Raw genomic sequence first — 57671 nt, 5'->3', positions numbered from 1 at the left:
GCGTCCAAGGACGGAATTACTCTGGGCGAGCTGGCACACCAGATGGGAGCCGCCAAGTCATCACTCCACCCACTGCTCAAAGCGCTGGTCTTCCGCGGCTATCTCACATACGACGGGTCGCGCTACCGTACCGGCCCGTCTATCGGCGCCCTCGCCGCTGTCGACAGCCCGTCGATCGTGCCGATCGCGCAGCCCTTCATGGACGACCTTGTGCGGCAGTTCGACGAGACGGTCATGTTGGGTCGCGTGGTCGGTGAGACCCTCATCTATCTGCACAATGTGGAGTCCAATCAAGTTGTGAGGTATTCCCCGCCACGAGTTCGTCCTCCCAGCGACCACCCGTCGTCCATCGAGAAGCTCTACCTCGCCCAGCGTGATGACGAGCAGATCGACCTCTACATCGGCGAGCACATTCACCCGTCGAAGCAAGAGGGCTTGCGCGCCGAAATCATCGAAGCCCGGGCCACCGGCGTTGCCTTCAACCACGGTGACACCTTCCCCGACCTCAGCGCCGTCGCCTCAGGCATTGTTGTTGGTAAGAGTCTCGCGGCATGCCTGGCCATCGGCGGGCCCAGCCGACGCATCGAAAGCCGATTGGACGAGCTGGCGTCCGCCACAACTTACGCCGCCAACAGTATCGCCAAGTTGCTACTCCGGTGAGCCGCGAACTTCCCGAGTACTACAGCACCGCCGCCTGCCTACATCACCCACAGCTGGTGGCGTCGGCACTGGTGGGATCCGGACTGGCGACGATCGGAACCGGTCTCCGTCCAGTCCGGCCGGATGCGGCGCACCAAGCCCGTAGCTTGAACCAATTCGGGCGGTGGCGTCGCGCATTCTCCGCGGCGCCGAGTGGACCTGCACCCATCGCTCTATAGGAGGGATGCCCGTTGAATCCGGCCAGTCCAACCCGCGAGTGATCGAGCGCCGCGACCTTTCCCCAGCCTGCGCTCACACTGCTCCCCGAAACCGCTGATCTCACCATCGCCACCGGTCGGTGAAGGTGCCTATCATCGAAGTCGTCGAGCGTGGAGCATCACATCAAGCGATAGTCGGTCTCTGCACCCTCGCGTGGCAGTAGCCTCTGGCCGGTGAGTGCTTCAACAACACCGGCGATATCAGTGACGGACAGTTGTCGGACCGCGGGAGGCGTCGTGCGCCGATCGAATCGGCGGCTACGGGCTACTTCAGGCGTCATCAGGTTTGCGCCTCTCCGGTCGAGTGGTGATGCGTAAATCCAGAATATGCGACCCACGGCAACCCCTGGGTTACGTCGAAGTGAGGTCCATGTGACCGCTCCGAGCATGGCAACACACCCCGGACAGTCCCAATCCAGCATCGGAGCAGCTTGCGCTTCGGCTACCACGAGAACGTTCGATGTGCATGGCGCCTCAGTTGCATATCTGGCGAGGGGTAGAACGCGATCATCAACGGCGACTTGCCCGGCCAGTTCATATGGAATGCGACGACGTCGTCGCATTCCTTACGGTCCGACTTCAAGCTCGGCGACCGCCAATTGGTCGACGACACATTCGGTAGCGTCCACATGGCCGCACGCCGAGCCCGTGGACCCGCAACTACGGCCCGAGCCAGCAGCAGGACGAGTCCCAGCGCCGGGGGCCGCGTTCTCCGACGAGATCAGTCGTGATCGGGGCGCCGCCCGGAAGAAGATCGAGGTCGACGAGCACTCCCAGTCCGGCACCATCTTGGAGGCCCTAGCGATGCTGCGGCCGGCCTTCGAGGAGAACTTCTTGGTCGATCCCGCTGCAGACGCTGCCCTGGGTCGATGTGGTTCCCCTCCCCAGCCACACTCAGGCGGCCGCGACCGCCTTCGCAACGGGCGCGCCATCCGGCTCGGGCGTAGCAAACGGCCGCGGAAGGAACTTGCTCGCGCCGTTCACCGCCAGAGTGCACAACGTAATGGTGAGTAGGGTTGCTGCCCAGACTATTCCGCTTGAGAACTCGGACTCGCCGAGATGTAGGGCAATGATAATTGGTGCACCGAGGCCGAAGTTCGCACCGAACATTGTGACGGGGAAGACCGCCAAGAGGCCGACGAGGCCCCACGCGGTCGACACCCGCCGCCAGAGCTGCACCGCCAGTACAGTAAACAGCACTACCTGGGTTCCCTCAAGCACGCCGATGACCAACGGATAGTTCCAGATCCGCAACTCGTACGGACCGTAATAGGTATAAACATTTGTGCCGGTACCGATGACCTCGAATACGCACGACGTGATGATCTCGGCACCCCAGATCAGGAACAGATGCTTGCGCCGGAGGCTTCCCTCGTACATGCGACGGCCAGCGTAGAGGCAGGCGCTCGCGTACAGGATGATGTAGCCGCTATGCGACCAGTTCGGCTGAACGACCCCGAATGCAGTGAAGTGGGAGTACATCGCTCCCGGCTCGCCGTTGTGGACATCGTAGAACCAGAGATCGAAAGCGACATCGTAGAGCGGTTCAGCGAAGGCCGCGATACCGGCCGCCAGGCATGCCAGCAGATAGAAGGGAGTCCGCTGCCGGACGCACATTCGGAAGGCAATGGCCAGCATAACGGCAACTATGGCCCAACTCAGCCAGGTGAAAATACTCTGCCACATCATGTCGAGTTCATGCTGCATGACCTCGGATGGCATGCGCCCCATAGCTGCTCCTAGTCCAACATCTTTGTACGAATCGCCACTGCCTGGCCGGTGTAGGCCAATGATCCTTTGAGGCTAGGTCCGCCACCCCATGGCGCGCGTCTCCCCAGGGGGGTACGGGAATCACACTTTGGGGGTAGGCGTCGGGGGAAAGCCACACTGCCGGCCATCTCGACCGGGAGCGAAAAATCGACGAGAAAGGAACGCTTCGCCAGCGAACGGCTTTCGGGCCGGACAGTCCCAGAGTTAGAGTCAGCCCCCATGAGTGATAAACGAATTCGTCTCAGCGTGAGCGACAGCGGTGTAGCGACTGTCACGATGGTCCGTGCCGAGAAGCACAATGCGTTGGACAAGGCTATGTTCGAGGGATTGCTCGAAGCCGCAGGTCACCTCGCTACCGATCGCACAGTGAGAGCGGTTGTTCTTCACGGCGAAGGGCGCAGCTTCTGCTCAGGTTTGGACATTTCAAGTTTCATTGCTGACTCAGCGGGAGGCATCGACGCCCTGTTCGTCCGGGAGCATGGGAGACCTGCCAATTTCGCGCAGCGCGCGGCGCACGACTGGTCGGGAGTTCCGGTGCCGGTGATCGCCGCGATCACCGGAAACTGCTTCGGTGGCGGTATGCAGATCGCGCTCGGCGCCGACATCCGAATCGCTGCGCCCGACGCCCGGTTGTCCCTCATGGAGGTCAAGTGGGGGCTGGTCCCGGACATGGCAATCACTCAGTCCTTACCACGTGTTATGCGCATCGACGTGGCGAAGGAACTCACTTTCACCGGACGAATCGTATCGGGCCTGGAGGCGAGTTCGTTGGGATTGGTTACTCGCACGGCCAAGGACCCGCTCAGTGCAGCACTCGAATTGGCTGATGACATCGCCGAGAAATCGCCAGATGCGATCCGGGCGGCCAAGCGCCTCTACGACGAGGGCTGGAACAACGGCGACACAGCGGAGGCGCTGGCCCTCGAATCCCGGCTTCAATTGGGACTTCTGGGTTCACCAAATCAGGTCGCCGCGGTCGCTGCCGGCGTCTCCGGGCGCGCCCCCTCGTTCATCGACCCGGTATGAATCATGTTCTATTCACGCTTGATCCGCGCTTCGGGCGGTTGTCGGAGCCCCGATCTAGTCCGGTCTGTACCCCACCGCGTTCAATGCAATGGCACCATATCTCTGCGCAACGGCCTGATATTTGGGCGGACACTCGACGTACCAGCGGGGAATGGCATCACACATGTCGAGCAATGCCCTTGTGGTGAGCACGGGATCCGATACGGTGAAAAGGCCCCGGCGGCGCCCCTCTCGTACGATCCCGAGCAGCAGACGTTCGACCCCTGTTCGCACACGCTCAAAGCGGTCGCGATTCGGTGCGCTGAGGAACCGGATATCGGGCTCCAACGCCACCATCCGCGGGCTGATGAGGGTCCGGAGAAGTATCGATTCGACCACATAGGCCAGTCGGACCTCCGGCTTGTCCCCGCCCTCGTCCCGCGCGGCGTACGCGCGCGCGAGGAAATCCTTGGTCGCACTCTCGAGCAGTGCCGTGAAGATGCCTTCCTTGTTCCCGTGATAGTAGTACAGCGTGGGCATCGTCACGCCGGCGCGTTGAGAAATATCTCGCACCGTCGTACCACGAAAACCCTTTTCGTAGAAGGCATCCAGGGCCCCGCGAAGAATCGGTGACAATTCTGGTTGCGCCACATATCGCCAATCCGGTTCGTCGAGTACCGCCGTTGCCTCGTCGAATACTGCTGACGGTACTCGCCGCCGTGAATCCATGGTCCTGCCTGTGTCGCTCGTCCGTCGATCTGGGCTGTCGCAGTTTCCTACAGTGGGGGGAGGTGACCTCTGACGAGCAACCACGCAATCGCGGTCACGAGATTCTGGATCGGGTCTACCAGGTCGATGATCATGTGCTCTCTCTTCTTCGGGGGTTGATCGGATTCGCCGCGCGCTAGTCGACGGCGTACATCTCGTCCGCCATGATGGCCGGAAATTCTTCGGTGAGTGCGGTGGATTCGAAGCTCTCCTGGATCGCGAGCTGGGCACTGTAGGGCAGGGTGTCCATGATCTCGCGCACCCGTTCTTGCCTGCGGGCGACGGCTTGGCGGAATGGCATGCCCGGGGTGGCCTTCATCTGCGGGACGATGCCCTCGACGTCGTCGACGCCACCGGCGTGGTGACCGGCGTCGACCATGGCCTGCTCTGCTGCCATTTGCGCGTCGTCCTTCTCCTCGGACATGCCGATCGGTCCGATCATGGTGCCGTTGAGGAACTGTTTGACCACCGGCTCCTCGCTGGTGAGCAGCACCTCGCGGGGACCGAACATCACCAGTTGGCGGCGGAAGAGCATGCCGATGTTGTCCGGTACGGTGCGCGCGAGGTTGATGTTGTGCGAGACGATCAGGATCGTCGCGTCGATCTCGGCGTTGATGTCGATCAACGTCTGACTGATGTAGGTGGTGCGGACCGGATCCAGACCGGAATCCGGCTCGTCGACGAGGATGATCTGCGGGTCCAGCACCAGCGCTCGGGCCAGGCCGGCGCGCTTGCGCATGCCGCCGGAAATTTCGCCGGGCAGTTTTGTTTCGGCGCCGATCAGACCGGTCAGTTCAAGCTTTTCCATCACGATCGTGCGGATCTCGGATTCGCTCTTCTTGGTGTGCTCGCGCAGCGGGAACGCCACGTTGTCGTAGAGGTTCATCGACCCGAACAGGGCACCGTCCTGGAACAGCACCCCGAACAGCTTGCGGATCTCGTAGAGCTCCTTGGTCGAGCACTCCAGGATGTCGGTGCCGTCGATCACGATCGATCCCTGCTCCGGGCGGAGCAGACCGATCAGCGACTTCAGGAACACCGACTTACCCGTACCCGACGGGCCCAGCAACGCGCTGACCTCACCGGGCGGAAGCGTCAGCGACACGTCCTGCCAGATCTTCTGCGATCCGAAGGACTTCGTCAGATTGGTGACCGCTACCTCGACACCCATTGTTTCCTCACTCTCACGGCCTGGGGATTGGTGTTTGCAGCAGCGGTGGCCACTATCCCGCTGCCCTACTGTCAGAACAACGGTTCGAATTTGCTGATCAGCCAGGTGTCGTCGACGCGGGTGAGGCCGACCCGAATGGCGTTCTGCGACTGCGTAGTTTCGGGGCTGTTTGCCGTCGTCGTGCTCTGGTTGATGTAGACGAGTACTGATGCTTGGTCTGCGGACACCGATTCGACAGCAGAACCTGCCGCGGACGCTTGCATCGTTACCTGCTTGTCTTTTGCCGTCGGCGCGACCACATCTTTCGCGAGCTTTGTGTACGTTTCGAGGAAGTCTCCGGTCAGCACGCCGCGTGCGGCGTCCAGATCCTGATCGACGGTGTCGGGCTTGTACGACAGGAGCGCTACGGCACCGTCGGAGGCAACCTGCGTCACGGATCCGTGCGCTGCCGCGATTTCCTGGTCGGCGGCGCGTTGGCTGAAGAATTGGACCAGGACGAGGAGAAGGACGGCACCGAGTGGGATCACCGCTGCGGCCGTCATGCCGAGTCGGCGCCGACCGTCGGTTGGACCCTCCGTGTCGTACGTTCTGACGACTGATCCGGCGATGTTGTCGGCGAATGTGCGTCGCTGTCCCCGATGGAGGGGCCAGAACCGCCCGATCAGGAACAGGATCCCGTCGGCGGGCAGGCACCCGAGCCGGATGAGTGCACGGAGGACGCCGATCGGAGCTCCCGTGGTGGTGGATACCGTGCGGAGGCCCACGAGGTACTTGCCGGCGGTTCGCCCGGTGCGACCCTGATAGATGATGCTGTTGGCGACGATGACGAGCCCGGACACGGCCACGATGCCCCAACACAGGACGGCCCATACCTGCCCCGCCAGAATGTGGGACAGCATCCCTACGGAAGCCGCCGCGGTGACGGGCGGGCACATGTCGATTGCCAGTGCGCGGGCGCGGCGCACGAGTGATGCGCCCTGCTCCCTTGCGCTGTCGCGGTCGGGCTCTGCGCTCTCTTCTTTCACCTGGGTATCGATGTTCAGTGTCGTCATTGGACGAATCCCACCTTCGACAATTTGAGTTGCCCGTCGACGTCGACGACGTCCACGCGCAGCTGGTACTCCTGTGGCTCGATCGTCGCCGTCATACCGGGATCACCGCCCGGGGGTGGGGCCTGTTCTCCGGCCCCGCCTGTGGCGGGGTCAGCGGCGCCGGGCCCGGCGAGCGGTACATTGCCGTCCGCCGAAACGGCCACCAGAACAGTGGTGCTGCCGTCGTCATTTCGTCGCTCGATGCCGGATTCGACGGCATGGCCTACGGTGACGTTGCCCGCGGCTTTCATGGTGTCGAGAACGGTCTGTTTGCGGGCATCGAAGTCGTCATGCCACTGGCCGGCTGCGTTGTCGAGGATGCGTTGCACGTAGGCGTCGGGGTCTTCTTTGCTCGTCGAGATGAGCTGCACAACAGCGTCTTCGGCATAATGCACCACGGCCTGGTCCGCCGAATCGCGTTGTTCGACCGCACGGTGATCCCACCAGGCCTTGACACCGGCGGCGGAGCCGGCGAGCGAGGTCACGGCGAGGAGCATCACCGCGGCGCGGTACATTGCTGCCTTCCGGCGCCCGCGCAACGCACCACCTCGTCCGGCCGCACGCTGTGGTTGCTCGTCGGCGACCGGTGCGGGGGAATCGTCCGGCGGACGTGGTTCGGCGGCTTTCGCGGCGCGCTCGGCGGCCGCGAGTGCGGCCGCCGCTGCGGCACGGGCTTCGATTGCGTGAGCGCGCAGGGTCGTGGTGTCGACGTCGATCCGCGATCGTGGCGTGTTGGTGGATGTCTTCGTCATCCCAGCCTCCTTGGACGTTTCGAGACGGGGCATTTCACAGGGGCTCGAGTTGGGAAATGAGCCACTGATCGCCGGACGCCTCCATGCGTACTCGTACACTGCTGAAGAGGTATGTCGGATCTGGTTTCGCGGCGCTGGCCGTGGTGCCGCGGAGGAAGACGAGTACCACCGCGGAGTCGGGTTCGGCGGAAATTACCGACGCTCCGCTCGCTTCCCAATGTGTCTCGACCTGTCCTTGCTTCGCCTGCGGGACTATCGTCTCGGCGGTGAGAGTTGAGTACGAGTCCAAGAATTCGCCGGTCAGATGGCTTTTGGCCTGGGCGACGTCGTCCTCGACGGTGGGTGCCTTGTAGGTCAGGACCCCTGCGGTCAGTGCACCGGCCTTCTCCGCGACAGCGGCCCGTGTCTGTTCGGTGCGTTCGCCGGAGACGGTGAGGTGCAGGTGTGCCACGGCGGCGAAGGCCACCGCCGAAGCGGCCAGGAGCGCCACCGCAACCAGTGTGCGCGTGCGCCGCCCTCTGATGGTGGCGGAGCGGGTGAACGCGATTTCACTGCGGTAGGTCAGAGCGCCGATGGCGAGGACACCGATTGCGCCCGAAAGGATGAACCAGAGGGGGAACTCGAGAACTGCCCCGGTGGCCAGGAGGGCACCGAGTGCGACCACGGTGAGTCCGCATCTGAGGAAGACGGCGTGACGGGCGTTGGCTGGGTTCGGTTCGGCCGCTGCGGGCGGTTCCTGTGTTGGTTCCGCTGCGACATTTTTGTTCTCGAGTTCACAGGTCATGGCACGACCTCCACCTTTGACAGTTTGTAGGACCCGTCGACATCGACGATGCCGACTCGTAGACGCCAGGTTCGCGGCTCGTCCTTGGCGCCGGCGGCGTTGGTTACCTTCGACACCGCCGATACCAGGACGGTCGTGCTGCCGTCGTCGTTTCGGTCCTCGATGCCCGCACCGAGAATTTCGCCGCTCGACTCGGTCTTCGATTCCGCGATGGCGGAGACGAACTGATCTTTAGTGCCTTCGAATTCGGTGAGCCACGAGCCGGTCGCGTCGTTGATGATGCGATCCGCGCCGGCCGCGGGATCCTGCGAGCTCGGGGAGATCAGGTTGAGGACTGACTGCCGGGCAGCGCCGAGCATGGCCAGATCTTGGTCGCTGGCGTCCTGGCTGTTGCGGTGCGCGTGTGCGAGGGCGCCCGCGGCCACCACCAGGCCCACCAGGACGACCGCGAACAGCGCCGCGGCGAGGGTGTTCCATCGGCGGGTACCTGGTCTGGGGCGCCGCGGATCGTGGCGGACGGCTGGTATGTCGCCGGTATCGCCTGCTTCCTGTGCGGCGGCCGCGGCTTCTGCTGCCTCGGCCGCCTGGACGGCCGCCTCGGCGGCCTGCCGTGCGTCGAGTGCGGCGCGGACGGCGGCGACATCCGACACGGTCTCGGATTTGCGTCGGAGCATCAGTGGCCTCCTGTCAGAATCGCCTGTACGGGCGATGTTTCACCGTGCGCAGATCCCGTGTGGCTGAGATCTGTTTGCGTGTATGTTCTGCCGTCGCTGCCCTGATACTGGCCGGACCGTGGGTTGTAGCTTGCCGTCCCGATCTGAGGGGCGGGCGTCTCCGGTGTGTGGGACGCGGGGGCGGCGGAGTTGCCGGTGGTCGGTGTCGGGTCCCCCACCCAGGGGTTGGTTCCCGACGGAATGAACGGCTCGTCGCTCTTGCAGATCTCCACGGTGGGGGCGCGTTTGCCGGGTGTGTCCATGCACGGCAGGTTCCGTGCGCCGCGCACGGCAACCGACGAGTCCTGCGGCACCGCGCAGAAGATCGGGTCCGATGTGCGCGTCGGAGCGTCGACGGCCGAGCCATCGCGCCGTTCGGAGGCCGGGAGGAACCCGGTCGTGCAGGGCGGGGGTGCGTTCAGATTCAGGTTGAAGTCGAGGAATGCGCCGTTGGACGTTCCCTGATCGGGGACGTTGATCGTCTTGAGGGCGCTGACGCTGGCGGGCAGCAGTACCAGCAGCTGTTCCAGTGATTGATTGTAGGTGACCGCGACCTGACCGAGACTGGTCAGGTTGGCCGCCAGGAGCGGAGCGGTGGGGTGCAGTTGCTGGAAGAGTGCACTTGCTTCACTGGCCGCTGCGGGGCTGGTTTCCAGGATGTGCCGGACGTGCTGGTCATTCGCTTCGGCCTGTTGGACGGTGCCCGCCAGGTTCGCCACCCACTCGCGGATCGCGGGGCTGCTGACCTTTTGGGAGTCCAGAAATGGTGCCGCGTCGTTGATCAACGTGGTGGTGGCGTCGGCGTCGGTGTAGGCCTGATCCAGGACACGGTCGGACCCGTTGAGGATCCGTTGCAGCGCGGGGCCGGAGCCCTCGAACGCAGTGTGGGTCTCGTCGATCAGTGCGCTCAGCTGTTGCTGCGGGATCGAGGTGAGGCTGGCGTTGAGGGTGTCGATCATCGGTCCGATGTCTTGCGGCACACTCGCTTGGCTCGTCGGAACGACCGCCCCATCCTCGAGGAACGGTCCCTCGAGCGAGCTGGGAACGAAGTCGAGGTACTGTTCGCCGATCGCGGACCTGCTGTGCACCTGGGCCTCGGCTGAGACCGGGATGCTGACCGAACTATCGAGATTCAACGTGGCACGTGCCCCGCCGGCGGTGGGCGTGACGTCGGTGACGGTACCGATGGTCGACCCGCGATAGGTGACGTTCGCGCTGCTGTACAGCCCACCACTCGTCGGAAGTTCGACGGCGACCGAGTAGCGCCCGATGCCTACCAGCGCGGGCAACCGCATGTACACGACACCCATCGTGATCAGGGCGATGACGGTGAGGACGGCGAAGATGATCAGCTGGATCTTGACGAATTTCGACAGAATCATCGGGTACCCCTCATCGCAACGTTGTCGAGTCCCGCCGTCAGCGGGTTCTTCGTCGAGACCGCCGGAATTCGACCCTCCGTACGACCAAGGGCGGTTTCGGCGTTCGTGAGCGACCCCTCGAGGGGTGTGCCCTGCAGCAATCCTCGGTCGAGGCGTCCCATGGTGAGATCGACGGTGGCGGAGAGGTTGCCGGCGTCACCCTTGAAGAACTTCGGAATGTTTTCCAGCGGCCACGGATACGTGGGAAGCAGCCCCAATGCCTGGGTGAGGTCGGAACCGGAGTTGCCGAGTTCGCGCAATACCGGCTCGAGCTCACGGACGTTGGTCTGTACGTCCTGCGAGCTCGCCGTGACCACCCGGTTCGCCGAGTCGGCGAAGTTTCCGACGGAGGTCACCGTGTCGGTGAGCTTCCTCTGCTGTTCGTCGAGGATGGCGAGCGCGGGCGGGATCCGTTCGAGGGCGCCGGCCAGTACGGCGTTCTGCTGGTCGACGGTCGAGGCAAGGCGATCGAGGCCTTCGGCGGCGGTGATGATGTCGTCGCGCTGTTCGTTCAGACTGCCGCTGAACGTGTCCGCTTGATTGAGTAGGTCGCGGACTTCTACCTCGTGCCCGGACAACCCGGCGTTGAGTTCACCACTGATCTCCTGGATCTGTGCGAGGCCTCCGCCGTTGAGCACGGTCGACACCGACGCCAGTGTCTGTTCCGTGGTCGGATACGTGCTGGCGTTGTCGATCGGGATCGTGTCACCGTCGCGGAGTTCGCCCGCGGGCGGTTCCGTCAATGGTGGTGCCAGTTCGATGTGCAGCGAACCGAGCAAACTGGTCTGCCCCACCTTCGCCGTCGCGTTGCCGGGGAGGTGGACGTCGGACTCGAGTGAGACCGTGACGACGGCGTGCCATCCGGCGAGCTGCACATCGTCGACGTTGCCGACCGTGACATCGCCGACGCGTACCCGACTGTTGCGTTGGATCGATGTCACATTCGGCATCTCGATCTTGACGGTGTACGCGCCGTCGTCGGAACCGGCGGTTCCTGGCAGTGGCAGGGAATTGGCGCCTTGCCAATCGCACCCCGACACCGTGAGGGTGAATCCGACGACCAGTGCCACGAGGGCACCCCGGGTGAGTTTGTTGTTGGCCATTATCGCCCACCTCCAGCGGGTGCCGGGATTCCGAGTAGCCCTGCCAGCCCCGCAGGTGCGCCGACGGGCTCGACGGCTGCGGGAGCAGGGACCGTGCCGCGCAGCCACTCTTCGCTGTAGTCGATCTGCTCGGGTCTGACCTGTTTGCCGGCCACCGGGTTGATTCCGACCGGTGGGTAGTTCATCTGCACGAGCTGCAATACCGGTGCCAGCTGTTGGACACATAGTTTCGCCGCCTCGGCGGCACCGAGCTGACTTGCCGCCTGGATTGCACCGCAGATGAACTGCACCGGGTTCTGGAGCTGGGTGACAGCCAGCGCGCCGGTGAAGGACCCGTGCGCGGGTTCATAGATGTTGTAGAAGTTCTGGATCGCCGTCGGACCGACGTGCAAGAGTTGCTCGATGTCGGGCCGTATCTCGTTCAACGACGTTGTCACGGTGGCGAGGTCGCTCACCGATTTGCTGAGCCCGTCGCGGTTGTCTTTGACAAACTGCCCCAGCCGGCTGGTCATCGCATCGATGTTCTGCAATGCGGTCGCCAGTTCTTGATCGGAGTTATCGAGCACCGACGACACCGAGGCGACGTTCTGATTGAGCTCGACGATTTGATCGTCGCTAGCGGCGAGTGCGGTCATGAAGGCCTGCAGGTTGCGCACGGTGGCGAAGAGATCATCGCGGCCGTCCGACATCGTGGACATGGCATCGGAGAGCTTGGTCAATGTCGAGTTGATGTCGTCCCCCTTGCCGGCCAACGACTCGGCTGCGGTGTCGACGAAGTCACCGAGAGAGCCGGCCTTGTTGGCCTCGGTCGGGCCGATCGATTCGGCGAGGTGCTGCAGCTGTTCCCGAAGGTCGTCCCATTCCACTGGCACAGCGGTGCGTTCGATCGGGATCTGTCCGCCGTCACTCAGTTCGGGGCCGCCGGTGTACGCGGGTGTCAGTTGGATCGCACGTGAGGAGATCAGGCTCTGCGAGAGTACCGCCGCCTTGGCCTGCTGAGGGACCTTGTAGTCGGCGTCGTAGTGGAACCCCACCCGCATCCGCTCGCCGTCCGGATCGATGGAATCGATCACCCCGACGTCGACGCCGAGGATCTTGACCTTGTCCCCGACGTACAGACCGTTGGTGTTCTCGAAGTACGCGACCGCGGACCTCGTGGTGACGCGGTCGTACGCACGCCATGCGAGGCCGAGCATTCCGGCCACGAGGAGGACGACGATGGTCAGAATGGTGATTTGCCGTCGGGTCGATCCGCGTGTCATCAAAGACGCGAACATGCTCATCCTCCCAGTCCGGGTAGCGGCGGAAGTCCAGGCAGCTGCGGGAGTGGCGGCAGGCCAGGCAGGCCCGGCAGTGCGGGTGGTCCGGGCTGGGCCGGAGCGGCTGCGGGAGCGGCGGGGTCGCCGGGTTGGACGGGGCAGGTGCTCGGATCGGGTAGCGGGGTGGTGTGGCCGGGCGGGACCAGTCCTGGGGCCGCGTTGTGTCCACATGTCACCGGGAACTGGTTTTGCCCGTTGAGCGTGCCGGGGTTGACGCCTTGCTCCCGGAAGGCGGCGTCGATGAAGGGCTGCAGGAACTGGCCGGGAAGTAGATTCATGATGTAGGCCTTGAAGAACGGGCCGGAGGCCACCGATTCACCGAGCGAGGTGACATATTGGCTTGCCGGCAGGATCGCCTTCTTCACATCGTCCTTACGTTCGTTCAAAAGTGCTGTCACACCGTTGAGTTGATCGAGTACTGGTCGGAGTTGGGCTTCGTTGTCATCGACCAGCGATGCCACCTGCGCGGTGACGGCGGACAGGTTCACCAGGAGCGTGTCGATTGCCTGTCGGCGCTGATCGAGCGCGGTGAAGAGGGTGTTGCTGTCGAGGAGCAGCTTGTTGATCTGCTGGCTGCGTCCGCCGAGGACCTTGGTCAGTGACTCCGCGTTGTGGAACAGATCCTTGACCATCTGGTCACGGGTGCCCACGGTGTCCGAGAGCCGGGAGACCCCGTCGAGCGCGGCACTGAGGTTCGGTGCGGTCTGATCGAGAGTTTGGCTCAGGGTGTCCAGTGCGTTGGTGACCTGGTCGGTGTCCAAGTTGCTCACGGTGGTGGACAGGTCGCCGAGCGCATCGGTCAGGAGATAGGGGGTGGAGGTGTGCTCGAGCGGGATCGGCTGATCGGGTGAGAGCGCCTTGTCGCCCTTCGGCGTCACCTGCAGGAACTTTCGTCCGAGCACGGTCAGTGTCTTGATCGATACCTCGGAGGCCTCGCCCAGACGCGGTCCGTCCACGCTGAATGCGATCCGGACCTTGTCGCCGTCGAGGTCGATGTCTTCGACATCCCCGACGTGGACGCCGGAGAGGAACACCTTGTCGCCGGTCTCGAGCCCGCCTGTGTCACCGACGTATGCGGTGTAGGTCACCGACGAGCTCAGTGTGGAGGCGATGCGGTCGAAGTTGACCGAGATCAGCACCAGGGCCGCGACCACCAGGACGCCGATCAGACCGGTGCGTACGGTGTTGGATTTCTGTGTTCGGCTCACTGTGCTGTACACCTTCCTGCCCGCTGTCCGATGATCGGGATGAGGGCGGGATTGCCGTCAGGGCCATTGACTTTCAATGTGACATCGCAGAGGTAGAACGTGAAGAAGTCGCCGTAGAGTCCGAGTCGGGCGAGGCGGCCATACGCATCGGGGAGTGCGCTGAGCGCCCAGTTGACGTAGTCCTTGTCGGCATTGATGTTGCCGGCGACTCGTCCGATCTCGGTGACGTCGTTCCTGATCGCCGGGCGGGCGTTCACCAGGAGGTCGGCGACGGAGGCGGACGCGTCGTTGACGCGGACCAGGGCATCGCCGATCGGGTCGGACTGCTCGGAGAGTCCACTGATGACTTGCTGCAGTTTGTCGACACCTTCGTCGAACTGCTTGTTGTGTTCGTCGACCGTGCCGAGGACCCGGTTGAGGTTGTCGATCACCGAGCCGATCAGCTGATCCCGGTCGGCCAGTGCGGAGGTCAGTTCGCCGGATTGTTTCAGGAAGTCCGATACCGTTCCGCCCTGTCCTTGCAGGACATGCACAAGTGAGGTGGAGAGCTTGTTGACCTGGTCGGGGTCCAGTGCTTTGAACAGTGGCCGGAAGCCGTTGATCAGGGCGTCGAGATCCAGCGCGGCCATCGTGCGATCTGCCGGGATGGTCGAGTCCTCGGGCTGTGTGGTGTTGGACCCGGGGCTGTCGAGCAGTTCGAGGTAGTGGGCTCCGATGAGGTTCTCGTACCGCACGGCGAGCTTGGTGGATTCGGTGAACGGCACGGCCTTGGTGAGCGAGAACTCGACCAGGGCGGTGGCCTCGTCGACGATCTCGACGGACTTCACCTTCCCGACTTCGACGCCGGCGACCCGCACGAACTCGTCCGACTTCAAACCGGATGCGTCCGCGAAGGCGGCCTTGTAGGTTCGTTCGCTGCCGAATCGCACTTGCGAGAAGACCACGACGACCGCGGCGGTGAAGAGCACCATGATCACCGCGAAGAGGGCCAAACGTGCAATGGTTCCAGTGATTTTCATTAGCGTGCAGGCCCTCCCACGATATTCCCGAACAGATAGTCGACGAAGAACGGGGAACCCAGACGGGGGGTGGTCGAATCGGCGATCGAGGCGCCGGTGTCGGTGACCAGCACGGGCGCCGGGTACATGTCTTTGGTGATCATCGGATAGCACCCCGGCTGCCCGCCCGGACCGCCGGAGGCCTCGACCTTCGGAAGGTTCTCGGGGTAGCGATACGGGTCGTCGCCGGGAAGGAATCCGACATCGAGGTCGGCGGAGTATCCGGTGTTGCCACCGAACGCGTGCATCTGCGCATTGCGCGCGTCGACGGATTGTTGCAGTAGGCAGGTGATCTCGGGGCTGTACTTGGACAGAAGGCCGGTGGTCGGCAGCAGTAGCCGCATGGAATCGACCAGCCCGCGTTCGAGGTCATTGGTCAGCGCCGCGCCGTCGTTGCCGAAGTTCACCGCCGCGGTCAGCGTCGCATCGAGTTGGTCCTCTCTCTCGACGACCGAATCCGACGTCGTGGAGGCGAATTTCAGCAGGTCCATCAGGGTCGGCGCGACATCCGCATAGGTGTTGACGACGGTGGAGGTGTCGCGGAGGTCGCTCTGCAGTTGCGGCAGAGCTGGGTTGAGTCGAACGAGGACGGAATCGGCCTTGACCATGGTGTCGCCGAGCTGCTCCCCGCGGCCGCGCAGACCCTCGGCGACCGCGCCGAGTGCCGAGTTCAGCTTCGCCGGGTCGACGTGGTGCATCACCGACGTCAAGTTCTCGAATACGGTGTTGATCTCGGTCGTGACGTTGCCCGACCGGACTTCACTTCCTGCGGCCAGCGGGCTGCTGTCCTGTCCTGCGCTGGTCAGTGCGACATACTTGGCGCCGAACGCCGTCGTCGCTTTGATCTCGGCGGTGGTGTCGGCCGAGAGCAGGTCGAAGCGTGCCGAATCGATATCGAGGCTCAGTCGCGAGGTGCCGGCCACCTGCTGGACTTCCTTGACCCTGCCGATCTCGACACCATTGAGTTGGACCTTGGCCCCGGGTTCCATCACCAGGCCGGACCTGTCGGCGACGACGGTCAACGGAACGGTTTCCTCGAAGGCCCCGCGGAATGTCTGCATGCACAGCACCAGGGCCGTGATGACGCCGACCAGCATCGCGGCGCCGGCGACCCGCAGCGGTGGCTGTTTGTAGTGTGATTTGTTGCGTGTTCCCATCAGCGCGTCCCCCGTCTAACCGGCCAGGTTGAAATTGCCGGATGTTCCGTAAATGGCAAGTGAGGCAAACAGAACCACCATCACCACCGCGATCAGTGATGTGCGTACGGCCCGTCCGACCGCCTCGCCTACGCCGGCGGGGCCACCGGCGGCGTTGTAGCCGTAGTAGCAGTGGATCAGCATGACCACGGTGGCCATCAGTAAGGCCTCCAGGAAGGACCAGAACAGGTCGCTCGTCCGCAAGAAGGTGAAGAAGTAGTGGTTGTAGACGCCGGCGGACTGGCCGTAGATCCCGGTGGTCGTCACCTGCGCCGCGAGGAACGACATGATGACGGCCATGGAGTACAGCGGGATGATCGCGACGATGCCGGCGATGGCCCTGGTCGACACCAGGTAGGACATCGACCGGATGCCGGTCACTTCGAGTGCGTCGATTTCCTCGCTGATCCGCATCGCCCCCAGCTGGGCGGTGGCGCCCGCACCGATGGTCGCTGCCAGCGCGATACCGGCGACCACGGGTGCCATGATCCGCACGTTGCAGAACGCGGCGAAGAACCCGGTCAGTGCCTCCACGCCGATGTTGCCCAGCGAGTTGAATCCTTGGATAGCGGCGAGGGTTCCGCCGGCGAAGGTCATGAATCCCACGATCGCCACGGTGCCGCCGATCACCGCCAAGGCCCCGGATCCCATGCCGATTTCGGCGATCAGCCGGAGGGTTTCGCGTGAGTATGTCTTCAGGGCGTGCGGAGTGAACCGGATGGTTCGCCAGAAGAAGACTGCCTGTTCACCGAGGGATTCGAGGAACCGCAGCGGCGCCGCCGCGACCTTCGATGCTCGTCGTTTGCCGGTCAGGCTGCCTGTCACGGTCATCGCCCCGTTCCGTATTTCACGCCGATGGCGGTGACAATCACATTGACCGCGAACAAGGCCATGAAGGCGTACACGACCGTCTCGTTGACGGCGTCGCCGACGCTCTTCGGGCCGCCCTTCACCGTGAGCCCACGATGGCACGCCACCAGACCCGCGATGAGCCCGAACAAGCACGCCTTGACCTCGGAGATGATGACCTCCGGCAATCCGGTGACGAAGGTCAGAGACGACACGTATGCGCCCGGGGTGACGTTTTGGAAGACGACGGAGAAGAAGAAGCCTCCGACGATGCCGATCGTGATCACCAGCCCGTTCAGCAGCAGCGCCACCAGGGTGGAGCCGAGCACGCGCGGGACCACCAGACGCTGGATCGGGTCGATGCCCAGGACTTTCATGGCGTCGATCTCCTCGCGGATCGTCCGGGCTCCGAGATCGGCGCAGATCGCGGTGGCTCCGGCGCCGGCCACGACCAGAACGGTGACGAGCGGGCCGATCTGGGTGACCGCGCCGAGTGCCGCACCGGCACCGGACAGGTCGGCAGCACCGAACTCGACCAGGAGGATGTTGAGGGTGAAGACCACCAGAACGGTGAACGGCACCGCGACCAGCAGGGTGGGCAGCAACGCGACACGAACGATGAACCAGGACTGCAGAACGAACTCTCGCCATTGGAACGGGGGCCGGAACAGCGCCCGGAATGTCGCCGCGCACATCTCGAAGAATGCGCCCAGGGGCCGCACTGCCGATTCGGCCCAGATCCGAGCCTTCCCGGGCTTGCGGACAGGCGCGTCGTCGCGGCCCGGTGCACGCGGATCTACAGCGAGCGGTGGGGAACCGGTCACCGGTTTCCTCCTCGTCAAATGGAAAATGAAGTGTGTCGAGCGACTAATCGGGCTACTCGGGCCCATCCACAACCAGATATGTTGTGCGCCGCATCACATTTGAATGGTAGGGCTACGCTCGATCACAACACAAGTAAATTGCGATTCACTTCCTCCGTTTGGGGGAGCAATCTCACCCCGAAGTGGCAGGAAACCGCGTCGGAGTTCCCCCCGAGGGGGGATGAGGGGAGGAGAAAGTGATCCGCAATGTACTTTCGCCCGTGGGACCTCCCGTAGCGGCGTAGGGAACGGCCGACCCGCCCAGCGGCAAGGAGACAACCGCCGGCGACGCGGCTACAGACCCCTGTCGCCCCTGCTGTCGCCGCGCGCGGATGGGGTTCTCGGCGCGTACACGAAAGCCCTCCGGCGTCCTGCTCGGGACAGGAAACCGGAGGGCTTCGTGGCAGCCGATCAGTCGTTGAGCTGCTCGGGCTGCAGAAGATACTCGCCGATGTACGTGCGAGATTGGTCGGAGTTGAGCGGCTGGAACATCGAGGCCGCCGAATCGCGGTACAGACGCTCGAAGATCGCCCCCTTACGGAACGACGACCCACCGGCCATGCTCATGGCGTGCCTGGTCATGTGCATGACGTTTTCGGCGACGAAGGTCTTGGCCAGGCCGATGTACGGGAAGCGGAGCTCCAACGGCCATTCGTCGTCCTTGCCGTCGAGGAGTTCCTGGCAGGTCTGGTAGAGGACCCGGCGCGAGATCTCCACCCGCGAGGCCATGTCGCCGATACCGTCGATGATGTGGCCGACGCCGGAGACCTTGGTGTCTTCTGCGACGATGGCACCGAAGGTGGCGCCGAGGGTCTTCTTCGACAGGGTGGCGCGAGATTCCTCGAGAACGCGGTACTGCATACCCAGGTAGATGCTCGCGAACATCAGTGACGCCCACTCGAGGACGCCGAACGCACCGGAGCGCCACTCACAGATGAACCCGTCTTCCGGAACGTAGTAGCCATCGAAGTGGATGGTCTGCGTACCGGTGGCATGCATACCGAGAGCGTCCCAGGTCTTTTCGATGCGGATGCCGTCTCCCTGGCCGTTCTCGTCGACGTTGAAGTCGCCGATGAAAAAGCTCTCCGCGTTGACGCGGTCCTGGAAGTCCTCCGGGAGATTTCCCTCGGCGTCGGTGATCGTCGCGTTGGTGGTGATGATGTCCGCGGCCTCGCAGAGTGTTCCCCACGTCTTCTTGCCGTAGAGCTTCCATCCGCCGTTGGGCTGGGGAATGGCCTTCATGTCGGCGAGACCGCTGAATCCGGCCCGCTGCTCGGAGAAGGGACCGAACATGATCTCGCCGTCGGCGACGCGCCCGAGCCAGTACTTGTTCTGCTCTTCACTCATCAGGTTGCCGGCGATGCCGACCATGATGTAGTGCATGTTGTAGGCCAACGTGATTGCGGAGTCGCCTTTCGACAACTCACTGATGACCTTCGAGGCCTGCAGCAGGTTGCCGCCGGGCCCGCCGAACGCCTTCGGCACCGGAAGGGTTCCGAGCCCGGATTCCTTGAACGCCTTGATGGACGGGTATGCGAACGTGTTTTCCGCGTCGTACTTGGGGCCGATCTCGCGGAAGAACTTGGACAGCTCTTCCGCCTTTTCGAAGTAGGGCTGAAACTCTTCGTCGGTCATGTCCTGCTCTAGCATGTGCACTCCAATTGCTGTGTCGTTAAATGAGTTGTTCAAGCGTGGTGTCAGTCGATCAAGAGGTCTTCGCGGCCGTTTTCCTTCAGAAGCTGCTTGTAGACGTCGAACAGGCCGCCCGTGAGCGGGAGAAGCTTGAGCGCCACCGAGCGTTTGCCGTCGAGCTTGACCTTCCGCTGTGCCATCGCGAGGGTGAAGTTGAGCTTGCCCTGCCAGAACTTGTTGCTGTTGTCCGACGACATCCGCAACTGCACCGTGGACGCCATTCCCTCGGTCGCATCGCCCGTGGTGACCTTCTGTCCCGGGAAGTCGATGATCATCACCGCGTCCGGATCTGTCTGGATCAGCTTGATCACCAGACCGGTCCCCGCGGTCGCGTCGATGAAGGTCTTTTCCTTCGTGGCTCTGTCGAAAATTCCACCGATATAGGTGTAGACCTCGTCGGCGTTGGCGAATGTACTCATGTCGACCCTTCGGTTCCGGTGCTGGATGAACCAAGTGTGGCAGCGGTCACTCCGTGTCCACACCCCTCTGAAGAGGGATTTCACCCCCACGTTGGGGAGATAAGTCGGCGACGCAGTTCGAGATGCCCGCACGGCCCTGAGGGTGCCTTTGCGCGCCGGCGACGAGCTCGCCGGTTCCCGAGATGGGCTATTTCGCAACAGTTTCAAGCGGAACGACAGGGAGAGTGTCGGCCGTTTGGACTTGGCAGGACCGGATCGAGGTTCGCCGGATCTGGCTCGGGGGTGGCAGACGGCGGAAGTACACGGTTGCCTTGCGCGCCTCATCCGCTTCCGGCGTCCCACAGATCTTCAGGTCGGCGGATGGCAGCGCCCTCCCCCGTCGAAACGCGGAAAGGCCGCGTCGTCTTCGACGCGGCCTTCGTGAGCGAGTTACAGCAACGATCTACCGGAGGGGTGTTCGTGCCAGGGCTGCCCCTCTGGGGGGCGGGTAGACCCCTCGCAGCGTTAACCACGGCAGTGACTCGTTCACAACGTGGTCCAGCACTGCGGGTTCCGACATTGGCAGAAGGGTGACGCCGTCGACGACGCCGACGACGTACAGATCCGCGATCAGGCTGGCGAGTCCGATGGGCGTGCCGATGTATTCCAGGGACTCGCTCGGCCGTGGGCCGGGCAGCGTGCTGTCGAGCGTCATCAGTTCCTTGCGCGCGGTCCGGGCCTCCGGGGCGATGAGCACCGCAATGTCGACGAGCACCGCGATGTCGTCGGGATGGCCTCCCTTGGCCTGGATCTCCGATCGCAGCGTCGCGCGTTCTCGATGAGCTTGGGCCATGTCTGCGGCCTGTATCCGCACGATCGTCGCGTGATCGTGCGGGAGACCGCCGTCGTCGTCGGCTCGGCGCAGGTCAACCCAGCGAGACTCTGGACGTCCGGCCCGGGGGTCGATGCTGAGCGCGGGGTGGTGGCCGTGGCCGTTGAGTTCCGCGGCGATCCTCAGGGCGGGTCGGGACGTTCCGTGCAGGCGTGTCATGGCACATTTTCTCCAGTGGGGGTGCGGGGAGGCAGTGGCCGTGGCGGTCTACGACCCGAACGGTACGGCCCGGTGATAGCGGCCCTCGTGATACAGCAGGGGGGCCGCGTCCGACGTTGCGTCGGGGTCTTCGATGTGGATTTCCTCGACCGCCCCGATGACCAAGGTGTGATCGCCGGCCTCGATCAGCTGATGCACACCGGTCCGCAACCAGCAGTGCGTGCCGCGCAGGAGGGGCTCTCCGGTGGACAATGTCACCCAGGCCGATTCGTCGGCGAATCGCTGATCGGCACTCGCGGAAAAGCGTTGCGCGAGTGGGAGTTGGTGATCTCCGACCAAGTGGACGATCAACGACTGCGCCTGGTGTAGAGCAGCGATGCTCGACGAGGTGTGTGCGATATTGAAGGACACCAGTGGCGGGTTCAGTGACAGGGACGAGAACGAGGTCGCGGTGAACCCGACCGGTCCGTTCGCGGAGTCGAGGGTGATGATCGTGACGCCGGCAGGATGGCGACGAAGTGCCGTCCGGTAGAGATCGGCATCGATGGTGGTGGACGCTCCCGCCCTGTGGGCGGAGTTGTCGAGGGACTGGGACAACGGATTCTCCATTCAAGCGGGAAGGGTTCTCTGCAGCCGACGGCGATCTTCCTCGGCATTTAGTGAAGCCTGATGTACATGATCTGAGATTGCCGCTGCGTTACCACCTACGATAGCGCCGATTCTGGGTGATCTCAAGATGTAAGTGTACGGCGATTCACTTTTGGGTTACTCTGGTCACAGCTTCGATGCTCGCCCTCGTCGGTGAGAGTCCCCAGATCTGACAGAAAGGCGTACGGATGCCCGTACTCGACTCGGTGATCGACACGTCATCGGATACCTATCAGGAGAACCGCCGAGTTCAGCTCGCCGCGGTCGCCGCGCTCAATGAGCAACTCGAACTCGTCATCGCCGGTGGTGGCCAGCGGTACACCCAACGTCACCACGATCGCGGACGCCTGCTCGTCCGCGAACGTATCGAGCTTCTCATCGACCGCGATGCCCCGTTCATGGAGTTGTCACCGTTGGCGGCGTGGGGAACTCAGTTCAACGTCGGGGCGGCCATCGTCACGGGCGTGGGCGTCGTCTCCGGCGTCGAAACCATGATCATCGCCCACGACCCCACGGTGCGGGGCGGCACGATGAATCCCTTCACGTTGAAGAAGAATCTGCGCGCGTTGGAGATCGCTCGCGTGAACCGGCTGCCCGTGGTCTACCTGGTGGAGTCGGGCGGCGCGGACCTGCCGACGCAATCGGAACTCTTCGTGTTCGCCGGCAAGATCTTCCACGACCTGAGCGAGCTGTCGTCGATGGGAATTCCGACCATCGCGCTGGTCTTCGGCAATGCTACCGCCGGCGGCGCGTACGTCCCCGGCATGTGCGACTACGCGGTGTTGGTCGACAAACAGGCCAAGGTGTTCCTCGGTGGTCCCCCGCTGGTGAAGATGGCCACCGGAGAGGACGCCAACGACGAGGACCTCGGGGGCGCCGACATGCACTCGCGCGTGTCCGGTGTGGCCGACCAGTTCGCCGTCGACGAGAACGACTGCATCAGAATCGGCCGCGACATCGTCAGCCACCTCAACTGGCGCAAGTTCGGGCCCGCCCCGTCCGCGACCGCCGACGACCCGCTGTACGACCCCGAGGAACTCCTCGGTATCGCCTCGGGGGACCCGCGGGTCCCGTTCGATCCCCGCGATGTCATCGCCCGGGTCGCCGACGGCTCGAGGTTCTCCGAGTACAAACCACGCTACGGGTCCAGCCTGGTGACCGGGTGGGCGTCGATCCACGGCTTTCCGGTCGGAATCCTCGCCAACCACCGCGGCGTTCTCTTCAGCGAAGAGGCCAAGAAGGCCACCGAATTCATCCTGTTGGCGAACCAGACCGACACCCCGTTGATCTTCCTGCACAACACCACCGGCTACATGGTCGGCACCGAGTACGAGCAGGGCGGCATCATCAAGGACGGTGCCAAGATGATCAATGCGGTCACCAACAGCAAGGTCCCGCACATCACGATCAACGTGGGCGGCTCCTTCGGTGCCGGAAACTACGGAATGTCCGGCCGCGCATACGATCCACGCTTCATGTTCACGTGGGCCAATGCCAAGCTCGCGGTGATGGGCGCCCAGCAACTCGCCGGCGTGATGTCGATTGTCGGCAAGACCGCCGCAGAGTCCGCAGGTCGTGAATTCGACGTGGAGGCCGATGCCGCACGCACCGCCGCGATCGAGCAACAGATCGAAGCCGAATCACATCCCTTCTTCATCTCCGGACGCCTCTACGACGACGGCGTCATCGATCCGCGTGACACCCGTGCGATCCTCGCGATCGCCTTGTCCGCCGCCCATTCCAACCACATTGCCGGCCAGCGTGGCTACGGCGTCTTCAGAATGTGAGTACCGCAGTGTCAACGATCACCAAGCTGCTGATCGCCAACCGAGGCGAAATCGCGTCGCGCATCATCCGGACGGCGCGCGAAATGGACATCTCGACGGTGGCGCTCTATTCCGACGCCGATCGCCACTCGCCGTACGTGCTCGAGGCCGACGAATCCATCCACCTTCCCGGCACCACCCCCACCGACACCTACCTTCAGGTCGATCTGGTTGTCGCGGCCGCACACCGAACCGGCGCGAACGCCATCCACCCCGGCTACGGGTTCCTCTCGGAAAACGAGGACTTCGCACGACGGTGCAAGGACGAGGGCATCATCTTCGTCGGTCCCTCACCCGAAGCGATCGCCGCGATGGGATCGAAGATCGAGGCCAAACGCATCATGGCGGATGCGGGAGTCCCCGTGCTGCCGGGAATGGTGATCGAGAACGAATCCGACGAGGATCCCGAGCGGCTGCGGGCGGCGGCGGACGACATCGGATTGCCGGTCCTGGTCAAGGCCGCGTTCGGCGGCGGCGGCCGCGGGATGCGGATCGTCAACGACCGCGACGAGATCGTCGAAGCGGTCCGCAGCGCCCGCCGCGAGGCACAGTCGGCGTTCGGCAACGGCACCGTCTTCCTGGAGAAGTTCGTCCAGTCGCCGCGGCACATCGAGGTGCAGATCTTCGGTGACAGCTTCGGCAACGTCGTCCATCTGGGCGAACGAGAATGCTCCATCCAGCGTCGCTACCAGAAGATTGTCGAGGAGTCGCCCTCGACGGCGGTCGACCGGGAGTTGCGCGAAGAACTCGGCGCCGCCGCGGTCTCGGCGGGTAAGGCACTCAACTACGAGGGCGCCGGCACCGTCGAATTCGTGATGGCACCCGACGGCGCCTTCTATTTCCTCGAGGTCAACACCCGACTGCAGGTGGAACATCCGGTCACCGAACTCGTCACCGGAACAGACCTGGTGCGCGGCCAGCTCCTCGTCGCCGCCGGCCAGAAGCTGCCCCCCGAGATCGAATCACCGGAGTTCAACGGACATGCGGTCGAGGTTCGGCTCTACGCCGAGGACGTACCGGCCGGATTCGTGCCGGTATCCGGGAAGCTGACCACCTTCGAGATCGCCGACCTCCCCGGCATCCGCGTCGACGCCGGATTCGCCTCGGGGTCCACCGTCAGTACCTTCTACGATCCGATGCTGGCGAAGGTGATCGGATTCGGCCGTACCCGGGAAGAGGCCTGCGACCGGGTGGCCCGGGCCCTGGACGAATCACTCATCCACGGCGTGACCACCAACCGTGACCTGCTGATCGGCATTCTCCGAGAACCCGAGTTCCGCAACGGTCAGACCGACACCGGCTACCTCGACCGGCACTCGGTCGCCGATCTGACCGCCAGTCGTGTGAACGGTGATGCCACTACCGCGACCCACGCGCTCGTCGCCGCACTCGCCGCTCAGACCGAGCGACGAGCGACGGCGCCGACGCTGCCGGGACTGCCCTCCGGCTTCCGCACCGTCCGCAGTGCACCGCAGGCAGTGCTGTTCCGCAACGGTGACAACGAGATCGAGATCGCATACGAGTTTCTCCGCGACCGGCTCAACGCGGCCGCCGACGGACGTGACATCGAAGACATCGAGCTGATCGAGGCCTCCCCCACTCTCGTCGACGCGGTCATCGAGGGTGTGCGCCGCCGCTACTCGATCGTCCGAGACGGTGCCGCGCACTTCGTCAACAGCGCCCTCGGTGCCACCGAACTGCACGAGGTGGAGCGGTTCCCCGACCCGAGCGATGTGCAGGAGTCCGGTTCCCTGCTCGCGCCGATGCCCGGGGCGGTGGTGCGGATCGAGGTATCCGAGGGAGACGAAATCACGGCCGGGGCCGCCGTCGTCGTGCTCGAGGCCATGAAGATGGAGCACACGGTCAAGGCCCCCATTGACGGGGTGGTGACAAAGCTTCCCGTCACCGTCGGCCAGCAGGTCGACTCCGGCACCGTGCTCGCCGTGGTGCACGACGGGCAGGAGGACGCATAGATGGCACACGACGCCTCCACCGCGGCAGTCACCTACGAGGTGCGCAATTCCATCGCCTGGCTCACGATCAACCGTCCCGATGCCCGCAACAGTCTCAACCGCGCGGTCCGAGAGGGCCTGTTCGCCGGCGTCCGGCGCTTCAACGACGACGAGTCCGCGAAGGTCCTCGTCCTCACCGGCAGCGGCGACAAGGCGTTTTGCGCCGGCGGGGATCTCAAGGAGATGAGCCAGGAACAACTCACCGTCCCGCCCGTGGACTTCGTTCCCCAGTTCGGGCGGAACATCGAGGTCGACAAGCCGACCATCGCGGCGGTCAATGGCGCCGCCTTCGCCGGCGGCTTCCTCCTAGCACAGACCTGCGACCTCTGCATCGCCTCGAGTACGGCAACCTTCGCCATTTCCGAGGTGAAGATCGGCCGCGGCTCGCCCTGGGCGGCTCCGCTGCCGCTGATGATCCCGCCGCGGATTGCGATGGAAATCGTGCTCACCGGCGCGGCCCTGACTGCCCAGCGCGCCTACGAGATCGGCTTCGTCAACCGCGTCGTCGAGCCCGGCGAATTGGCCGACGCGACACAACGATTCGCCGAGCTGATCGCAGCGAATGCCCCGTTGTCGGTGAGTGCGGGAAAGAAGACGGCCAAGCTGACCGCCGAGCATCCACTGTCCGGCGCGTTCGAGATGGCCGAAAAGATCTGGGAACCGGTGTACCTCAGCGACGACGCGCAAGAGGGAATGCTCGCCTTCAGCGAAAAACGGCGCCCGCACTGGAAGGGGCACTGATGGCACTGGACTATGAGGCACTTCTCGACGACCTCGATGTCGAGACCGTACGGCTGATCCTCGTTCTTCGCGACCTCACACCGGATCAATGGGAGATCGATACCCCAGCCGAGGGCTGGGCCCTGCGCGATCAGGTCTCGCATCTGGCCTTCTTCGACGACGCCGCACGAACCGCGATGGACGATCCCCAGCGGTTCCGCGAAGAATCCGCCGCCCTGATTGCCGGCGGAATGGATTTTCCGGACCGGATTGCTCGTGACCTGCGAACGATGTCCCACCAGGACCTGATCGACTGGTTCGTGCACTCTCGAAGCGAGTTGCTCAAGACGCTGCGACGGACCGAACCGAAGGCACGGATGCCCTGGTACGGACCCGATATGAGTGCCGCCTCTTCGGCAACCGCACGGTTGATGGAGACGTGGGCCCACGGCCGGGATATCTACGATGCCCTCGGCGTACGACATCAGGCCAGTCCGGGTTTGCGCAGCATCGCGCACCTGGGGGTGAGTACCTTCGCCTTCGCCCATCAGCTCAATGGGCTGTCGGTGCCCGAGCAGCCTGTCCGGGTGGTGCTGCAAGCCCCGGACCCCGACGCCGATGCGTGGACGTGGGGGCACGCTGACGCCGAGAACGCCGTCGTGGGTCCGGCCGAGGACTTCGTCCTCGTCGTCACGCAACGACGCAACGTGGCCGACACTCGCCTCGTCGTCACCGGCCCCGTCGCTCACACCTGGATGGGCATCGCCCAAGCCTTCGCCGGGGCCCCCGGCCCCGGCCGACCCAGTCTCGCCGCCCCGTCAACCACTGGAGGAACCCGATGAGAGAGTCTGACGCCCCGCGTCGGCCGATCCGTATCGGCAACGCATCGGGATTCTATGGCGACCGGCTCTCGGCCTTCCGCGACATGGTGGACGGCAGCCCGGTCGATGTGATCACCGGTGACTACCTGGCCGAACTGACCATGCTCATCCTCTGGAAGGCCCGCAAGAAGGACCCCGCCACCGGCTACGCGAAAACGTTCCTCACCCAGGCCCGTCAATCACTCGCCGATTGCGCCGCCAAGGGAATCAAGATCGTCGTGAATGCGGGCGGCCTCAATCCTGCCGGTCTCGCCGACGAGGTCCGCAAGCTCATCGCCGATCAGGGGCTCGATCTGTCCGTCGCGCATCTCGAGGGCGATGACATCCGGCCAAGGCTCGAATCACTCCTGGCCGACGGGCACGAGTTCCGGCACCTCGACAAGGGGCTCACGCTGGCAGAGGCCGGGGTGAGCCCGGTGTCGGCGAACGCGTACCTCGGTGGCTGGGGTATCGCCGCAGCACTGAACAACGGTGCCGACGTGGTGATCTGTCCACGCGTCACCGACGCAGCACTCGTCGTCGGCACCAGCGCGTGGTGGCACGGCTGGGGGCGCACCGACTTCGACGCCCTTGCCGGGGCGGTGGCAGCCGGACACATCATCGAGTGCGGCCCGCAGGCAACGGGGGGCAACTATTCACAAATCCGGGAAGTGCACGATCGTCGGTATCCGGGCTCCCCGATCGCCGAAATTGCGCACGACGGGAGCTTTGTCATCACCAAGGACCCCGGAACCGGGGGCCTGGTGTCCGTGGGAACCGTCACGGCCCAGTTGTTGTATGAGATCGATGGCCCCCTCTACCTGAACCCGGACGTCGCCGCGCACTTCGAGACCATCGAGATCACCCAAGAAGGACCCGACCGGGTCCGGGTGGCCGGAACCACGGGAAGTCCCCCGCCGCCCGACCTGAAGGTGGCAATGAACTACATCGGCGGCTTCCGCAACACGATGACCCTGGTCCTCACCGGACTCGACATCGAAGAAAAGGCCGCCTGGGCGGTCGACGAGCTGTTCGAGATCCTGGGTGGGAAAGAAAAGTTCGACGACGTCGATATCCAACTGCTCCGCTACGACATTCCCGACCCGCCCACCGCCGCTCAATCGACAGCGCACCTGCGGGTAACTGTCAAAGATGCCGATCGCGCCAAGGTCGACCGCGCGTTCTCCAACTCGGTCACCGAGATCGCCGTCGCCGGCTATGCGGGTTTCCACACCACCACCCCGCCGTCGTCGGCATCGGAGTTCGGGGTCTACTGGCCCTCACTCATCCCGGCGAACGAAATCGAGCATGTGGTCCTCCATGCCGACGGAACCAAGGACCTCATCGACCACTGCCCGCGGACCCAGAGACCGGCACTGACGCCGGCACCGTCGACGCCGCACACGGACGTGGCCGACACGGTATCCACCACTCGTCTACCGTTGGGGTCCGTCGTTGCCGCCCGCTCCGGCGACAAGGGTGGCAAGGCGAATGTCGGTGTGTGGACCGACACCCCGGAACGGTGGAACTGGCTGCGCCGTCACCTGACCGTCGAGAAGTTCATCGACCTGGTCCCCGAGGCGGCATCCTTGCCCGTACACCGTTACGAGCTCCCGAACCTTCGGGCACTGAACTTCGTCATCGTCGGATTCCTGGGCGACGGCGTGGCGTCCTCGACCCGCACCGATGCACAGGCCAAGAGTCTCGGTGAGTACCTGCGCGCCCGTCACACCGACATCCCGACGACATTGCTCCCCGAGACCAACTGACGCACCGGCGGCGACCGCCGCCCCACGGAGGAACCACCATGGATTTCATCGAATCCGACGAGCACGTCGCGATCCGCGAGGCGGTCGCCGCCATCACCACCAAGTTCGGTCCCGACTACTACACCCGCCACGCCTTGGCCCACGAACCGACCACGGATCTCTGGAAGGCACTGGGTAACAGCGGTTTCATCGGCATCAACCTCCCGGAAGAGTACGGCGGGGGCGGCGCCGGCATGACGGAGCTGGCGCTGGTGTGCGAGGAGACCGCCGCCCACGGCTGCCCGCTTCTGCTCCTGCTCGTCTCCAGCGCCATCTCCGGTGAATTGATCGCCAAGTACGGCAGCGACGACCAACGGCAGCGATGGCTTCCGGGCATGGCGTCGGGCGAGACCAAGGTGGTCTTCGCGATCACCGAGCCCGACGCAGGGTCGAATACGCACCAACTGTCCACGCACGCCGTTCGCGACGGCGACGACTACGTTCTGAACGGCACGAAGTACTACATTTCGGGTGTCGATGAGGCGGAGGCGCTCGTGGTCGTCGCCCGTACCGGGCACGACGAGGTGACCGGGCGGGCTCAACTGTCGTTGTTCCTGATCCCCACTGATGCCCCGGGGCTGGTCAAAAACGTGCTCCCGGTCGGGGTCGCGCTCCCCGAAAGGCAGTTCACCCTGCACTTCGACGACGTACGCGTTCCGGCCGACAGCCTGCTGGGAGTCGAACACGAGGGCTTTTCCCAGGTCTTCGACGGACTGAACCCCGAGCGGATTACCGGCGCCGCGATCTGTGTCGGAGTCGGCCGGTTCACCCTGGGCCGCGCGGCCGAGTACGCCCGAACACGCACGGTCTGGGGCCAGCCGATCGGGATGCATCAGGGACTGTCTCACCCGCTGGCAAAGGCGCAGATCGAGGTGCAACTGGCCGCCCTGGCCACCGCGAAGGCCGCATGGTTGTACGAGCACGGAAAACCCGCAGCCGAGGCATCGAACGTGGCGAAGTACGCGGCCGCCGAGGCGGCGGTCGCGGCGGCGGATGCCGCCATCCAGACGCACGGCGGCAACGGACTGAGCAACGACTACGGGCTTCTCCCGCAGTGGGGGCTTGCCCGGCTTCTCCGGATCGCCCCGGTGAGCCGCGAGATGATCCTCAACTACGTAGCCCAACACAGCCTGCAACTGCCCCGGTCCTACTGACAGCGCCCTTCCACGAACCGAGGAACACGATGTCCACCACCGAAATCGGTCGCAATCTGATCCACCGGATCAACGTCGGTGACAGCCTCACCCGGTCGGCCTGGCGCAGACCCGAGGCACTGGCGCTGGTCGACGGGGACCGCCGATTCACCTACCGCGAGTTCAACAGCTGGGTCAACCGGGTCTCACACGGGCTGCACCGTCACGGCCTCCGCAGCGGCGACGCGCTCGCCCTCGCGTCCGGCAATTGCGCGGAGTTCCTCGTCACCTACTACGCCTGCGCGAAACTGGGGCTCGTGTGCGTCCCGATCAATCTTGGCTGGGGCACAAGCGAAATCTCCTACGTCCTCGACCACTCGGCGACCAAAGCGGTCGTCGTCGAGAACGAATTCCTACCGAGAGTTCACGACGCTCTCGCCGCTGCAGTCAGCGTCGTTGACATCGTTCTCCTCGACGGCGAGGCCCCCACAGGGGATCCCACACTCGCCGCCTTCGCGGAGCTGGCCAGTGGTTCACCGGATTCCGAACCTGAGCATGTAATCGCCGACCGCGCACCGCTGTCGTACCTGTACACCAGTGGCACCACCTCGTTCCCGAAAGGGGTGGTCGGAAACCACGCCGCCATCTACCTCGAGTCGATGACCATGGCGCTCGAGGCGCAGTTCCGTGAGGACGACCGGTTCGTGGCAATGATGCCGATGTTCCACACCGCGCAACTCAACACCCACTGCACCGCCGCGATCCTCGTCGGAGCCACAATCTTCATCGAACGACGCTTCGACGCTCGCCGCCTGTTGGCCCTGATCGAATCCGAACGAATCACCCAGATCTTCGCCCTCCCGATGATGTACAGCGAAATGCTCGAACATTCGGACATCGGCTCCCGCGATCTCTCCTCGCTTCGCCGCGCGCTGTACGCCATGGCCCCTATGCCGCGGCATCTCATCGAACGCTGCATCGAGGTCTTTGCATGCGATTTCTACCTGCTGTTCGGCCAGACGGAGATGAGTCCGACGACCACGCTGTTCCGACCCGAACACCAGTTGACCCACACCGGCGCTGTCGGAACGCCGGTGATCGGGGTACAAGCGGCGATCATGGGACAGGACGGCGGACTCCTGCCCACGGGGGACGAGGGAGAGATCGTCTACCGAAGCCCACACACCATGACCGAATACCTGGACAACCCCGAGGCCACCGCCGAGGCCTTCGACCACGGGTGGTTCCATTCCGGCGACATCGGACGGTTCGACGACGACGGCATCCTCTGGTTCACCGACCGGTTCAAGGACGTCATCAAGACCGGCGGCGAGAACGTCTCCTCCCTCGAAGTGGAGCGCGCCATCTATCAGGCCGATCCGCGCATCGCGGAAGCAACTGTCGTCGGGCTCCCCCACCACCGATGGAGCGAGGCGATCACCGCGGTCGTGGTGCCGGCATCCGGCGCAATGGTCGATCCCGCGACGCTGATCGAGAAGATCAAACGGTTGATCGATCCGTACAAGACCCCCAAGGCAATCATCGTGGTCGATGCGCTCCCCCGAACCTCGACTGGCAAGATCCAGAAGAACGTGGTTCGCGAGCGGTTTGCCGAGCACTATGAAAGAAGGTGAGACGACGATGGTGGAGAGTAGTGGGATGATCGACGACAGAACCGAGCCGGTACGCACACGGGACCCGGCGCGCCGCTACAGGATCTTGACCGCCACGGCGGACCTGGTGGCGCGAAACGGTTTCAATTCCGTGTCGATGGCCGACATCGGTGCGGCGTCCGGTATCACCGGTTCGGCGATCTACCGGCACTTCGACAGCAAGTCCGCCGTTCTCGTCGAACTCTTCGACATCGCGATAGATCGCCTGCTCGCAGACGCTGAACGAACCCTCGATAGCGGGATCGGACTCGAGCAGGCGCTGCGTGAGCTGGTCGATGGACAGATCGAATTCGTCGTCGGAAAACGCGAGGTCGCGCAGGTTTACCACAACGAGATTCACAACCTCCCCGAAGACGACCGCCGGCGCCTGCGTCGCAAGCAGCGGCTCTACATCGAGGAATGGGTACACCTGGTCGACGAACTGCGCACAGACCTCGACGACGGGGAAGCCAGGGCAGTCGTGCACGCCGCCATCGGTGCCCTTCAATCGACGCTGTTTCACAGCGTCGGGCTTCCGGTCGAACGTTTACGGCAGATCCTCGCTGACTCGGCACTCGCGGTCCTCGGCGTGAGTTCGACAACGACCTAGCACCACAACGAATCCTGCGGCGGTATAAAGATGACCGCTGCAGGATTTGTCGTTGGATCCGCAGAGTCGGGGCCGCCGCCGCTGTCTCCGACTCGACATCGACTACCGCCGTGCGCTCCGGAACGAAACTGCCGTACCGCGGATGACGCCAAGGTGCCCCACGAGATCGGCATCGAACCGGTCGCCACGAGCCGGGTCGACGGGGTCGTGCAGCGCAACGATCATCGGCCAGCCGGCACCGAAGTTCACCCCGAAGAACGTGCACGGGAAGAGAACGAAGGTGCCGGACAGTCCGACCGGGTGCGACATGAGCGCTGACGCAGCACGGTGGCGCCGACCGTGAAGGCGACAACCCGGGGTCCCGCGAGAGACCTGAGGGCGGGGTGGTCGAAGATCCGAAATACGTGCGCCAATTTTCCGCAGTTCACTATCCCGCAATTGCGCGGTGGCGATACCCCTTCCGCAGCGGTCCCAGCTAGTGATGCGGAACGGATGGCGGCCCCTGCACGATCCCGAGGGATGAATCGTGCAGGGGCCGTGTCTATCAGACCGGGTCGATCACGATCGCGAAGGCACGCGCCTCCGGACCCGGGGAGCGATTCAATGAGATGAACTTCGCCTCGGTGTACTCGTCGAGTGCGTGGGGGCCGCCTTCACGGCCCAGACCACTCTGCTTGAAGCCACCGAACGGGTAGGCGGGATGAATGACGTGCCAGTCATTGATCCACACCATGCCGGCATCGAGTTCGCGGGCGATCTCGATCGCCTGTTCCTCGTCGCCCCATACCCCGGCGGACAGTCCGTAATCGGTGTCGTTGGCGATCTTGATCGCCTCCTCGACCGAGTCGTAGGTGAGCACGACCAGGACCGGTCCGAACACCTCTTCACGTGCGATCCTGGCATCGTTGGTCACACCGACGAAGATGGTCGGCTCGATCCAGTAGCCCTTGTCGAACTCGGGACCGGTGGGAACGCCGCCGCCGATCACGGCCTTGGCGCCCTCGGTCTCGGCGATCGCGAAGTAGTCGAGGATCCGCTGATGCTGGACCTTGGAGATGATCGGCCCGACTCCGGTCGCGGGGTCGAGCGGATCACCGACCTTCAGCGTGCGGGCACGCTCGACCAGCCGCGAGACGATCTCGTCGCGGTTGCTCGACGGAATCAGCAGTCGGGTGCCGGCTTCACAGGCCTGGCCGTTGTTGGCCAGGGCCGCGAACAGCGCACCGTCGATCGCGGTGTCGAGGTCGGCGCTGTCGAGAATGATGTTCGGTCCCTTGCCGCCGAGTTCGAGGGTCACTCGCTTCACGGTGTCGGCCGATTGACGCAGGATGCTCTTGCCGACCGCGGTGGAACCGGTGAAGGCCACCTTGCGGACATCGGGGTGACCGCTGAGGTGCGCGCCGGTGGGTTCGCCGTCGCCGGTCACCACGTTGAGCACGCCGGGCGGTAGGCCCGCCGCCTCGAACTCCTTCGCCAGCTCGAGCGCGACCAGGGGGGCGTGCTCGTCGGGCTTGAGGACGACCGTGTTACCCGCTGCGAGGGCCGGGGCGATCTTCCACACGATGACCAGCAGCGGAATGTTCCACGGCACGATCGCCGCCACCACACCCAGCGGCTCGCGCCGGACGAGGCCTTCGGCCGGCACTGGCCCTATCTCGGGACCCGCCGTCTCGAACTCGTATGTGGCGGCCTGGTCGGCCAGGTACTGCATCTGAGCGATCGACAACCCGATATGCAGGGCCCCGGTGATCCGGATGGTGGCGCCGTTCTCCCGTGTCTGGAGCGCGGCCAGCTCGTCGATACGGCCGCCGAGGCGCGTGGCGACATCGTTGAGCAGGGCTGCTCGTTGCGCGGGCGGGGTACGCCGCCAGGTGCCCTCTTCATGCGCCGCCTTGGCCGCAGCGACGGCCTGGTCGACGTGCGTCACGCCGCCCTTGGCGACGGTGGCGACGAGCTCTTCGGTTGCAGGGCTGCGAATTTCGTAGTTCTCGCCGGTATCAACCCATTCGCCGTTGATATAGAGCGAGTAGTGCGGGACGCTCATCGGCGTGCTCCTCTTTCTCTGATGTGACTAGCGACAGCAGTGCGGTGTCGAAGGTTTCGACGGTCAGCTGATCTGGCGGGCCCGCCCTTCCCAGAACGGGGCACGGATCGACTTCTTGTCGATCTTTCCGGCCGGATTGACCGGAAGGGTGTCGACGAATGCCACCGTCTTGGGCGCGTGGACGCTGCCCATCTCCCTTTTGACGTGATCGATCAGTTCCTGCTCGGTTGCCGCGACACCGCTCTTGAGAACGATGACCGCATGTACCGCTTCGCCCCACTTCTCGTGGGGGACGCCGATCACTGCTGCCTGCGCAACTGCGGCATGGCCGGCCAGTGCGTCCTCAACCTGTCGCGGAAACACGTTGAATCCGCCGGTGACCACCAGGTCCTTCTTGCGGTCGACGATGTAGAGGAACCCGTCCTCGTCGAGGCGACCGATGTCGCCGGTGTGCACCCAGCCGTCGCGCAGCGCCTCGGCGTTGCGGGAGACGTCGACGTAGCTGAGCATCTGCCCGAGCTGGCGGGACACGATCTCGCCGGGTTCGCCGAGCGGCAACACCTGATCCGCTTCGTCCTGGATTGTCACGTCGACGTGGAACAGGGGCCGACCGGCCGAGGCGAGCCGTTTGATCCACACCTCGCTGTCCACGCGGTGCTCGTTCTTGCGCAGGCATGAGACGTACCCGGGTTCGGTCCCGGCATAGGCCTGGATGAAGATCGGGCCGAACACGTCCAGCGCCTGACGCAGCCGGTCGGGTGCGATGGGAGATCCCGCGTAGATCATCGTCCGCAGCGAAGTCAGGTCGTGCGCTTCGCGGCGCGGATGGTCGAGCAGCAGGTAGATGATGGTGGGAACGACGGCGGTGGCGGTCACCTTCTCCTGCTCGATGGTGCTGAGCAGTGTGTCCACGTCCAACCCGGGCAGCATCACGTTGGTGCCGCCCCGCAGGAACGTCGGCATGACGAAGATCTGCGTGTAGTGGGTCAGTGGCGCACCGTGCGCGAAGACCTCACCCCAGGCGATGTCGCCGATCTCGAGACCCGCGGTGATGCTGTAGTGGCCCCAGGTGAAGTGCGAGTTGACCACACCCTTGGGGTCCCCGGTGCTCCCCGAGGTGAACAGGACGTACGCCTCGTCGTGGACGTCGATCTCCACCTCGGGACGAACCGTCGGCTGCGATCGGAAGAGTCCGTCGTAGCCGAACACTTCGCCGATCTCGGGGGGCGCCGAAGCCGGACTGCTCCCGATCCGGATCACGGTCTGCAGCTTCGGCAGGTCACCTTTGATCTCGGCGACGACTGCGTCGAACTGGGCGTGATAGATCAGCGTGGTGGCATCGGTCTGGGAGAGACTCGACCGGAATGCGTTGGCAGCATTACGCGTAGGCATCTGCACCAACACCCCGCCGGCAGCCCAGATTCCGTGCTGCGTGGGGATGAATTCCAAGCAGTTCGGCATCAGCAGGCCGACGCGCTCGCCCTTCTGCAGCCCCAGAGAGACGAGTCCGTTCGCTACCTGGTTGCGCCAGTCGAGAAGCTCGCGGTAGGTCACCCGACGATCACCATCGACGATCGCGACGTTGTCCTTGTAGTAGGTACATGCCCGATCGAGCACGTCCGGCAACGGCCCCCACATGGTCAGGATCCAACGAGGACGGACGGGTCGAATCCTTCGACCCAGTACTCCGGCGTGATGATCGGGATTCCGAGTTCCTGCAGTACAGGGGTGTCGTTCCAGTACGTCGTTTCGCGGACGATCTGTCCGTCGCTGTCGAGCTGGTGCCAGGTGATGCCGCGGGTGGACAGCGTCTTGCCCTGGGTCGGGACTCCCTTGTAGGTCTCGAGACCGGTGCCCGTCCAGTTCCATAGGATCACCACGGCCGGGTTTCCGGCCACGCCGGCCACCGGGAACGAGTCGGTGATCTCGAAGGAGTGCAGGCCGACGCCGTTGGCGGTGTCGGTGTTCGCGTACGGGGCGAGCTTCGGCGCCAGCTCATCTTTGGTGATGGCGGTGTCGGTGACGTGGTCGGAGTCGGCGTGGTCGTCGTAGACCAGGTCGTCGGCGTACAGGGCGACCGCCGCCGCGGTGTCGGTGGTCAACGCGGTGATCCAGCGCCGGGCGTGGTCTTCGTGCTTACTCATGGTGCTCGTAGTTCCTTTCGCAGGGTTCGGTGTCAGACGAGAACAGCGGACTTGGTCACGCTGGACGGGTCGATGGGCTGTCCCAGATCCGCCGCTGCCGTCGCGATGTCCCACAGGCTCGCTTCCCGGGTGATCAGGCCGGCTTCGTTGTAGATGTGGAACGTCAGTCCGCGCGCTCCGGGCACCTTCCCGTTGGCCGGGACGCCGACGAAAGCGGTCGCCGTGGGCGCCTTCCAGGTCCACCGGTAGATCGCCGACTTCTCGTCGCCGACAACTTCATCGATCCGAAAGTTGTTGATGCCGATGCCGTTTTCGGTGTCCTTGTTGGCGTACGGCCCGAAGACACGGAGGAGCTCGTCCCTGTCGGTGATCTTCTGGCCGAGGATGGGATCCTCGAAGAGGAAGTCGTCGGCGTACAACGCGACGACTGCCTCGGGGCTCTCACGGAAGGCCTTCAGCCACTTGACAGCAAAGGAATGACTCATGAATATCGCTCTCCTCGGTGGTTGTCATAGTCCCCGCGGATACTCGAATATCGATGTGCTCCGCTCACTTCAGGAACACCTTCAAGGTATTGCGTAGGTCACACCGGCGACCACTTACTCGGGGAGGAAACCCACCCCTCAACAGGGGGATACTCGGAGGAGACGGACTCGGAGATCGGGGCGATGATCACCGAGTCGACCAGTCCATCCGGTGGCTGACCGGCTGCTGCGGCGCCGGTCTGCGGTTCCGAAACGGGCGTACTCGGGGAGCACGGTTTGGCATCGGAATGCGACCGCCGCCCGGCGGGGGCCGGGCGGCGGAGCGCTGACTAGATGGTGACGAATCGACTACACGATGCGGTTGCCGATCGACCAGGCAATGGCCTGTGAACGGTTCGTCGCACCGAGTTTCCGCAGGATGTGCTTCACATGCGATTTCACCGTCCCCTCCGTGATGACGAGAGACTCGGCGATGTCGTTGTTGGTCGCCCCCGCCGCCATCAATGTGAATACCTCTTGCTCGCGGGAGGTGAATTCTGCGAGAGGGACCAAGCTGGGACGTGAGGCGAATTCCGCCGCCGGGTCGATTCCAGCAGGATCGGAGTCGACCCGGCCGGCCGAGGCCATTCCCGATTCGCACAGCTCGTCCATCGTTGCCACCGTCGACGAGAGGATTTCCCTGATCTGGTCGCGTTGGCTCCGCAACCGCTCCATCAACGACGTCCGCTCATAGATGTAACCGACCCCTTCGGTGAAGGCCCACAAAACGTCGCGGTCGATCTCGTCGATCCGGCTCGGAACCGGGAAGTGGTCGGCATGAAGCAAACCGACAACGTTGTTGTCGAGAACCAGGGCGGAGACCACGTACGAGCGTGAGCGACCCGACTCGACGATGATCGGCCGGTATACCGGCGCGTTTTCCGTGTCGTAGACGATCGCCGGCCGATGATCGGTCAGCAGCCGCGCTTCAGGAGCCCGCTCGTCGAACGGTATCCCGCGATCGATCCAGTCGGTGAACCATGAGTCCGATTCATCGCCCTCGCCCAGGTACGCCTTCCACGGTTTCCAGGTTCCCGCCTCGACCCGCGACAACACCACCCGCCGGAATCCGCAACGAACGGCCACGTCCTCACAGAGGCGGTCGAGGAGGTCGGAGGTGCTCGGGACGGTCCGCAACCGGTGGAGTCCCGCCGAACATTCGGCCAGACGTTCGGTCCTACGGCCCATTTCGTTCAGGTACAGATCCATCGCCACCTGCTGCAGGTCGAGGACTGTCTTGGTCAGTCGCTCCACCTTGGCGGTGTCGGCTGCCGCGGCCCGTCGCAGCTCGTCGACGCAGTGATGCGTCAGGACTGAGATCGCCTCTGCGGAATGGGCGGGACGCTCGTGCCGGATCCCCGGAAGAGTGGTCGAACCGACATCAGCGAAGATCTCGTCCCGGATGGCCTCCAGCCGAGTGATCAGCTCGATGTCTTTGCGTCGCCACCCCTGCAAGGATCCCCGTACAGTCTGGTGCTGCGTCGTTGCGATCAATGCCTGTGTCATAGCGTCCGTCCCATCGAGCGTTTCATCTTCCCGTATCGCGCGATGGCGCTGGCCCTGTTGGTGGCACCCAACTTGCGGAAGATGTGTTTCACATGGGATTTCACCGTGCTCTCGGACACGGTGAGCTGGGCGGCGATTTCCGCGTTCGACGCGCCTTTCGACAGCAGTTCCACCACATCGACCTCGCGTGCGGTCAAGTGCCGTTCAGGCCGCCCTGAGACTGGCACCTCCGACGATCCGCCCGCCGCCCCACGATCTCGGCGAGAAGGATCGACAGCCGCCGGAGGCAACATCCCGACGGGGGCGTCGAGGGTCAGCGGGCCACCGTGAACGTCGTCGATCATCGCTTCCGTGGCGCTGAAGACCATACCGAGCCGGTCACGCTGCTCACGCAATCGCTCGGTCAGCACCATCCGTTCGTAGATCGGTCCAAGCCCGTCGGCGAAGAGCCGAACGATGTCACGGTCCGCGGACGTCAGCACCCGGCCCGAGATATTGGTGTCGGCATGAAGCAGGGCGACGACTGTTCCGTCGACCACCACCGGCGCAACGACATAGCTTGTGGTCCTCGACAACCTGATGAGCGGACGATACGTCCGGGCTTCTGAACCGGCATCGCTCACCAGCATCGGGATCCGGCGCCGTACGACATCGGCCTCGAGCGGCGACGCGCTCAAGGGGATCTCCAGATCGCTCAGATAGTTGCGCAGCGCGGCGGAAACGGCCTCGGAGACCAGGTGCAGGGTGTGCGGAATCCACATCGAACCCTGAATGCGAGAGACCAGAACCCGGTCGAATCCCCCTGCGGTACACAGTTCTTCGGCCGAACTACTGAAGAACTGGCCGGGCCCGGCCGCCGCCGAGCGCAGGCGGGCCAGCGAACCGAGCACTCGCTCCAGACCGCGCTGGGGAGTCAGGCAGGCCTGCTCGTAGAGGACGCCCTGCGCGTGGTGTAGCTCGTCGAGAATGGCGGACAAAGCACCGGTCTCACCGATCGTGTCATCCGCGCTTCGGGTCTCGGTGACCTCCACCCCCGCCATTTCTCGCATCGCGGCCGCCATCTCGCTCAGCCGGTGGGCGACGGACGGCTGGGCGGCGGAAGTATTCACTATTCCTCCATCTCCGGGTGCGGGGCATCCATTGCCGCCATATCGGCGACGTCCTCCTCGGGATGCTGCGGCACTGCACCTGCCTTCAATTCACCATGTCGTGGCTCACGATTTACTTACGTCTGCCATTGTGGTGACCCGCATCACTATTGTCAACGCGGCGACCTCGAAAACCCCCTCGTCAGGGGGTATGCGCTGAAATCGTGCGGGGCTGAGGTCGCGACCGGTAGTGAATCGCCCTTAACTATGGGGGCGGGGAGTGTCAGCCATACAATGCGCGGCGGGCGGCCAGGCGCACACGTTCCTGCACGTTGGGCATGCACCGCAACCGTACCGTCCTGGATACATCGTTGACGATTGTCAGCGCAGCGTGAACACGAAATCGCACCTCGGTGTCGTCGAGTTCGGGCCGGGATTCTTGCAGCAGCTGGAACCACTGCCCGACGTAGTCGTGCTGCGCGCTGCGCACCGCGTGTCGTCGGACGGGTGGAAGGCTGAGTACCTCGCAGGTCAGCACGGCCAGCAGGTCGTGGTGGATCATCGCGAACGCAATGTACGCATCGACCGCGGCGTCCAGAGCCTCCTGGGAGGTGTCCGCGGAGAACAGTGCCTGCGACAGCCCCAACTGGAGCGGTTCCGCGCCCCGGTCGATCACGGCGGCCAGGAGATCGGCCTTCGTATCGAAGTGTCGGTACACGCTGGCGCTGTGGACCTGCACAGCGGCTGCGATCTCGTCCATCGTGACTGCTTGATACCCCTTCGCGCCGAACAGTCTGGTGGCCGCGCCCAGGAGAGCCTCGCGGCGCGATGCCGGCGCCATGCCGCCCCGTCCGGGAAGATCGGCGGCCGGTTCAGCTGCACTCTTCAACGGCGCCGCGCTGACGGCCACGGCCATGGTGGCGAGCAGGTCGATCAAACGGCCCGGCAGGATCTCGGTGCGGTGATAGCCCGGGCTGGTCAGAACCGCAAGAGTGCACCACGCCAGCAGTTCCGCGTCAGCGGCGCCCACCCCCGGCACGGAATGGCCGAGCGCCGCGGAGAGACGCGACACCACATCATGCAATCGGCCACGCAGGGACGCGTGCCGCTCCGGTGGCAGGTGTCGAATCTCGCGATTCCACAGAACTCCGAGGTCACGTCGAGTGCCGGCCGTTTCCGCCAGACCGTGCAGCAGTGCCGGGAGATCATCGATTCCGCGCGAGATCAGCAGCTCACCCGCCTGATCGAAGCTCTCGGCCACCGTGCAGGCGAGCAATTCCTGTTTACTCCGAAAGTGCCGGTACAAGGCCCCGGCGGTGATCCCGACGGACGAGGCGATGTCCTCGGTGCCCACATTGTGGTAGCCGCGTTCGGAGAACAGGGCGCTCGCGGCCACCAGGATCTGGGCCCTGCGGTTGCGGGGACGCGGAGTGCTGGTGAGCCGAGCTCGCCTCGGGCGCACTAGTTCGTCGATGCTCCCCGCCCCTTTCGACGCATTCGATGTGGCTTGAGATTTACTTACCGGGGTTGTAGCTTGATTTTCAACCTAGCATGCGCCATCGCCGCTTTCTCGGCATTTACTTAGGTGCACACCCTGCCTCTCGTGGTTCTCGCAAGGAGTCTGACGTGTCCATTTCCGAAGCGTTGGCGAATCGATTGACCGTTCCGTTGATCGCCGCCCCGATGACGGAGGTATCCGGCCCCGACCTGGTCATCGCGGCGTGCCGCGAAGGCGTCGTGGGATCCTTGCCCACCCACAATGCGGCCACCACCGGCGAACTCGACCACTGGCTCACCCGCATCGAGACGGCCCTGAGCGAAGTCCCGAGGTCCGCGCCCTTTGCGCCGAACCTCGTGGTGCACCGATCGAACCGGCGACTGCGCGAAGACCTCGCGTGCCTGGTGGATCACGGCGTAGAACTCGTCATCACCAGTGTCGGATCCCCCGAGCCCGTTCTTGCCCCCCTGCGCGCGATCGGATGCCAGGTCTACGCCGACGTCGCGACGTTGCAGCATGCGGCCCGGGCCATCGCATTGGGCGTGGACGGGTTGGTGCTCCTGACCGCGGGTGCCGGCGGCCAGACGGGCTGGGCGAACCCGTTCTCCTTCGTCCGCGCCGTCCGCGAGCGATTCGACGGCACCATCGTTCTGGCCGGCGGTATCAGTGACGGCGTGGCGTTGCACGCCGCCCTGGTTCTCGGCGCCGACCTCGGGTACATGGGCACGAAGTTCATCGCCACCGACGAAAGTCGGGCCGACAACGCCTATCGGCGGGCGCTGGTCGAGGCGAGCCTCGACGACGTCGTGCTCTCGACCCAGGTAGGTGGCATTCCGGCGAGCCTGCTCAAGTGCTGGGTCGATCGGCAGGCCGGAGACGCCGCGGGCGAGCATCCCGAATCCGAGGGTTTCCACCAGGACCGATTGCTCAGCAACCGCACGGCGTGGAGTGGTGGGCACAGCGTGTCCGGGGTGGACGCGGTCCTCTCGGTCGCCACGCTCATCGAGAAGACCGCCCGGGAATACGAGGAATCCCGCGCCAGATCGGTGGCGCGGGATAACTCCGGAGTACAGGCCGTCAGGTAAGCAGTTCTCGAGCCATCAGTTTCCACTCGTGCAGGTGCGGGTCGGTGGCGGGATCGCGCGGATCGAGCGCATAGGTCAGTGCGGCACCCCGCATCGAGGTGTTGAGTTGTTCGCGTACCAACTCGTAGCGCGGGCGTGCGCACAACTCGCTGCCGAAGAACGCGTCGGTCGTTGCTCTCACGAGGTGGCCCAGCCGGCGCTCCTCCGGTAGCAGCGCTTCGCGTAACTTGTCGTTGGCGCGGGAGGCGAGCCACAGCTCGGTCGCGGCCCAGAAATACGGCTGGTGGAAGGTGGGCCACATGATCTCGATCGCCCAGTCGATGCGCTCTGTGGGGTCGTGTGGCCAATCGTCGCGATGCCGCATGTCCTCCATCCGCGCCGTCGCGAGATGCTGGACGGCGGCGACGAGCAGCGCTTCGCGGGAGGGAAATTGTTGTAAGAGACGGCCACGGGACACCCCCGCCTCGTGCTGGATCCGCAACGTGGTGGCGGCGGAGTAGCCGTCCCGGAACAACACCGCAACGGCGGCGTCGAGTATCTGCCTGCGCGTGATCGCCCGCCGTTCTTGCTGGGTGCGCTTGACCGAGGCGTCACTGATCGACACCGACATCAGCTCCATCCGTTCGGAGAAAAGCCCTCAACGGGGTTGGCACCACTGCCCACAGTGGTGCCAACCCCGATCGTAAGTGACGCCGTTACTCGTAGGTCTCTCCGCGCTCGGCCTTGGCCACCAGTGAGGCGGGCGGCTCGAAGCGAGTGCCGTACCGGGCGGCAAGTACGCGTGCCCGCTCGACGAACGCCGCGATCCCACCCGGGTAGCCGTTGATGTACTGGAGGACGCCGCCGGTCCACGCCGGGAACCCGATCCCGAGCAGGGATCCGACGTTGGCGTCGGCGACCGACGTCAGGACCCCTTCGTCGAGGCAGCGCACCGTCTCGAGGGACTCCGCGAACAGCATCCGTTCCTTGAGGTCGTCGAACGGGATCTCGGTGCTCCCCGACTGGAAGGCGTCGCGCAGCCCCGGCCACAGGCCGACGCGGCTGCCCGACTCGTCGTACTCGTAGAAGCCGCCACCGGTCGACCGACCTCGACGATCGAGTTCCTCGACCAGCCGGTCGAGGACGGCCTCCGATCCGTGCTCGACCCAGACGCCGCCGTCCGCCTCGACCGCCGCACGGGCTTCCTGACGAATCTTGCGCGGCAGGGTCAACGTCAGCTCGTCGAGCAGCTGCAGCGGGGGTGCGGGATAGCCGGCCTGGGCCCCCGCTTGCTCGATGATCACCGGTTCGATGCCCTCACCGACCGCGGCGGCGGCCTCGTCGAGGAATTTCGTGATCACGCGGCTGGTGAAGAAGCCGCGGCTGTCGTTGACCACGATCGGGGTCTTCTTGATCTGCTGCGCGAAGTCGAACGCCTTCGCCAATGTTGCCGGTGCGGTGTGTGCGCCAACGATGATCTCGACCAACGGCATCCGTTCGACCGGGGAGAAGAAGTGCACCCCGATGAAGTCTTCCTTACGGTCGACGCCTTCGGCCAGCGTGGTGATCGGCAGCGTCGACGTATTCGAGCCCAGCACGGCGTCGGGGGCGACGATGTCCTGGATCGACTTGAAGACCGCCTGTTTGACTTCCACGCTCTCGAAGACCGCCTCGACGACGAAATCGACATTCGCGAAGTCGGCCGGATTGTCGGTCGGGGTGATGCGGGCGAGTAGCGCGGCGGACTTCTCCTCGGTCGTTGTTCCACGAGCGAGGGCCTTGGCCTCCAGCTTTTCGGCGTAGGCCTTCCCTTTTCGCGCCGACTCGATCGAGACGTCCTGTAGCACGACGTCGATTCCCGCCTTCGCCGAGACGTAGGCCACCGCGGCACCCATCATCCCGGCGCCGATCACGCCGACCTTCTGTGCCGCGAACCTGGGATGCCCCTCCGGCCGGCTTCCGCCGGCTTTGATGCTCTGCAGATCGAAGAACTGTGCCTTGATCATGTTCGTCGACACCTGACCGGTGACGAGGCCGACGAAGTAGCGTGTCTCGATTTGCGCTGCCGTGTCGAGGTCGACCAACGCTCCCTCGGCGGCGGCGGCGAGGATGGCCCGGGGTGCCTCGAGGGGTGCCCCTGCCACGGTGCGGCGCAGGTTCGCCGTCACCGCCGGATTGAGCGCGGTGCCGCCGGGGATCCGGAATCCCTTTCGGTCCCACGGCTGTACACCGCCCTCGGGGTTGTCCTTGATCCACTTCTTGGCGGCGGGAACGAGTTCGTCGGCACTGGCCACCAGGTCGTCGACGAGGCCGAGCGTCTTCGCGGCCGCGGGGCTGAACGTCTTCCCGGTCAGCAGCAGGCTCGTCAGTGCCTTCTCGAGCCCCAACATCCGAACGGTCCGGGTGATTCCGCCGACACCGGGGAGCAACCCGAGCGTGACTTCGGGCAGTCCGAAGATCACCGATCTCGAATCGACCGCGATGCGGTGGTGGGTGGCCAGGGTGATCTCGAGGCCACCGCCGAGGGCGGCACCGTTGACCGCCGCCACCACCGGACGGCCCAGGGTCTCGAGACGTCGGAACTGGGCCTTGATCCCATTCGCGAAGTCCGTGAACTTGACCGCATCCTGCGCGGTGGCACGGACCAGGTCGTTGAGGTCACCGCCCGCGAAGAAGGTCTTCTTCGCCGACGTGATCACGACACCGGTGACAGAGTCACGCTCGGCCTCGAGCCGGTCGAGTACGTTGCCCATGGACTCGACGTACTGCGAGTTCATGGTGTTTGCGGACTGGGCCGGATCGTCGAGGGTCAGCAGCACGATTCCGTCCGAATCCTGCGACCACGTGATGATTGATGTTGCACTCATGTTGTTGCCGTTGCCTTTCAGACTCGCTCGATGATGGCCGCGATACCCATGCCGCCACCGACGCACAGGTTGATCAATGCGCGCCGGTCGCCGCGCCGCTCCAACTCGTCGATCACCGTTCCGACGAGCATCGCGCCGGTCGCTCCCAAGGGGTGGCCCATGGCGATCGCGCCGCCGTTCACGTTGAGTTTCTCGTCCGGAATGGCCAGATCCTTCTGGAATTTCAGGACCACCGAGGCAAACGCCTCGTTCAGTTCGAACAGATCGATGTCGTCGACGGTGAGTCCGGCGACATCGAGTGCCTTCAGCGCCACCGGGGTGGGGGCGGTGAGCATGATCGTGGGGTCTGCCCCGGTGACAGCGGTGGCGATAATCCGGGCGCGGGGTGTGAGGCCGAACTGCTTGCCGGCCTTTTCGTTGCCGATCAGGACCAGCGCCGCGCCGTCCACGATGCCGGAACTGTTACCGCCGTGATGGACGTGGTTGATCCGCTCCACCGACGTATACTTTTGCAGCGCAACAGCATCGAAGCCGCCCTGTTGACCGAGTGCCGCAAAGGAGGGCTTCAGCGAGGCCAGCGATTCGACGGTGGTGCCCGGACGGCGGTGCTCGTCGTGATCGAGCAGCGGGACACCGTTGAAATCCTTGACCGGAACGACCGACTTGGCGAAATATCCACCGGACCAGGCGGCCTCGGCGCGGGCCTGCGACCGCGCCGCGTAGGCATCGACGTCTTCGCGGCTGAACCCCTCGATCGTGGCGATCAGGTCCGCACCGATTCCCTGCGGAGCGAAGTGGAGGTCGTATGCGGTCGTCGGGTCGTTGAAGAGGGCACCTCCGTCGCTGCCCAGCGGCACTCGCGACATGGATTCGACGCCACCGGCGATCACCAGGTTCTCGAAGCCCGACCGTACTTTCTGGGCGGCGAGATTCGTCGCCTCGAGTCCGGATGCGCAGAACCGGTTGATCTGCAGTCCGGCCACCGTCAGAGGCAGGCCCGCCACCAGCGCCGCGGCCCGGGCGATATCACCACCCTGTTCGCCGACCGGGGAGACCACACCCAGCACGATGTCGTCGATGTAGCCCGGGTCCAGGTCCGGAAACCGTGCGCGCAGCTCGTCGATCAGGCCCACCACGAGGTCGATCGGTTTGACCGAGTGCAGACTTCCGTTCTTGCCCTTACCGCGAGGCGTGCGAATGGCCTCGTATACAAATGCCTCTTCAGACAAGGCAACTCTCCTCGGATCGTGAACGAATCCCCAGGGGACGCGATCTGCGAGATGCGCAGAGCCACAGGGGACGAAGTGAAGAACCTGCGGTCGAACCACTGTCGCCGACCGTTCGCTCACGGTATCGTCGAACCAACATCCAGTCAACCCTGACTGGATGTTGGAGTGTAGGGAGTTCGGATGCTGATCGACGGCAACATAGGCGGATCCATCGACGGGACGGCCGGGGCAAGCCTCCACGAGATACATGAGCAGGTCGGACTCGCGGAACGGGCCGGCTTCGACGGGGTGTGGTCGACGGAAGTCAGTCGCGACCCCTTCCTACCGCTTCTGCTCGCCGCGGAGAACGCTCCCCGACTCCACGTGGGCACCGCCATCGCCGTGGCATTTGCACGCAATCCCATGACTCTCGCCACGGTTGCCAACGACATGCAGTCCTTCAGCTCCGGCAGATTCACGCTCGGACTGGGATCACAGATCAAACCGCACATCGAGCGCCGGTTCAGCATGCCGTGGTCCGCGCCGGCGCCGAGGATGCGGGAATTCGTCAGGGCGCTCCACGCCATCTGGGAGAGCTGGCAAAACCAGACAGCCCTCGACTTCCGCGGGGATTACTACAGCCATACCCTGATGACACCGATGTTCCGGCCTCCGCGTAACGAATTCGGGCCTCCCCAAGTGATGATCGCCGCCGTGGGCCCGCAGATGACGTCCGTCGCCGCCGAGGTCGCGGACGGGATGCTCGTCCACGGCTTCACTACCGAACGATATCTCCGGGAAGTGACCGTCCCGCAGATCAAATCGGCCCTCGCCAAGGCCGGAAAAGTCTTCGAAGATTTCACCCTGTCCTATCCCGGACTCGTCGTCACCGGGTCCGATGAACGGCAATTCGAGGAAGCGGCGACCGCCGTGCGCAAACAGATCGCCTTCTACGGGTCCACACCGGCGTACCGGGCGGTCCTCGACCTTCACGGCTGGGGTGATCTGCAGACCGAGCTCCACCGGCTGTCCAAGCTCGACGACTGGGCGTCCATGACACGACTGATCGACGACACCGTCCTGCGCACCTTCGCGGTCGTCGGCGAGCCCGACGCGGCCGCGGCCGAGATATCACGCAGGTTCGGCGGCATCATCGACCGATTCACCCTGTACACCCCGTACGGCCTCGACGCAGCGACCCGGAGCACGGTTGTCTCCGGAGTCCACAATCGGCCCACAACGCCCTGATCCGCAACGCCCACCGCCCACCCGCGGTCACCCTGGTGAGGCGGCGACATCATCGCCGGACCGGCCCGGCGCGATCGTCGTCGGATCGGCCAGTTCGATTCGAGGGGCGCGTCCCGCCCGCAAGGGAAGTACCGACACGACACCCCGCGAATCTCTCTAAAGGTGGACCCTTATCCCCAAATGGTGTGAGGAACATAGCCGCCCAGTGGTCGAGACTTGGATCACATCAGAAGTTTTCACAGGGTTGGGTCACAGCACGGGAGGAAGTAGATGTCGGTCGATCCTTCGGCGATCATTGTCGCAGTCGCCACAGCGCTCGGTGGCGCGGTACACGGATCGGAGGCGCCTCCGGCCTTGAAAGACTATGGTACCCAACAGGTGCAACAGATCACCGATGCCGCACCCGCGATCGGGCAACAGGTCAACGACGCCGTCGAGCAGCTACCTCCCGAGGCGCAAGGCGCTGTGCAGCAAGCAATCACCGATACCGCGGATGCCGTCCAGGAGGCGATAGGCGCCTACTCGCCACCGCCCGAGAGCGCCTCTCCCCCACCCGACGCGACCGGTGACACCACGGGCGATATTCCTGCCGCCGAGCACGAACCCGAATCCGAATCCGACGGGACCGTCCTCGAGTATGGTGACCCCGTTGAACAATTCGACTCGACGCCGCTTGCCGTCTCCGGAATCTCCCACCTCCCCACCGTGTCCGACGCCCCCACTCGGGCAGCCTCACAGCTGGGGGCGATCGCAGTATTCGTCCCCTGGTTTCAGAAGGCGGGAAGCATCTGCGACGGCATCAAGGCCCCTGTCCTGGCGGCCTTGTACTCGGCGGAGAACAACTTCCGATACGGCGCCTCGGCGCCCGTGTCGCCGGATGGCGCCCGTGGTCCCGGCCAGTTCATGCCCGGCACCTGGGCGAAATACGGGCGCGACGCCGACGGTGACGGAAAGGTGGATGTCCTTGCCGTCGGCGACTCGGTCATGGCATCGGGACATCTACTCTGCGACATGTACGAGGAGATCGATTCGTGGAAGCAGGCCGGCCTCGTCTCGGGTGACGTGCTGGACCTGACGCTCGCCGGATACAACGCCGGCGTGGGAGCGGTCCGCCGATCGGGCGGAATGCCCTCGGGACTCCCCGACTACGAGAATCAGACAAAGCCCTACGTGGCGAAGATCCGCGCGGCCGAATCCCGCTTCGCGTCGATCCTCGATCCTGGGTCGGGCGACTGGGGAGGCGTCGGCGGCAGGATCGTCGAGGCTGCCCTACGCTATCTGGGCCTTCCCTACGTGTGGGGCGGCGGCAACGTGAACGGGCCCTCCGGCGGCGGTTTCGACTGTTCCGGACTCACCTCCTACGCCGTCCACGCCGCAACAACAGAGAATGTCTCCCTACCTCGGACGTCGGAAACTCAGTGGAACGTCGGTACCGAGATTCCCCTCGCCGACGCCAGACCCGGTGATCTGCTGTTCGGCAACTGGGGTCCCGCCGGCCCCGGGCACGTGGCAATCTACCTCGGCAGCGGCAAAATGGTGCACGCGCCCACCACCGGCGACGTGGTTCGGATCGCGCCCGTGTTCGACGGAATGAAAGCGCGGCGAGTGGTGTGAGACTGCACCCGGGGATCCGCCGACACGGGCTCGACCATCCGGAGTGCGCCCCTCCCGACCCACGGAGCCAGAGAAGCATCACCCTGGCGAAAGCGGACATGGCAGACGATCTCGACGGGCACGGCAACGTCGCACGGGCGCACCGGGAAGGACCGTAACCCATGACGACCGCACACCCCGCTCAGCGGCCCGGCCGACCCGGCTATGACCTCGACTCCCTCCTCGCCGTCACCGTGACGGTCTTCAACGACAAGGGGTACGAGGGCACCAGCATGGAGGCCTTGTCCCAGCGGCTGGGAATCACGAAGTCATCTATCTACCACCATGTTTCAGGAAAGACCGAACTGCTGGAGCGAGCCTTGGCGCGGGCGCTCGACGCACTTTTCGCCCTCACCACCGAACGGCAGGCCACCAGCGGCCGACACATCGGCCGCCTCGAGTACCTCGTCCGGCGCACCGCCGAGATCCTGGTCGCAGAACTGCCCTACGTCACCCTCCTGCTGCGCGTTCGTGGGAACACTCCCGTGGAACGTCGCGCCCTCGCCCGTCGACGGGAATTCGATCTCTTCGTGCGGGACCTCGTCGTCGGGGCCGCCGAGGAGGGAGACCTTCGGCCAGGCATCGATCCCGCGCTCACCGGCCGCCTTGTGTTCGGCATGCTCAACTCGCTCATCGAGTGGCACCGGCCGCGAACCGGAGGATCAGCCGAGGATCTCGCCGAGGCAGTCCTACGCCTGACCTTCGAGGGAATGCGGCGCCGGTAGCGGCTGACCAGATGGGATCTGCCGCCACCCCCTGCTGTCTGTCCACTCGGATTTGGGAACAGCACCGAATCGCACTGAGTTAGCATGTGAGTTGGATCACACTGGTTGGAGGTGCGCATGAACCGCTCGCGGGCGGACTTCGCCCCGAATGCCGAGGCCCACAGTCGTGGCACACCCTCTGACCTGCCACAAAGAGGTAGAAGTGCATAGAGGATTGAGCCACCGATGGACGAGTTCGACGAAGTCGACCTGCCGAATACTCAGCGCGATGTGAGCCGCGATATCGCCACCGAATTGGACATGGCCGGACTCGAGAATGCGCAGGAGGTCGGACGCGGAGGATTCGGGGTGGTCTATCGCTGCACCGAGCGTTCCCTCGATCGACCGGTCGCCGTCAAAGTGCTGACCTCCGATGTCGGACCCGACGACCGCACCCGCTTCGTACGAGAACAACGCGCCATGGGCAAACTCTCCAGCCATCCCCACATCGTCCAAATTCTCCACGTCGGCGTCACCGCGAACGGCTCCCTCTTTCTCGTGATGCCCTACCACGAACACGGTTCTCTCCAAACCCTGCTTCGGCAGAAGGGTCCCTTCCCGTTGCCCACCGTGCTCGGGATCGGAGTGAAACTGGCCGGGGCTCTGGCGGCCGCTCACCGTGAGGGCATCCTCCACCGTGACATCAAACCCGCCAACATCCTGATCACGGGATACGGCGAGCCGCAACTGACCGACTTCGGCATCGCCCGGATCGGGGGCGATTTCGAAACATCCGCGGGCAGCATCGTCGGCACCCCCGCCTTCACCGCCCCCGAGGTGCTCAAGGGCCAACCACCGAGTCCCGCGTCCGATGTATACGGTCTCGGTGCGACGCTGTTCTGCCTGATGACGGGACACGCCGCCTTCGAGCGCCGCACCCGGGAAGGGGTGGTTGCCCAGTTCGTGCGGGTCACCAACCAACCGATCCCGGACCTGCGTGAGCACGGCATTCCCGATGACGTGTGCACCGCCATCGAACACGCCATGGCGGGCGATCCCGCCGATCGACCAGCATCGGCCGACGCATTCGGAAACGAGCTTCGAACGGTGCAGCTCTTGCACGGGCTGAAGATGGATGCGATGGCGATGCCCGCCGATCCGTTCCGAGCCACCTCGCCCCCGCCCGGCACCGGCGGGGCTCCCCCGGCGAAGACCCCGGCAGCAATCCCGAACACCCCGCCCACCGCCGCCACGAAATTTCGTCCCCCGACCTCGGCACGGCCGTTGGTCGAGCGCCGACGACTCCTCGAGACCCTCCGCGCCGGCGCTGGGCGGCGCCTGACAGTGATCCACGCCCCCGCAGGTTTCGGTAAGAGCACGCTGGCCTCCCAATGGCGGCACGCTCTGATAGCCGAGGGAATGCCCGTCGCCTGGCTCACCATCGACCGCGATGACAACAACGTCGCCTGGTTTCTGTCCCACCTGGTGAAGGCGATCCACACCGCGCTGCCCACGACCGCGCCCGACCTGGAGCGCATCCTCGAAGATCACTACGAAGATGCCGCGCGATACGTGCTGCCCTCGTTGATCAACGACATCCACGACGGTGGCCGCGCGATCGCCATTGTGATCGACGACTGGCACCGGGTAACCTCTTCCGACACTGTGGCGGCAATGGACTTCCTGCTCGAGAACGGATGTCATCACGTCCAGGTCATCGTCGCGACAAGATCCCAATCCGGTCTTCCGCTGAGCCTCATGCGAGTACGCGATGAACTAGTCGAGATCGGGCCGACGGCAATGCGTTTCGACGGCGCGGAATCCAGGGCCTTTCTGGTCGATGTCAACGGACTCACACTCGACGACCAAGAAGTGAGCAGCCTTCGAAGCTCGACCGACGGGTGGGTCGCGGCGCTGCAATTGGCGTCCCTGTCGCTACGCGGGCGCAGCGATCGCATGGACTTCATCGCGCATCTTTCCGGTGGCCACCATGCCATCCACGAATACCTGGTGGAGAACGTCCTGAGCACGCTCGAACCGACGATCCTCGAGTTCCTCCTGTCCACAGCCATCACGGAGAAGATCTGCGGTGACCTCGCCGGCATGCTGACACACGTTCCATCCGGCCAAGAGATGCTCGAGGAAATCGAACGCCGAGACCTGTTTCTGCAAAGCATCGATGACGACAGGGAATGGTTCAGGTATCACCACCTGTTCGCCGATCTCCTCCATCGCCGCCTCGAACGCCTCCATCCGGGCCGTCGTGAAGACCTCCACCGGATCGCAGCGCACTGGTTTGCCGACCACAACATGCTCAGCGAGGCTGTCGACAACGCTCTTGCCGCCGGCGACACCGACCACGCCCTTCGATTGGTCGAGGACGGCGGCATGACACTCATCGAGGACTCGCGGATGACAACCCTCCTCGGCCTGGTCGCGAAACTTCCCCCGAACCTTGCTGTTACAAGTGCCCGACTCCAATTGAACATCGCGTGGGCGAACATACTGATGCAGCGTCCACGACAGATGCGAGCTGCACTCGATCTCTTCGATGCCGCACTCACTAACACCGAGGTAGACGAGGCCGCAATTCACGCCCTTCGGGTCGAAGCCGCCGTTGTCCAAGCATCCGGCAAACTCTTCGCCGATGAGATTGCAGGAGTACAGGAACTCGTCACCGATTGCTTGCACCACCCGGACGCGGTGCGGCCCTTCCTCGCGTCGGGCGCCGGCAGCATCGCTTCCTTCGTGGCCCTCTACACATTCGACTTCGATGCAGCGCGCCGTTGGCAGGACTGGGCCGCCGCATATCACGCGCAAACCAGCGGCCCCTTCAGTGTCATGTACGGATACTGTCTGGCCGGCGCCGCGGCATACGAACAACTCGACATTCCTGCGGCAGAAAACTACTTCCGCTCCGCCGTAGCGATGACCGGGAAATCCGGGGTCCACGCCCATGCGGCACGACTCGCCGGGGCCCTGCTCGGAGCGCTCCTCTACGAGATGGGCAAGATCGCAGAGGCCGAACAGCTGCTAAACGAAAGCTACAAACTCGGTTCCGAGGGCGGCGGTCTCGTGGAGTTCATGCTCGCCACCTACGGCACCGGATCACGGGTCAAAGCCTCACTCCGACATCATGCGGAGGCCGAAAATCGGCTGGACGAGGGCGCCAGAATTGCCGAATCGCTGCGGCTGCCACGTCTGGCCGCACGGATGGTCAACGAGCGGATCCGCGCAGGGCTTCCCGTCGGCGACAAGATCCGCACGCGGTTGATGGCGTTGACGGCGTATCGCCCGCAAGCAGACGGGATCGCCACCATCACATCCGAACTCGACGAAGATTCGTCGATCAGACTGCTACTCCGCGAGGGTTCCCCCGAGGAGATCGGGCATGCCTGCGCGCGGGCGAAGGAACTCGTACTCAGCATCGAAAGTCAGGCCAGACCCCGGGCGCTCATCCGCGCGAAACTGCTGTTGGCGATGTGCCTGTCCGTCGCCGAGCGGTTCGCGGAAGCGCGCACCGTGCTGGCTCCGGTCGCAGCGAAATGCACGGAGCTCGGACTCCCCCAGATACTGTTGGACGAGGACGCACGCATCGCCAACCTACTGGCCTCAACCTGACAGCACACACGTAATCGTCCAACCGGAACCATCGACGAGAAGACCGCCCACGATCGGTCTCCCTCCGCGCGGGGAACGCTCGCGCGCCATCACAAGGCCCACGCCCTGCGAGAGTGAATTCAGTCGCACTCCACCGATTGCGGGGCGTCCACGGCCACGGTAGGCCTGGAATCACGGTCCGCCTCCATGTTCAAAATGACCACACCGGCCATGATGCATATCAATCCAGCCACTCGTGCGACCGACACGGCATCACCGAACAGCAGCACTCCCACCACCGCAATAGAGGCGGTACCAATTGCCGACCACAACGCGTACGAGACACCGAGAGAGAGCGATCTGAGCGCCTTCGACAAGAAGAAAAATGAAAGGAGGTATCCAGCGAGAACCCCGACCGTCGGAAGCGGCCGCGTGAACCCGTCAGTCGAGTGAAGACCGGTTGTGGCAAAGATTTCCACGACAACCGCACCCATGAGGTAGAACCAGCCCATGGCGCCTACCCTCCAAAATTCATCGCGACGATACCGACGACGGTGAGAGCCAGACCCGCAACCTTGACCCGCGAGACACGTTCTCCGTGGAAGAGGACGCCGAGTGCAACCACCGCCGCCGTCCCCAGCGCCGACCACAGCGCATACACAACGCCGATGTCGATCTGTCTGACCGCATTCGCCAACAGAAAGAACGCACCCCCATAGAGCACCAACACCGCCGCAGATACCCGAAATCGGGTGAACTCCTGCGTGAGCGGCAACATACTCGTAGCCGCAACCTCGAGAACAATCGCTATAACAAGCAACAGCCACGCCATTGAAATCGATTCCCATCCGTCGTGAGGATTTGCCGTACCCTTCCACGCACATCGCCCTGTGCGGCTCGTGCCGAAAATGTTGCTCACACAGATCCGCTGTCACATCGCGATAGCGATCTGCCGTACAGGATTCAATCCCAGAGCATCGCCGTACCGACCTGTGTCAAGCGATCTCGCGGTCCGAATCGAGGGGGTCAGGCGCCGAATCGCCGTTTTGAACGGTGGTCACCACCCGAATGAACTCCGCGACGTGCTCAATTGCCCTGCGCGCCTCGGGCAGAAGATCCGCAGCCACATGAAAGACGTGGAACTGGCCGTCCCAGACCTCGAGGGCAACCGGGACCCCGGCATCGGTAAGGCACTCGAACATCAACCGCGCATCGGGATACAGCATATCTCTGGATCCGACCTGAAGTAGCACCGGCGGAAGCCCGCGCAGGTCTGCATTGACCGGAGAAAACGGCAGTCCCGAAACGCCACGAGTACGGTGCTCCACGCGCTCGGTGAGGGCGGTCAGCGCCACCAGCGCAGAACTGGGAAGGATCGGACATCGTGCAGACGCGGGATGCTGCAACTTGACGGTCGGGTCCAAGTCGGTGAGCGGTGACAATGCGACCAGACCGGCCGGCCTCGGCAGATCCAGGTCGGCGAGTGCCAGTGCCACCATGAACGCGAGATATCCGCCGGCGGAATCGCCGGAGATGACGATCTGAGTCGGCGAGAATCCTCGTGCCAGCAACCAGCGATAGCCGGCGATCCCGTCGGCGACGGCGTCCCCTATCGCATGCGTGGGCATCAGGCGGTAGTTGACACTGAGCACGCTGGCATCGGCCGACTGCGAAATCCGAGAAGCGAGACGGCGATGCGTGTTGAGGCCACCGGTCAGGAAACCCCCGCCGTGTAGGTAGAGGACCACGCTGTGCAGGTCGGCGTTGTGCGCCTGGATCCAATCCGCGTCACAATCGGTCAAGCGCACACGACGATGCCCGACCCCATCGAGCGGGGGTAGCACACGCGCGGCCTGGTCAACCACCCGTGCGGCCCAACGTGCGCTCGGAATATGCGCCCACACGCCGAGCGCCGGCTTGACGGTCACACGCAACGCGTGTATCAGGAGCTTTGACTGAATGCTGTTACCCGGAAGGAAGCTCGAACGTGTCAAGAAATCCGATTCGGTCCCCACCCTTCGTGAGTGGTTCCCTCCCACAACGCCAACCCCCTCCCCGGGTTGTTCCACCGAGCTGACGGCTGACATCGGAGCTCCAAACTTCCAGGGATGAACTGCCGGGATTCGAGGCAACATAGACCCCAAACGCCGTACCAAGACATCTCTCAAGATATGGCTCACATCACCCGACCGGACTCCCCCTGAGGGGGAAACACACTCCCCAACAGGGGGATCCTTGCTGCAAGGAGTTGCAGTCCAGGCCGCGCGCTGGTGCACTAGACAGATCGAATGGTCTCGCGCACTCGGTAGGAATTTCAGACAGCAGTCCCTTTCTGGCGACAGCCTGACCGGTTCCGGGCACCCTCCCGGAACAACTCGGTCGGGGAAGACGCATCTCTCCACGTTTGTCCAGGTATGACGGTTGGAGGTAGCACCGTGATCGACGACTCTGCCATCGAAGACATGAGGATCATCGAGTTCGCGCGCCGATGGCTTCCCTACGGCGGTGGCACAACCGGCGACCTCCTGATCGAGTTCGTGCGCCGATGGCTTCCCTACGGCGGTGGCACAACCGGCGACCTCCTGGTCGAGTTCGGCATGACTCCAGCCTGCTACATTGCGAGACTGAACAGCATCCTGGCAGGACCGACAGCCAACCAACTCGATCCCAACTTCCGCGACGACCTCCGTCGTTTCGTCTCCCTACGCACCTCACGGCCCGCCCCGACGGCGTAGATACGCCGGCAACGGAACACTCCGCGACGGGGCCGACGCCGGACCGTGCTGCCGCGCATGCACCTCGCTGTCCCGAGCCTGATTCGGCGGTGAGCCGACCGCCGACATCGTCAGCGAGTCCCGCGACGTGAGTCCCCGACACATCCCGGCGGCTCCGAAACGAAATACTCACTGCATCCACGATTCCTGTCGAGCACTGGTGTATCGACACCGTTCTCAACGCCAGGAATCGACGAACCGATCGACCGCAGAACCTTCTGCCGGAGAGCCGCCTAAGCGCTCTGTGTTACCTCTCGCCTTCCGGCATTCGATGCCGATGAACTCGACCCCGAAGTCTTGACCGCGCACAGTTCGAGCAGGCCACGTCTTGTTGCGAATTCGACTCCGTCGAGCGCGCGCGCCATCAGTATGGCCTGGAGACGCCGGTAGAACACTGCGGGGAGGAGTCCGAACTCGGGAAGGATGTGCTCGTCTCCGCCTCCGTAGGGCGCCCAGCGCAGGGCGAAGGTAAGCATGGCGACTTCATCTTGAGTCATGGTCACTCACATTTCGAGAATCAGGTGGACTGCGGAGAACTTGAAGCAAACCACTACTGAAAGCGTGTGACAGTCCCCCTCAGGGTTATCTCTGTACCCCGTTCGAGATATGTTCTGAGTCACAGCAATGACGTGACTCTAAACATCACCGCCGCCGCCGAGGAATCTCGGGGTGACGCACTGAAGCAGCCGGTTGCTCGCCGACCGATTGAAGATCAGTAACACCACGGTCGCGGCGGGATGGCGCGAGTACGGTGTCAAGCCTTGGCGCAGTGAGACGTTCAGGTTCTCTACCGACCCGGAGCTGGTCGCCAAGGTCACCACATCGTCGGGCTGTACTTGAATCCGCCCGACCACGCGATCGTGCTGTGCGTGGACGAGAAGTCGCAGATCCAGGCCCTGGACCGGACGGCGCCGATGCTGCGGATGCGGATCGGTTCGGTCGAGAAACGCACCCACGACTATGTTCGACACGGCATCTCCACCCTGTTCGCAGCCCTGGACATCGCCACCGGGAAGGTCACCGGGCTGTGCAAACCGCGGCATCGTCATCAGGAGTTCCACGTCTTCCTCAAACACCTCGCCCGCGCCTACCCGGAGCGGGAGCTGCATCTGGTGATGGACAACTACGCCAACCCGTACCGGCTCAGAACCTTGTGCACTGTCAAAACATTCAGACCCAGCAGATACGCGATCCGGGACGGACCCCAGCGGCGGATGACGCGGACCTTGATGATGCGCCGCTCGGGGCGCGTCGGGGTCTGGTTCGGGCTGCGATGTGGCCGTGAGCTGCGATCGGCCATCCCAGCCGGCCCCTCGGCGCGGTAACGAGCGCTCCAGAGTGCTGCGGTGGT

At 64.2% G+C, this 57671-nt stretch carries 49 protein-coding genes and 2 pseudogenes (2 of these 51 cut by a window edge); 17 read left to right on the top strand and 34 right to left on the bottom strand.

Annotated elements, in window-relative coordinates:
- Positions 1-660: the 3' portion of an IclR family transcriptional regulator gene (locus tag ACNJ7E_RS02550; protein WP_072949396.1), read on the top strand. 63 nt of this gene lie to the left of the window's left edge; 660 of the gene's 723 nt are visible here — the last part of the coding sequence; the start codon falls outside the window, past its left edge; the stop codon is at positions 658-660.
- Positions 661-1811: 1151 nt separating this feature from the next.
- Here the strand turns inward: ACNJ7E_RS02550 and ACNJ7E_RS02545 are convergent.
- On the bottom strand, positions 1812-2648 hold the full coding sequence (locus tag ACNJ7E_RS02545) for a hypothetical protein (protein ID WP_418339015.1): 837 nt from the start codon (positions 2646-2648) through the stop codon (positions 1812-1814).
- 258 nt (positions 2649-2906) lie between these two features.
- On the opposite strand from ACNJ7E_RS02545, the gene ACNJ7E_RS02540 reads away from it, so the two are divergent.
- Positions 2907-3713: a crotonase/enoyl-CoA hydratase family protein gene (locus ACNJ7E_RS02540; RefSeq protein ID WP_418339013.1), complete on the top strand. Its 807-nt coding sequence runs from the start codon at positions 2907-2909 to the stop codon at positions 3711-3713.
- Positions 3714-3767: 54 nt separating this feature from the next.
- Here the strand turns inward: ACNJ7E_RS02540 and ACNJ7E_RS02535 are convergent, their stop codons facing one another.
- The 18 genes from ACNJ7E_RS02535 to ACNJ7E_RS02450 form a co-directional block, all read right to left on the bottom strand.
- A complete protein-coding gene (locus tag ACNJ7E_RS02535; protein WP_418339011.1) occupies positions 3768-4421 on the bottom strand; it encodes a TetR/AcrR family transcriptional regulator in 654 nt (217 codons plus the stop codon).
- 175 nt (positions 4422-4596) lie between these two features.
- Positions 4597-5631 carry an ABC transporter ATP-binding protein gene (locus ACNJ7E_RS02530; RefSeq protein ID WP_072949389.1) on the bottom strand — a complete coding sequence of 345 codons (1035 nt, stop codon included), beginning with the start codon at positions 5629-5631 and terminating at the stop codon, positions 4597-4599.
- A gap of 71 nt (positions 5632-5702) precedes the next feature.
- Positions 5703-6683, bottom strand: coding sequence for an RDD family protein (locus ACNJ7E_RS02525; RefSeq protein ID WP_072949387.1), 981 nt, complete (start codon positions 6681-6683; stop codon positions 5703-5705).
- Positions 6680-7474: a hypothetical protein gene (locus ACNJ7E_RS02520; RefSeq protein WP_072949386.1), complete on the bottom strand. Its 795-nt coding sequence runs from the start codon at positions 7472-7474 to the stop codon at positions 6680-6682. Before ACNJ7E_RS02520 ends, ACNJ7E_RS02525 begins: the two co-directional genes overlap by 4 nt.
- Before the next feature lie 34 nt (positions 7475-7508).
- On the bottom strand, positions 7509-8258 hold the full coding sequence (locus ACNJ7E_RS02515) for a hypothetical protein (protein WP_072949384.1): 750 nt from the start codon (positions 8256-8258) through the stop codon (positions 7509-7511).
- On the bottom strand, positions 8255-8932 hold the full coding sequence (locus ACNJ7E_RS02510; protein WP_072949382.1) for a hypothetical protein: 678 nt from the start codon (positions 8930-8932) through the stop codon (positions 8255-8257). The genes ACNJ7E_RS02515 and ACNJ7E_RS02510 overlap by 4 nt, the downstream gene beginning before the upstream one ends.
- On the bottom strand, positions 8932-10353 hold the full coding sequence (locus ACNJ7E_RS02505) for an MCE family protein (protein ID WP_418339009.1): 1422 nt from the start codon (positions 10351-10353) through the stop codon (positions 8932-8934). Before ACNJ7E_RS02505 ends, ACNJ7E_RS02510 begins: the two co-directional genes overlap by 1 nt.
- Positions 10350-11495 (bottom strand): MCE family protein, encoded by a 1146-nt coding sequence (locus tag ACNJ7E_RS02500; RefSeq protein ID WP_418339008.1) that lies wholly within the window; start codon positions 11493-11495, stop codon positions 10350-10352. Before ACNJ7E_RS02500 ends, ACNJ7E_RS02505 begins: the two co-directional genes overlap by 4 nt.
- Positions 11495-12757, bottom strand: coding sequence for an MCE family protein (locus tag ACNJ7E_RS02495; RefSeq protein ID WP_418339007.1), 1263 nt, complete (start codon positions 12755-12757; stop codon positions 11495-11497). The genes ACNJ7E_RS02500 and ACNJ7E_RS02495 overlap by 1 nt, the downstream gene beginning before the upstream one ends.
- A 17-nt stretch (positions 12758-12774) precedes the next feature.
- Entirely contained in the window at positions 12775-14022 is a 1248-nt protein-coding gene (locus ACNJ7E_RS02490; protein WP_072949374.1) for an MCE family protein, read from the bottom strand.
- Complete coding sequence (locus tag ACNJ7E_RS02485; RefSeq protein ID WP_016881222.1) at positions 14019-15041, bottom strand: MCE family protein; 1023 nt, start codon at positions 15039-15041, stop codon at positions 14019-14021. Before ACNJ7E_RS02485 ends, ACNJ7E_RS02490 begins: the two co-directional genes overlap by 4 nt.
- A complete protein-coding gene (locus ACNJ7E_RS02480; RefSeq protein WP_072949372.1) occupies positions 15041-16237 on the bottom strand; it encodes an MCE family protein in 1197 nt (398 codons plus the stop codon). The genes ACNJ7E_RS02485 and ACNJ7E_RS02480 overlap by 1 nt, the downstream gene beginning before the upstream one ends.
- 15 nt (positions 16238-16252) lie before the next feature.
- The gene (locus ACNJ7E_RS02475) at positions 16253-17107 is read right to left on the bottom strand and encodes an MlaE family ABC transporter permease (RefSeq protein WP_072949370.1); all 855 of its coding nucleotides are present in this window, start codon (positions 17105-17107) and stop codon (positions 16253-16255) included.
- The gene (locus ACNJ7E_RS02470) at positions 17104-17820 is read right to left on the bottom strand and encodes an MlaE family ABC transporter permease (protein ID WP_230990442.1); all 717 of its coding nucleotides are present in this window, start codon (positions 17818-17820) and stop codon (positions 17104-17106) included. The genes ACNJ7E_RS02475 and ACNJ7E_RS02470 overlap by 4 nt, the downstream gene beginning before the upstream one ends.
- A 579-nt stretch (positions 17821-18399) precedes the next feature.
- Positions 18400-19638 carry an acyl-CoA dehydrogenase family protein gene (locus ACNJ7E_RS02465; protein WP_072949368.1) on the bottom strand — a complete coding sequence of 413 codons (1239 nt, stop codon included), beginning with the start codon at positions 19636-19638 and terminating at the stop codon, positions 18400-18402.
- Positions 19639-19685: 47 nt separating this feature from the next.
- Positions 19686-20099, bottom strand: coding sequence for an SCP2 sterol-binding domain-containing protein (locus tag ACNJ7E_RS02460; RefSeq protein ID WP_005563683.1), 414 nt, complete (start codon positions 20097-20099; stop codon positions 19686-19688).
- A gap of 442 nt (positions 20100-20541) precedes the next feature.
- Positions 20542-21129, bottom strand: coding sequence for a hypothetical protein (locus tag ACNJ7E_RS02455; RefSeq protein ID WP_418339006.1), 588 nt, complete (start codon positions 21127-21129; stop codon positions 20542-20544).
- A 48-nt stretch (positions 21130-21177) separates the two neighbouring features.
- Positions 21178-21738, bottom strand: coding sequence for a flavin reductase family protein (locus ACNJ7E_RS02450; protein ID WP_072949364.1), 561 nt, complete (start codon positions 21736-21738; stop codon positions 21178-21180).
- Positions 21739-21965: 227 nt separating this feature from the next.
- Between ACNJ7E_RS02450 and ACNJ7E_RS02445 the strand changes: the two genes are divergently transcribed.
- From ACNJ7E_RS02445 to ACNJ7E_RS02410, 8 genes are read left to right on the top strand one after another with little or no spacing between them, the layout of a single operon-like run.
- Positions 21966-23564, top strand: a complete 1599-nt coding sequence (locus tag ACNJ7E_RS02445; RefSeq protein WP_072949362.1) for an acyl-CoA carboxylase subunit beta — start codon at positions 21966-21968, stop codon at positions 23562-23564.
- An 8-nt stretch (positions 23565-23572) separates the two neighbouring features.
- Positions 23573-25576 (top strand): ATP-binding protein, encoded by a 2004-nt coding sequence (locus ACNJ7E_RS02440; protein ID WP_418339005.1) that lies wholly within the window; start codon positions 23573-23575, stop codon positions 25574-25576.
- Entirely contained in the window at positions 25577-26356 is a 780-nt protein-coding gene (locus tag ACNJ7E_RS02435; RefSeq protein ID WP_109336040.1) for an enoyl-CoA hydratase/isomerase family protein, read from the top strand. It abuts the gene before it with no gap.
- On the top strand, positions 26356-27177 hold the full coding sequence (locus ACNJ7E_RS02430) for a TIGR03084 family metal-binding protein (RefSeq protein ID WP_418339004.1): 822 nt from the start codon (positions 26356-26358) through the stop codon (positions 27175-27177). The genes ACNJ7E_RS02435 and ACNJ7E_RS02430 overlap by 1 nt, the downstream gene beginning before the upstream one ends.
- The gene (locus ACNJ7E_RS02425) at positions 27174-28964 is read left to right on the top strand and encodes an acyclic terpene utilization AtuA family protein (protein WP_418339003.1); all 1791 of its coding nucleotides are present in this window, start codon (positions 27174-27176) and stop codon (positions 28962-28964) included. Before ACNJ7E_RS02430 ends, ACNJ7E_RS02425 begins: the two co-directional genes overlap by 4 nt.
- Positions 28965-29002: 38 nt before the next feature.
- On the top strand, positions 29003-30157 hold the full coding sequence (locus tag ACNJ7E_RS02420) for an acyl-CoA dehydrogenase family protein (protein ID WP_072949355.1): 1155 nt from the start codon (positions 29003-29005) through the stop codon (positions 30155-30157).
- Positions 30158-30186: 29 nt separating this feature from the next.
- A complete protein-coding gene (locus ACNJ7E_RS02415; protein WP_418339001.1) occupies positions 30187-31770 on the top strand; it encodes an AMP-binding protein in 1584 nt (527 codons plus the stop codon).
- Positions 31771-31795: 25 nt separating this feature from the next.
- The gene (locus ACNJ7E_RS02410; RefSeq protein WP_009472354.1) at positions 31796-32398 is read left to right on the top strand and encodes a TetR/AcrR family transcriptional regulator; all 603 of its coding nucleotides are present in this window, start codon (positions 31796-31798) and stop codon (positions 32396-32398) included.
- A 102-nt stretch (positions 32399-32500) separates the two neighbouring features.
- Here ACNJ7E_RS02410 and ACNJ7E_RS02405 read toward each other — a convergent pair whose 3' ends face one another.
- From ACNJ7E_RS02405 to ACNJ7E_RS02370, 8 genes are all read right to left on the bottom strand, one after another.
- Positions 32501-32707 (bottom strand): hypothetical protein, encoded by a 207-nt coding sequence (locus ACNJ7E_RS02405; protein ID WP_418339000.1) that lies wholly within the window; start codon positions 32705-32707, stop codon positions 32501-32503.
- Between the two features lie 235 nt (positions 32708-32942).
- Complete coding sequence (locus ACNJ7E_RS02400) at positions 32943-34442, bottom strand: aldehyde dehydrogenase family protein (protein WP_418338999.1); 1500 nt, start codon at positions 34440-34442, stop codon at positions 32943-32945.
- 63 nt (positions 34443-34505) lie between these two features.
- A complete protein-coding gene (locus ACNJ7E_RS02395; RefSeq protein ID WP_418338998.1) occupies positions 34506-36080 on the bottom strand; it encodes an AMP-binding protein in 1575 nt (524 codons plus the stop codon).
- A gap of 2 nt (positions 36081-36082) precedes the next feature.
- Positions 36083-36586 (bottom strand): ketosteroid isomerase-related protein, encoded by a 504-nt coding sequence (locus tag ACNJ7E_RS02390; protein WP_418338997.1) that lies wholly within the window; start codon positions 36584-36586, stop codon positions 36083-36085.
- 32 nt (positions 36587-36618) lie between these two features.
- On the bottom strand, positions 36619-37071 hold the full coding sequence (locus tag ACNJ7E_RS02385; RefSeq protein ID WP_005563703.1) for a ketosteroid isomerase-related protein: 453 nt from the start codon (positions 37069-37071) through the stop codon (positions 36619-36621).
- Positions 37072-37419: 348 nt separating this feature from the next.
- Positions 37420-38616: a helix-turn-helix transcriptional regulator gene (locus ACNJ7E_RS02380; RefSeq protein ID WP_418338995.1), complete on the bottom strand. Its 1197-nt coding sequence runs from the start codon at positions 38614-38616 to the stop codon at positions 37420-37422.
- Positions 38613-39725: a LuxR C-terminal-related transcriptional regulator gene (locus tag ACNJ7E_RS02375; RefSeq protein ID WP_418338994.1), complete on the bottom strand. Its 1113-nt coding sequence runs from the start codon at positions 39723-39725 to the stop codon at positions 38613-38615. Before ACNJ7E_RS02375 ends, ACNJ7E_RS02380 begins: the two co-directional genes overlap by 4 nt.
- A 262-nt stretch (positions 39726-39987) precedes the next feature.
- Positions 39988-41166, bottom strand: a complete 1179-nt coding sequence (locus ACNJ7E_RS02370) for a TetR/AcrR family transcriptional regulator (protein WP_418338993.1) — start codon at positions 41164-41166, stop codon at positions 39988-39990.
- Positions 41167-41330: 164 nt separating this feature from the next.
- Here ACNJ7E_RS02370 and ACNJ7E_RS02365 point away from each other — a divergent pair, with 164 nt between their 5' ends.
- The gene (locus tag ACNJ7E_RS02365; RefSeq protein WP_418338992.1) at positions 41331-42287 is read left to right on the top strand and encodes an NAD(P)H-dependent flavin oxidoreductase; all 957 of its coding nucleotides are present in this window, start codon (positions 41331-41333) and stop codon (positions 42285-42287) included.
- Here the strand turns inward: ACNJ7E_RS02365 and ACNJ7E_RS02360 are convergent.
- From ACNJ7E_RS02360 to ACNJ7E_RS02350, 3 genes are all read right to left on the bottom strand, one after another.
- Positions 42280-42906, bottom strand: a complete 627-nt coding sequence (locus tag ACNJ7E_RS02360) for a TetR/AcrR family transcriptional regulator (RefSeq protein WP_418338991.1) — start codon at positions 42904-42906, stop codon at positions 42280-42282. The two genes, ACNJ7E_RS02365 and ACNJ7E_RS02360, sit on opposite strands and share 8 nt — an antisense overlap.
- A 76-nt stretch (positions 42907-42982) precedes the next feature.
- On the bottom strand, positions 42983-45133 hold the full coding sequence (locus tag ACNJ7E_RS02355) for a 3-hydroxyacyl-CoA dehydrogenase NAD-binding domain-containing protein (protein ID WP_418338990.1): 2151 nt from the start codon (positions 45131-45133) through the stop codon (positions 42983-42985).
- 17 nt (positions 45134-45150) lie between these two features.
- Positions 45151-46362, bottom strand: a complete 1212-nt coding sequence (locus ACNJ7E_RS02350) for an acetyl-CoA C-acetyltransferase (protein WP_109336026.1) — start codon at positions 46360-46362, stop codon at positions 45151-45153.
- Between the two features lie 180 nt (positions 46363-46542).
- Here ACNJ7E_RS02350 and ACNJ7E_RS02345 point away from each other — a divergent pair, with 180 nt between their 5' ends.
- The 4 genes from ACNJ7E_RS02345 to ACNJ7E_RS02330 all read left to right on the top strand — a co-directional run bounded on the left by ACNJ7E_RS02345 (position 46543) and on the right by ACNJ7E_RS02330 (position 53567).
- A complete protein-coding gene (locus ACNJ7E_RS02345) occupies positions 46543-47589 on the top strand; it encodes a TIGR03617 family F420-dependent LLM class oxidoreductase (RefSeq protein WP_109336025.1) in 1047 nt (348 codons plus the stop codon).
- A gap of 270 nt (positions 47590-47859) precedes the next feature.
- Positions 47860-49203, top strand: coding sequence for a C40 family peptidase (locus ACNJ7E_RS02340; protein WP_418338989.1), 1344 nt, complete (start codon positions 47860-47862; stop codon positions 49201-49203).
- Between the two features lie 161 nt (positions 49204-49364).
- On the top strand, positions 49365-49967 hold the full coding sequence (locus ACNJ7E_RS02335) for a TetR/AcrR family transcriptional regulator (protein ID WP_418338987.1): 603 nt from the start codon (positions 49365-49367) through the stop codon (positions 49965-49967).
- Positions 49968-50192: 225 nt separating this feature from the next.
- Positions 50193-53567, top strand: a complete 3375-nt coding sequence (locus ACNJ7E_RS02330; RefSeq protein WP_418338985.1) for a protein kinase domain-containing protein — start codon at positions 50193-50195, stop codon at positions 53565-53567.
- A 119-nt stretch (positions 53568-53686) separates the two neighbouring features.
- Here ACNJ7E_RS02330 and ACNJ7E_RS02325 read toward each other — a convergent pair whose 3' ends face one another.
- The 3 genes from ACNJ7E_RS02325 to ACNJ7E_RS02315 form a co-directional block, all read right to left on the bottom strand.
- The gene (locus ACNJ7E_RS02325; RefSeq protein ID WP_418338984.1) at positions 53687-54058 is read right to left on the bottom strand and encodes a DMT family transporter; all 372 of its coding nucleotides are present in this window, start codon (positions 54056-54058) and stop codon (positions 53687-53689) included.
- Between the two features lie 5 nt (positions 54059-54063).
- A complete protein-coding gene (locus tag ACNJ7E_RS02320) occupies positions 54064-54378 on the bottom strand; it encodes a DMT family transporter (protein WP_072950928.1) in 315 nt (104 codons plus the stop codon).
- A 163-nt stretch (positions 54379-54541) separates the two neighbouring features.
- Positions 54542-55474 (bottom strand): alpha/beta hydrolase, encoded by a 933-nt coding sequence (locus ACNJ7E_RS02315; RefSeq protein ID WP_418338983.1) that lies wholly within the window; start codon positions 55472-55474, stop codon positions 54542-54544.
- Positions 55475-55981: 507 nt separating this feature from the next.
- On the opposite strand from ACNJ7E_RS02315, the gene ACNJ7E_RS02310 reads away from it, so the two are divergent.
- Positions 55982-56281 (top strand): DUF3263 domain-containing protein, encoded by a 300-nt coding sequence (locus ACNJ7E_RS02310; protein ID WP_418338982.1) that lies wholly within the window; start codon positions 55982-55984, stop codon positions 56279-56281.
- A 678-nt stretch (positions 56282-56959) separates the two neighbouring features.
- Positions 56960-57447: pseudogene (locus tag ACNJ7E_RS02305) on the top strand (IS630 family transposase); the annotation flags it as partial.
- On the opposite strand, the pseudogene ACNJ7E_RS02300 reads toward ACNJ7E_RS02305, so the two are convergent.
- Positions 57447-57671: pseudogene (locus tag ACNJ7E_RS02300) on the bottom strand (leucine zipper domain-containing protein); its annotated part runs 93 nt beyond the window's last position; the annotation flags it as partial. The pseudogenes ACNJ7E_RS02305 and ACNJ7E_RS02300 sit on opposite strands and share 1 nt — an antisense overlap.

The sequence above is a fragment of the Rhodococcus mengyinensis genome, assembly GCF_048381435.1.
In the GTDB taxonomy this organism is placed as follows: Bacteria; Actinomycetota; Actinomycetes; order Mycobacteriales; family Mycobacteriaceae; genus Rhodococcus_F; species Rhodococcus_F opacus_D.
This window is presented reverse-complemented; position numbering and strand designations above follow the sequence as displayed.

Coding starts and splice junctions, on each gene's coding strand:
- ACNJ7E_RS02445 (WP_072949362.1), top strand. CDS start 21,966: ATGCCCGTACTCGACTCGGTGATCGACACGTCATCGGATACCTATCAG.
- ACNJ7E_RS02405 (WP_418339000.1), bottom strand. CDS start 32,707: ATGTCGCACCCGGTCGGACTGTCCGGCACCTTCGTTCTCTTCCCGTGC.
- ACNJ7E_RS02360 (WP_418338991.1), bottom strand. CDS start 42,906: ATGGAGCTGATGTCGGTGTCGATCAGTGACGCCTCGGTCAAGCGCACC.
- ACNJ7E_RS02415 (WP_418339001.1), top strand. CDS start 30,187: ATGTCCACCACCGAAATCGGTCGCAATCTGATCCACCGGATCAACGTC.
- ACNJ7E_RS02335 (WP_418338987.1), top strand. CDS start 49,365: ATGACGACCGCACACCCCGCTCAGCGGCCCGGCCGACCCGGCTATGAC.
- ACNJ7E_RS02450 (WP_072949364.1), bottom strand. CDS start 21,738: ATGGAGAATCCGTTGTCCCAGTCCCTCGACAACTCCGCCCACAGGGCG.
- ACNJ7E_RS02345 (WP_109336025.1), top strand. CDS start 46,543: ATGCTGATCGACGGCAACATAGGCGGATCCATCGACGGGACGGCCGGG.
- ACNJ7E_RS02495 (WP_418339007.1), bottom strand. CDS start 12,757: ATGACACGCGGATCGACCCGACGGCAAATCACCATTCTGACCATCGTC.
- ACNJ7E_RS02520 (WP_072949386.1), bottom strand. CDS start 7,474: ATGACGAAGACATCCACCAACACGCCACGATCGCGGATCGACGTCGAC.
- ACNJ7E_RS02410 (WP_009472354.1), top strand. CDS start 31,796: ATGATCGACGACAGAACCGAGCCGGTACGCACACGGGACCCGGCGCGC.
- ACNJ7E_RS02390 (WP_418338997.1), bottom strand. CDS start 36,586: ATGAGTAAGCACGAAGACCACGCCCGGCGCTGGATCACCGCGTTGACC.
- ACNJ7E_RS02475 (WP_072949370.1), bottom strand. CDS start 17,107: ATGACCGTGACAGGCAGCCTGACCGGCAAACGACGAGCATCGAAGGTC.
- ACNJ7E_RS02540 (WP_418339013.1), top strand. CDS start 2,907: ATGAGTGATAAACGAATTCGTCTCAGCGTGAGCGACAGCGGTGTAGCG.
- ACNJ7E_RS02485 (WP_016881222.1), bottom strand. CDS start 15,041: ATGAAAATCACTGGAACCATTGCACGTTTGGCCCTCTTCGCGGTGATC.
- ACNJ7E_RS02500 (WP_418339008.1), bottom strand. CDS start 11,495: ATGGCCAACAACAAACTCACCCGGGGTGCCCTCGTGGCACTGGTCGTC.
- ACNJ7E_RS02435 (WP_109336040.1), top strand. CDS start 25,577: ATGGCACACGACGCCTCCACCGCGGCAGTCACCTACGAGGTGCGCAAT.
- ACNJ7E_RS02455 (WP_418339006.1), bottom strand. CDS start 21,129: ATGACACGCCTGCACGGAACGTCCCGACCCGCCCTGAGGATCGCCGCG.
- ACNJ7E_RS02525 (WP_072949387.1), bottom strand. CDS start 6,683: ATGACGACACTGAACATCGATACCCAGGTGAAAGAAGAGAGCGCAGAG.
- ACNJ7E_RS02505 (WP_418339009.1), bottom strand. CDS start 10,353: ATGATTCTGTCGAAATTCGTCAAGATCCAGCTGATCATCTTCGCCGTC.
- ACNJ7E_RS02480 (WP_072949372.1), bottom strand. CDS start 16,237: ATGGGAACACGCAACAAATCACACTACAAACAGCCACCGCTGCGGGTC.
- ACNJ7E_RS02355 (WP_418338990.1), bottom strand. CDS start 45,133: ATGAGTGCAACATCAATCATCACGTGGTCGCAGGATTCGGACGGAATC.
- ACNJ7E_RS02535 (WP_418339011.1), bottom strand. CDS start 4,421: ATGGATTCACGGCGGCGAGTACCGTCAGCAGTATTCGACGAGGCAACG.
- ACNJ7E_RS02465 (WP_072949368.1), bottom strand. CDS start 19,638: ATGCTAGAGCAGGACATGACCGACGAAGAGTTTCAGCCCTACTTCGAA.
- ACNJ7E_RS02400 (WP_418338999.1), bottom strand. CDS start 34,442: ATGAGCGTCCCGCACTACTCGCTCTATATCAACGGCGAATGGGTTGAT.
- ACNJ7E_RS02460 (WP_005563683.1), bottom strand. CDS start 20,099: ATGAGTACATTCGCCAACGCCGACGAGGTCTACACCTATATCGGTGGA.
- ACNJ7E_RS02470 (WP_230990442.1), bottom strand. CDS start 17,820: ATGTGCGCGGCGACATTCCGGGCGCTGTTCCGGCCCCCGTTCCAATGG.
- ACNJ7E_RS02395 (WP_418338998.1), bottom strand. CDS start 36,080: ATGTGGGGGCCGTTGCCGGACGTGCTCGATCGGGCATGTACCTACTAC.
- ACNJ7E_RS02385 (WP_005563703.1), bottom strand. CDS start 37,071: ATGAGTCATTCCTTTGCTGTCAAGTGGCTGAAGGCCTTCCGTGAGAGC.
- ACNJ7E_RS02515 (WP_072949384.1), bottom strand. CDS start 8,258: ATGACCTGTGAACTCGAGAACAAAAATGTCGCAGCGGAACCAACACAG.
- ACNJ7E_RS02325 (WP_418338984.1), bottom strand. CDS start 54,058: ATGGGCTGGTTCTACCTCATGGGTGCGGTTGTCGTGGAAATCTTTGCC.
- ACNJ7E_RS02510 (WP_072949382.1), bottom strand. CDS start 8,932: ATGCTCCGACGCAAATCCGAGACCGTGTCGGATGTCGCCGCCGTCCGC.
- ACNJ7E_RS02425 (WP_418339003.1), top strand. CDS start 27,174: ATGAGAGAGTCTGACGCCCCGCGTCGGCCGATCCGTATCGGCAACGCA.
- ACNJ7E_RS02320 (WP_072950928.1), bottom strand. CDS start 54,378: ATGGCGTGGCTGTTGCTTGTTATAGCGATTGTTCTCGAGGTTGCGGCT.
- ACNJ7E_RS02420 (WP_072949355.1), top strand. CDS start 29,003: ATGGATTTCATCGAATCCGACGAGCACGTCGCGATCCGCGAGGCGGTC.
- ACNJ7E_RS02340 (WP_418338989.1), top strand. CDS start 47,860: ATGTCGGTCGATCCTTCGGCGATCATTGTCGCAGTCGCCACAGCGCTC.
- ACNJ7E_RS02380 (WP_418338995.1), bottom strand. CDS start 38,616: ATGACACAGGCATTGATCGCAACGACGCAGCACCAGACTGTACGGGGA.
- ACNJ7E_RS02545 (WP_418339015.1), bottom strand. CDS start 2,648: ATGGGGCGCATGCCATCCGAGGTCATGCAGCATGAACTCGACATGATG.
- ACNJ7E_RS02530 (WP_072949389.1), bottom strand. CDS start 5,631: ATGGGTGTCGAGGTAGCGGTCACCAATCTGACGAAGTCCTTCGGATCG.
- ACNJ7E_RS02430 (WP_418339004.1), top strand. CDS start 26,356: ATGGCACTGGACTATGAGGCACTTCTCGACGACCTCGATGTCGAGACC.
- ACNJ7E_RS02330 (WP_418338985.1), top strand. CDS start 50,193: ATGGACGAGTTCGACGAAGTCGACCTGCCGAATACTCAGCGCGATGTG.